The organism is Neptunomonas antarctica, from assembly GCF_001305295.1.
GTDB classification, from domain to species: Bacteria; Pseudomonadota; Gammaproteobacteria; order Pseudomonadales; family Balneatricaceae; genus Neptunomonas; species Neptunomonas antarctica.
On record NZ_LJSI01000027.1, the window covers coordinates 115,343 to 173,013 of the forward strand.

Below are 57,671 nucleotides of genomic sequence, written 5' to 3' on the forward strand. Positions count from 1 at the left end.
GGATAATAACGCCGTACAGTCCGTTGGTGTTTTCATTTAAACCTCGCTGCCATGATTGATAAGGTTTGGCAAAGTAGATTTTACATTTTAAGGCGTTAGCTACCACCCTATGATCCGCAAATTCACCGCCGTTATCGAAGGTGATCGTTTTGCAAATATGCTGATAGGGTTTTAGTAATTTTCGTATCGCCAGACTGACTATTTTTTTGGTCTTGTTCTTAACTTTCATCGTCAGAAACACCTTGGAAACACGTTCTACTAACGTGACAAAGTAGCCATCCTGGCCGTAAACCGTGTCACCCTACCAGTGCCATATTTCACTATTGTCATCAACAATAGCGGGGCGCTTATCAATATCAACACGATCTGGGATTAAGTGAACACCGGCTTCAGCGCCTTTACGTTGACGATAGCGCTTACCTTTACGCGGCAGCCGGTGACGCCGCTGTTGGTAGGCAATATACCGGTATATACTTTGCCGACTAATGGGTTGCGCACACCCCTCCAATGCCATTCGACCGGCGATCTGCTCGGGAGTCAGGTCAAGGCCCAGTAGCCAATCAATCTGTCGAATAACGTCCTCCGTGCGTCTGTGATTTTTAGAGGCGGTTCGTTTGTTTATATCGGCGTTCTGATGGGCAGTTTTTGCACAGTAAACGCCTGAAGGACAACGACGTAGCTCTGTGGATACTGTTTTATTAGACCGATCGAGTCTGCGTCCCACTTCTCGTGCGGAAAAATCTAGTTTGCTAAGCGCTTGAATCTGGTATCGTTCATCCAGAGTCAGCTGGTTATAAAAGGTACCCATGTGGTCACCTGGTTAATTGTGTGAGAGCTTTAAGCCTACGGCCAGCTGGCTCTCCGGTCTATTACCAAGTGTGTCGGTTATGGTGGGCATCTAAGTATGATATACAATTCACCTAACTAATGTTTTTAGGTGTAACACCCCGTCCTGGCTAACTCGCATAAAACGCACCCTTGTGCCTTCTTTTCGGGTTTGGAATAAATACTTTTTAATCTCAAGTTTCTTTAAAAACTGCGAAGGATTTGATAATTTTATTCCATGATCTCTCAGAGATTTATTAACCTCCAATGTCTTGAAATCATTTTTATCAGACTGGTTTTGCACAAAGTAGGCTGTGACCAATGCCTTCTCATGATCACTAATATTCTCTGGGAATCTGTGCATCCATTCACCAAAGGAAGATGGTACTGAAAAATTATTTTCCTCACTAGAGGCGTCTTTATTTTCAATAGATTCGCCATCCTCTTCAGTAATTAAACTCGTGCTTTCTGAGGAGAGTTCAGGTTTCACGACAGGCGAATGGATGTTACTGCATACTAAATCTATAATAGTGTCGATGTTATCCATTTGATTTTGAACAAATTGTTCGCTACCCTCGAACTCGATTTCACCAGTTTTTATATTAATTTTTACTCTAGTACTTTCCATTTCTTGTCCCTATATTTTAATTCCAGATTTGTATAACAATTCCTCTACGGATGCTCTAAATTCTTTTTGCGCTGCATTTATATCTTTTCTTTTTGCGTTATAAAATATCTTGTGTGCCGAAAAGTTTCCTAGCGTCCTATAATCTTCAATCGCTTCTTTAGTATTCCTAGATAACGCCAGAATACTATTGGTTTTGGCATTAGATACGATGTGATTTAGCATTTTGAAATTACCACTATTATCTTTAATCTCTGAATCAATTCCGTGATTTTCATATGAATGAATGAGCAATATTTCTATCAAGCGGCGCATAAGCACTGCGCATCCATCAAAAATATTTTGCTCATAAGAGGCGTTTATTTGTCTAGACAAAGACTCCAAATACCCTCTTGTATCGAGAAATAGTGCTTCCGGGATTATTTTATCATCTGACAGAATCTCTTCAGACTTGCTCTTTAAATTGGGTAATTCATCGTCAAGCCTTGTTATTGTTTTTGATTGAAGCTTATAAGTTAGAGGCTTACTGCCATTAATCAAAGAACTGGAAGACTTCAAAGCTCCTTTCAATCTGGAGATATTTGGCCTAGAAAAATGCAAATTATAGAAACAGAGAAGAAAGTCATCAATAGAAAACTCTGCCTTATCTTCTTTGACCATGAGGAAATAACTTAAATATACGCACTTATCGATCTCCTTCTTACTTTCAAGCGACACATGCTTTGAATATTTATCTAAATTCATTCAATCCTCAGATACTTTACTTTCGTATAACAGCTAATTATAAAGCTCACAGCTTCTTAACTCTTTGCCCCCCTTAACAAGGAGACCAACATTAAGGCTAGCAATAAATAATTTTATAAATCAATAACTTGAAGGATACACAGGAGTGTTGTCGTCTGACAAAAGAAGCTTCCATGCGCTTGCTGTTATTCATTCCGTTGCGCTGATCATAAACCTCTTACATTAAAGATCAATGCGTTATCACTATTCCCCTGAACTCTGCACACAACTTAGCAGCCATCGCGGCACCCATCATCGGGTGCGGTATTGGCGCTACGGCCAACACGATATCGACAGCGGGCAGTTCTGGTAGCTTGGCGGTTTGATCAACCACCACCAGCCCCGGTGACACGCTGGAACGCGCCATGGCGCTAATGCCTACACCACGTTTGATCAGGCTTTTGATAGCGGTGGCGCTGGAGGTGGTACAAACCAGATGGTAGTTTTTGGCCTGTTTTTCTAACCCATCAATCGCGCTGCTGTGGAATTTGCAGTCGGCTTCGTACATGACGAGTGGCAATATTTGTTTTTCGAGTAACTCCGGATAGCCGCCATGTACCCATACGCCGCTATCGTGTTTGAGTAGATAGCCTTCCTCTTTTTCGGGTGCACGGGTGAGGATGGCAATGTCGATCTCGCCGTTATCCAGCATTAACCTTAACTGGGTGCTGCAGTCGCAGTGGATGCGCAGGCTTTGCTTGGGGAGGTGTTGTATTAATAGCTCTGTGAGTTGTGGCAATACGGATTCGGCATAATCGTCCGGGCAACCGATACGTAAGGGTGGATGCACTGCATGGCTGGCGAGCGAACCGAGCACTTCGTCATGCATGCCGACGATGCGCCGTGCATAGCTGACGAGCGACTGCCCCTGTTCTGTCAATGTGAGGTAACGGCCATTTTTTCTGAACAATACCTGCCCTGTTTCCTCTTCCAGCTTTTTCATCTGCATGCTCACAGCACCTTGAGTACGGCATACCTGTTTTGCGGCGCGCGTAAAGCTGCCCGTATCAACAAAAGCGATAAAGCTGCGTAATGCTTCTATATCCATGCGGTTTGCTCCTGCGCTATCTATTAGCTATTCGAATAGGTGCTATAAAAACTATTCGATAGTCAGTAACAAAGCAAGATTGCAGAATGAACTCAACTTAAAAAATCGCATACAAAATTACATACAACACCCTATGGAGAATCACATGGAACTGATCATTGGTAATAAAAACTATTCGTCCTGGTCGCTGCGTGGCTGGTTAATGCTCAAGGCATTTGATCTGCCTTTTACCGAAACGCGTTTGGCATTATTTGAAGAGGGATTTTATTCAACACTCGCTACTTACTCGCCTGCGGGGAAAGTGCCGGTATTGATCGATGCGGATGTAACGGTGTGGGATTCGCTGGCGATTTGTGAATATATCAGTGAAGTTCATCTTGCGAATAAAGGCTGGCCTGCCGATGCTGCTGACCGGGCAGTAGCCAGAGCCGTTAGCTGTGAAATGCATTCCGGCTTCTTTGGTTTGCGCCATGAGTTACCGATGAACTGCCGTGCCACACGTGCTGTTACGCTCACCGAGGCAGCGCTTAAAGATGTACAAAGAATTGACGCTATCTGGACGGAGCTTTTAAAGAAAAATAGCGCACAAGGGCCGTGGCTATTTGGTGAGTTCAGTATTGCCGACGTGATGTATGCACCGGTTGCTCTTAGGTTTAACACCTATTTTTCAGAGACTAAGAACTCAGAAATTTCGGCGCAGAGCCGTGCTTATGTGGAGACTGTGCTGGCGCATCCTGCTATTCAGGCATGGGTTGCTGCGGCCCACCTTGAGTCCGAAACCATTGAAGCAGAGGAAGTGGGCGAGCCGCTTTAGCGATTCACCCGCGCTGCTTATAAATGGCAGCGCACTTCTACGTTTTTACTCTGTTTGCTATTGCCGCTCACGCGGCAATACACCAACTGTCCACTGCTTGTCATGGCGTAAGCTGAAGCAACAGCGGGATCACTACTGATAACAGCTTCGACACTGGAAAAGCGCTGTCCTTCCAGCTGTGATTGCGGGTAACACGCAATCACATTCTCTTCATCGTCACGCTGCTCGCTGCGGCAGTATTCAATAGTGCTATCGGTACGCACCACCCATACATCGGCGGACGATCCCACAGAAAAAGATTGTATCGGGAAGACCCTGGCTGATTCAGCCGCTGCTGTCAGGGAGATAAAGATAACGCCCATACTGACAGCTATACCGCTTACCCTAATTATCCAAGATTTCAGACCTGTGAGCATCTCTCATCCTCCTTATTGATATTTGAAAGCCGCTACAACACTACTACAAACACTGCTCTGCCAGAGCTGGCTTTTACTCAGAGTAAATCTAGATTAGATTTGATAACATTAGGGCATTCACCTAGGAGTCTGTTGGACTCCGGGCAGCAACCAAATTTTATGATGGGATTTTACTATGGTTTTTAACGGCACCGAACGCTATGTAGCGACTGATGAATTGCAGATGGCGGTAAAAGCCTCAATCACATTACAGCGTCCGCTGTTGATCAAAGGCGAACCCGGTACCGGCAAAACCATGCTGGCCGAGGAAGTTGCGCTGTCATTAGGTAAGAAGCTGTTCCGCTGGCACATTAAATCGACCACTAAAGCGCAACAGGGCTTGTATGAATACGATGCGGTATCGCGGCTGCGTGATTCCCAGTTAGGCGATGAAAAAGTTTACGACATCGGCAATTACATCAAGAAAGGCATTATGTGGCAGGCATTTGATGCGGATGAACAGGTGGTGCTGTTAATTGATGAGATTGATAAAGCCGATATCGAGTTCCCCAATGATCTGTTGGTCGAACTCGATAAGATGGAATTTTTTGTTTACGAAACCGGTGAGCGGGTCGTAGCGAAGCACCGCCCTATCATTATTATCACCTCTAATAATGAAAAAGAGTTACCCGATGCTTTCTTGCGCCGCTGCTTTTTCCATTACATCACGTTCCCTGATCGGGCGACAATGCAGCAGATTATTGATGTGCATTATCCTGGTATTCAGCAGGCGTTGGTTAATGATGCGCTTGAGGTGTTTTTCAAAATCCGCGAGATGAATAACCTGAAGAAAAAGCCTTCGACTTCTGAACTGATCGACTGGCTAAAACTGTTAATTGCTGATGATATTCCCGCCGATCTACTGCAAAACAAAGATATAGCACAGGCCATGCCGCCTCTTTATGGTGCCTTGCTGAAAAACGAGCAAGATGTACATATGCTGCAACGTTTGGCATTTATGGCAAAACGAGATGGCCGCTAATGCTGATCGACTTTTTTAACACGCTGAAACGGGCTGAGATTCCCGTTTCACTCAACGAATTACTGGTGTTAATTGAGGCGCTGAAACAAGGTGTCGCGTTCGCCAGTGTTGATGATTTTTATCTGCTCAGCCGTATCTGCCTGATTAAAGATGAAAAGCATTATGATCGTTTTGATCGTGCTTTCGGGCATTACTTTGAGGGCCTTGAAGCGCTTAATCTGTTTCCCGACAATAACATCCCCGAAGAGTGGCTGCGTTCCGAGTTTCTGAAAAATCTTTCGGATGAAGAGAAAGCCAAGATTGAAGCCATGGGCGGGCTGGATAAACTGCTCGAAACTCTGAATGAGCGCTTAGGCGACCAGCACGAACGCCATGCCGGCGGCAATAAGTGGATTGGCACCGGTGGCACATCCCCTTTCGGCCATAGTGGCTATAATCCTGAAGGCGTTCGTATTGGCGGCAAGAGCACGCATAAGCGTGCCGTTAAGGTGTGGGAAAAGCGCGAGTTTAAGAACCTCGACGATCAGGTAGAACTCGGCACGCGCAATATGAAAGTGGCGTTGCGCAAGCTGCGAAAATTTGCCCGTACTGGCTCTGCCGAAGAACTGGATCTCAACGATACGATCCGTTCGACAGCCGCCAACGCAGGCATGCTGGATATCAAAATGGTGCCGGAACGCCACAACGCCGCCAAGGTGCTGATCTTTCTTGATATCGGTGGTTCGATGGACCCGTATATCCATCTGTGCGAACAGCTGTTTTCTGCTGCGCGTACCGAGTTTAAGCATCTGGAATATTTTTACTTTCATAACTGCGTGTATGAAAAAGTCTGGAAAAATAACCATCGTCGCTTCCACGACACGCTCTCCACGCTGGATGTTATCCACACCTACGGCAAAGACTATCGGGTGATTTTTATCGGCGATGCAGCGATGTCACCTTATGAGTTGATACAACGCTACGGCAGTGTTGAGCACATGAACGAAGAAGCCGGGCAAGTGTGGCTACAACGGATTCTGGGTACCTGGGAAAAAGCTATCTGGCTTAATCCGACACAAGAACGATTTTGGGATTACACCCACACCACCGCTGCTATCCAACAACTCTTTGATGGCCACATGTATCCGCTCACCCTTGCGGGCCTTGAGTCGGGTATCAAATACTTATCTAAATAGCCTCGAACACAGCTAATCAGACTCTCTGATTAGCTGCTCTCCCTCTGCATATTTTGACGCTACAGCTTCATCCGCTCGTCCTCTACTGTCCTGAGTGCAATCAGGTCACTGTCTTTGGTAATGACCAGCGTAGGATCAACCCGCAAACAGCTCCCTGCAAAATGCCCTGCCACTGAGAATGTACACATCTGCGCGTTATAGCCTGCGATTTCTGGCAGCTTCCACAATTCCTGATAAATCTGATCCTGTGCAGCAAAGCGCCCCTGCGTTTCTTCCACTAAACCCGCATCGCCATCGTAAAGGCTGATATTGAATCCACAGCGTCCCGCGATGGGTTTGGTGACGTAACCGCTGGCCTGGAGTTCATCGGTTAAATCAAAACTGGAATTCAGTAAATAAGGATGATTAGGGAAAAGCGACCAGAGCACCGGCAGAATGGCCTTATTACTCGGTATTAAGGTCCATAGAGGCTCATACACCATCACCTCTTTACGCAATAACACATCCACCAGCCGCGGTGCTGCACTGCGTATCTGATCTGTTTGGTAGGTGCGCAAGCGTTCTGTATCATCCTCACATTCGGCACGAATCTGATCCAATGCGGTTTCCCACGCCCAGGTTTTCCACACCCAGCGGATCTGATCACCGTCAGCATCAACCACATCGCCATTATCATCCCACGCCAGCCCACTGACGCCATGAATCACTTTGCAGGTAATGCCCGCACGCTCAATCGCTTTTTGCATATAGAGCGCATGATAGGTTTCTTCCAGATCGCCATCTTGCATGATGTGCAACACGCTTTTAGTATCGGCGCTGCTTTGTCCACCAGAGCCCACCTCGCTGGCTTTCCAGGCTTCAATCAGATGATCGAGTAACTCCGCACCTGAGCTCTCCCCTTCATTACAGCCAAAATGCTCTGCCCACTTCTCTTGCACCAGCCCGGCCTCCATATAGCAGGAAGCCGAATCACAGTTATATTCGTAGACTTTGATGCCGCGCGCCGACATGCTGAAATCGAAACGTCCGGTAATCATCTGGTTGCGGCGGTTGTCCCATGACTGATGAATTTTCGGCCACAGGGCTGGCGGTATATTAAATTTTTCCAGCAGCGTCTCATCTTGCAATACATAATCGGTCGCATGCATAAACAAGGCGTGCAGCTCATTAGTGGCACGTTTCAGCTCGCGTTCCGCCGTTTCTGAATGTACAAAATAACGATGCTGATCTTCTGCGCGGCTGCCCAATTTATGCGCACCCATCATCTCTACATAGGCGTCTTCATCTGGATTCGCGATATTCAACCAGGCGCGTGTGGTTTGTCCTTTATCCGGGACCTGGCGTAACTGCAGATCAAACAGCTCTGGCGCTGGCGGCTCAATCAGTTCTGCGTATGTGTCATCATCGGTTTGTATGACCCAGCCCAAAATAGTGGCATCGCCATAAGAGCAACGTAGCCAATAGCTACCATCGGCTGTAACTCTGGCGGGTATTTCGCGGGAAAACTGCTGACCTTCCGGCCAGACAGAATGCGTTACATTCTGCTCGATCAGACGTAACCGGTCAGGGTACACTTCGGTTATTACCGCCACGTGTCCGGTCACTTCAAACTCGCCGCCTTCGCTCCAGATCAGCAATGCACCGGGTTCGGGATGGCGCAATGAGCCATTGCGAAACGATTTCAACGGCAAACGGCTGTTGTCTTCGATTACCCTTACTGAGGTTAGCCCGAAGATATCGTAGGCCATCGCCACATCATCAAATATGTAGCCTTTATTCAGATATAACCAGCGCCGTGCTAATTCTACACACTGCCACTTATACCCCATAAAAATATCATCCACATAACTACGGTAAGCATGCCGATTAGGCAATTCGTTATCATCTGCGGACGGATAATCTGACGAGTAAACAGGCACATCGCCAGAAGCCAGACCCAGAAAAGTCCCGAACTTAGCGGTAATATGTTTAGATTTAGGGTTAGGTTCCGATTTCATTACTGTGATGCCCTACTTAATGTGGCGCCCGAATTAATATGATGTTCAGTTAACAGAGCATTGCTCATTTCATGGACTGAAACAGATACTTTTCAGCGCATAAAAAGAACGCTGTATCCTTCGGCAGCATAGGCTTAGCGTGGGTTCTCTGCAATGCTTTTAAGCTCAACATTAATCAATATTTTTACGGGCTAAAACCTCAATAAATGAGTGCTTCTGTAAACGAAAAAACCCTGCCGAAGCAGGGTTTTTTATAAGTACTAATAATGCTTAACGAGCATGGTCAATTAAGTCATCAACAACCGCTTGCTCTTCGTGCAGATCATCGCTTTCTGGCTGTTCTTTTGGCAAGATCAGGTTCAGTACGATAGCCACTACACCCGCTAAACTTATGCCCTGCAGGCTGAAAGCATCACCACCAATCGCCATACCGCCAATACCAAATACCAGTACCGTCGCCACAATCACCAAATTACGCTGCTGCGCCAGATCTACACGCGCTTTGATCAGCGTATTCAAACCTACGGCGGCAATCGAGCCGAACAGCAGAATCAAAATACCTCCCATCACCGGTGCAGGTATGGTTTGCAAGACAGCACCAAATTTTGCGACCAGTGCCATTAGGATGGCGATCACAGCCGCCCAGGTCATCACCACAGGGTTAAATGTTTTAGTCAGCATGACCGCGCCGGTCACTTCTGAGTACGTTGTATTAGGTGGCCCGCCAAGCAGTGCAGCGGCCGATGTTGCCAGACCATCACCAAACAAGGTGCGATGCAAACCAGGATTTTTAACGTAATTCTTGCCTGTTACATTACCTATCGCTAACACATCACCTACATGCTCAATCGCCGGAGCAATCGACACCGGAATCATAAACAGGATAGCGGCCCAGTTTAAGGTAGGGAGCACGAAGTCAGGCACGGCCAGCAAGGGTGCAGCCGTCACGGCTTCAAGATTAACCATGCCCATAAATGCAGCGATGCCGTAACCTACCAACACGCCAAACAAAATAGGAATCAAACGGAAAATCCCTTTTGCTAAAGAGGCAACCAGTAAGGTAGTTAATAAAGCACTCATGGAGACAATCATGGCATCCTGATAAGGAAACAGCACAATAGAACCATCGCCGGTTTTACCCATCGCCATATTCACCGCGACCGGCGCCAACCCCAAACCAATCACCATAATAACCGGGCCAGTCACCACCGGAGGCATGAGCCGATGCAGAAAGCCCACGCCTTTCAATTTGACCAGCACACCGAGAAGCATATAAACCACACCCGCGGCAAGCAAGCCACCCAACGTGTCGGACATGCCCCAAGTTTGCACGCTATAGAGAATAGGCGCGATAAAAGCGAAAGACGACGCTAGAAAAATCGGAATACTGCGCTTCGTAACAAACTGAAATAATAAGGTACCCAAACCGGCTGTGAACAGCGCAACGCTTGGGTTCATTCCAGTTAACAGCGGCATCAATACCAATGCACCGAAGGCAACAAACAACATTTGTGAGCCGGCTAAAGCACTCTTCCACATAGGTTCTTTTGAATACATTATGTTCTCAATTCTTTCCTGGATGCTTAAAATATAGCGTTATTTGGTGCCGAAAATTTTATCCCCGGCATCACCCAATCCCGGAATAATGTAACCTTTTTCATTCAAGTGGCTGTCAATCGAGGCGGTATAGATATCGACATCCGGATGCGCCGCCTGCACCTTTGCAATACCCTCGGGCGCGGCCACCAAAACCAAAGCACGAATACTGCTACAACCGGCTTTTTTAAGCATATCTATTGTAGCGTTCATTGAACCGCCCGTAGCCAACATAGGATCTACGATTAAGGCCATACGCTCTTCAATATCATGAGCCAGCTTTTCAAAATAAGGGACTGGCTCCAGCGTCTCTTCGTCACGATACAAACCAACAACACTTATTTTAGCGCTCGGCACCAGATCCAGTACGCCATCTAACATGCCAATACCCGCACGCAGAATCGGTACGACGGTGAATTTCTTTCCTTTTATACGCTCGGCCTGAATCGGACCACACCAGCCTTCAATTTCATAATCTTCCAGCTCGAGGTCTTTAGTTGCCTCGTATGTCAGGAGAGCGCCCACTTCTGCCGCTAATTGTCGAAAGCTTCGGGTACTGACCGACGCTGCACGCATTAAACCTAATTTATGACGCACTAACGGGTGTTTGATCTCTTGAACGCTCATATTTAATTCTCACTATGCGGCGCATTTCTCGGCACCTTAATATATTCATTATCCTTAGGTCGAAAGAGTAACGAAACCTGACGCCAATGTCATGAATTGATGCGTCCACTTGCCCTTTTCTGCTTTGATCAGTATGGTTTGCGGTTATACATGGCGTTTTTTATTCTACATTACTTATTTCTGAGCAGTCGATAGTGATCAATAGCATGCCTAAAACCGATATCGAGCATATTAAGAAAATTTATAGTGAAGCGGATACTCTGTTCAACGAAGCAGAGGTTGAGGCCGCTATCAAGAACATGGCCGTTGCAATCACAGCCACGTTGGCAGAACTCAATCCGGTAGTTTTCACCGTAATGAATGGTGGTATCGTCATTGGCGGTAAGCTATTAACCCAATTAAACTTCCCGCTAGAAGCCAGTTATATGCATGCAACCCGATACCGTAACGGTACATCCGGGCATGATCTGGAATGGAAAGTGGCGCCTATGATTGATTTTGACGGCCGCCCGGTTCTGGTGGTTGATGATATTCTGGACGAAGGCCACACGCTGGCGGAAATTATCGATTATTGTCACAAAAATGGTGCCACACAGGTTTATTCTGCAGTATTAGTCAATAAACTGCATGAACGTAAAGCGCGCGAAGATTTGAAAGCAGATTTTGTGGGTTTGGAAGTAGAAGATCGCTATATCTTTGGTTACGGTATGGATTACCACGGTTACTGGCGTAATGCCCCCGGAATTTTTGCTGTTAAGGGTATGTAAGGCACAAATAATAAAAACAAAAAAACGGAGCTTCGGCTCCGTTTTTTTGTTGGCATAGAATGCGGATATCTAATCCCTGAACTCAAAGCCGAAGCTAAGGATTCAACTCATTAAACAGAGCAACAAACTCCTGAGTTAACTTGTGCTTGGGCGCATAATGAATCAATGGTTTAGATTCATTATGCGATTCACGCATTTTCACGGAGGACGAAATTTTAGCATTCAGTACAGGCAAATTCTCGGCTTGCAGTGCTTCCACCATTTTCTTCGGCAGTGACGCTCTTGGCTGATATTGATTCACAACAATCCCTTCTACCTGAAGTGATTCGTTGTGATCCATACGCGTTTCATTAACATTATCCAACAATGAATATAACGCGTGGCGAGCAAACTCATCACAGTCAAACGGGATCAGGCATCGCTCTGCGGCCACTAATGCCGACAGTGTGAAAAAGTTAAAGGCAGGCGGTGTATCGATGTAAATAGCATCGAAATCAACCAACTTCTCCACAGCTTCTTTAAGCTTATAAATCTTGTGCTTAGTTTCTAGTTTAGTCTGCAAATCGGTAACATCGGGATTGGCGGGAAGCAGAAATAAATTTTCATAAGGCGTGGCATGAATAAACGCGTCGGCACCCTGAGGCTTCATTTGAAACGTTAATGTTTGCTCAAAAAACGCTTTTATATCCTGCTTAATATTCTCGCTTCCCGGACCATAAATGTACTGCGTAGAATTACACTGAGGATCCAGATCAATCACCAGTGTTTTCAACCCTTTCGCCGCACTAATAGCCGCCAGATTGGAGGTAATACTGGATTTACCAACACCACCTTTCTGATTAAATACCACACGAATCATCAATTTTTCCTTATTATTATCCTTGGGACAACAGGTCACGCAAATCTATAATGGCAGCATTCGCTCGTGATATGTAGGACGCCATCACCAATGAATGATTAGCCAGTAAACCGAACTCGTTACCATTCAGAATCATAGGACTCCATATAGCCCCTTGAGTTGATTCTAGTTCACGAATGATTTGTAATAAGCTAACTCGTGCATTTTTCTTATCTAAGGTAGGGCCAAAATCTTGCTCTACGCCTTTCAATAATTGAATAAGCGCCCAAGCAGTACCACGTGCTTCATAAAAGACATTATCCAGTTCAAACCAAGAGGTTTTTACTTCCATATCCTGCTGGCTTGTTGTGGATTGCTCAGCCGAAATTTCGCCCGCCAAGTCAGTATTCAAACGTTTTTGACCCACACTGGCACTTAATCGTTGAGAAAGACTACCCAATCGCGTACTAACATTCCCTAGCCAATTATTCAGATTATCGGCACGGGCAAAAAACTGCGCATCAGGCCGCTGCGTATCCTGCAACCTTACATAATAGCTTTTCAAACCTTTAAGGGCTTTTTTATACTCACCTTCGGTCGATGGAAATAACCAACTATTATTATTGAAATTAAGCATCGGCTCAGCCTTCGCCAAATCAGGATCTTCGGTCGATTGAGACTGAGAACGGCTAAAGTCTTTACGCATGGCTCTGGCCATATCACGGGTCTGCACCAATACACCAAACTCCCAGCTCGGCATATTATCCAGCCATACCCCAGGAGGAGTAAGATCATTTGTCAAATACCCACCCGGTTTTTCCAGCAACATCTCAGTAATACCAATCAATGCTGAAGTAGTGCCCACACCAACCACCTGATCCGCAGGGTTTTGTTGATTAGCAGCCTGAAGATCCAAAGGGGCAGGCTCCCAGCTCCAGTAGATACCCAACACACCGGTAATTAACAAGTAGACGAGCCCTAAAGACAAGACACCTTTCATAATACGTCCACCGCCAAGTTTTGCTGTCAATGTATCCCAGAAGGATAACCAGATTTGCTGTAACTTTTCCAAAACAACCTCTCATATAATCAGAAATCATGAAGTTTCTGTGCTGCACCGCACTATCACTCATTTAAGCACTATTATGAACAAAACACACAGGCTAAGCCAGCACCCGGCAGCCTGTCGGGCTTAACGCTGATCTACGACCGGTCTCTAGCCCAACAGACGGCTAGCGGATCAGGCTAATCCCGCCTTAACAGATACCTTTTACAAGGCGCATACAAATAAAATAGCAACGAACGTCGCCTAACAGCGGCAATACTGCAAATAAATCACCATTTTCTGGACAGCCCAACACCTTTCATGCAATATATTCTGCATGTTGACTATCATCGCGCAATCCATTGTATTATCCATTGCACAAGAGGCATTTAAGAATGTCTAGATTTCTACTCCTGAACGGTCCCAACCTTAATCTGCTGGGTACCCGCGAACCTGAAGTCTATGGTTCAACAACGCTACAGGAGATTGAGCTGAATTTACGACAAACAGCTTTACTGGCAGGCCATGATCTTGACTATTTTCAAAGCAATGCCGAGTCAGGGCTCATTGATCGAATACATCAGGCACGTGAAGATAACGTGGATTTCATTATTATTAATCCGGCCGCCTACACGCATACTAGTGTAGCGATCAGAGATGCTTTATCGGGAGTTAATATTCCTTTTATTGAAGTCCATCTGTCTAATGTACATGCCAGAGAACCTTTTAGGCATCATTCCTATCTTTCAGATATCGCTAAAGGCGTCATTTGTGGATTAGGCGTTGATGGCTATACTTATGCACTGAGTTCTGCAATAAAACTGACAGACAACACCTAACCCGAACATATTAAGCGTGTTTTTCATCCCGCTTTTACATAAATTGAGAGAAAGAGATAAGAATGGACATCCGCAAAGTAAAAAAGCTGATTGAACTTCTGGAAGAATCCGATATTAACGAAATCGAAATCAAAGAAGGTGAAGAGTCAGTACGCATCAGCCGTTCATCCAGCTCCAGCGTGCAACCACAATACGCCATGCCTTACCCACCACAAGGCTATCCGTACCCTCCTCAAGCCCAACCAGCACCAGCAGCAGCCACTGCCGCCGTGCCTGTTGTAGAAGCAGCGACACATAGCGGCCATATTGTCTGCTCACCGATGGTAGGTACTTTTTATCGTTCAGCTTCACCAAGCACGCCATCGTTTATTGAAATTGGCCAACATGTTAAAGCTGGCGAAGTAATCTGCATCATTGAAGCAATGAAAATGATGAACCAGATCGAAGCAGACAAATCCGGCGTGATCGAAGCTATTTTGATCGAAGACGGCCAACCTGTTGAGTATGACCAGCCATTGGTTACTATTGTTTAATTGCCCGCACACCGCTAAAGGAACTTAACCAGATGCTGGAAAAAGTTGTTATTGCCAACCGTGGCGAAATCGCTCTGCGCATTCTGAGAGCCTGTAAAGAACTAGGCATAAAAACCGTCGCTATTCACTCTCAAGCTGATCGCGACCTGATGCATGTACGTCTGGCTGACCAGGCTGTCTGCATAGGCCCGGCCTCTTCAGCTCTGAGCTATCTGAATATTCCTGCCATTATTAGTGCAGCAGAAGTCACCGACGCCACCGCGATTCATCCGGGCTATGGATTCTTAGCAGAGAATGCCGCGTTTGCTGATCAGGTTGAGCAATCTGGCTTCGTGTTTATCGGCCCTACTGGCGATGTAATCCGCTTGATGGGTGATAAGGTTTCCGCCATTGCTGCCATGAAAAAAGCAGGCGTACCCACCGTACCCGGCTCAGATGGTGAACTACCGACAGACCCTGATAAGATTCATGCTATCGCTCAACGTATTGGCTACCCTGTTATTATAAAAGCAGCTTCCGGTGGCGGTGGTCGTGGTATGCGAGTGGTACATTCTGAAGCATCATTGCTTAGCTCAATTCACGTTACGCAATCAGAAGCGGCTGCCGCCTTTGGTGATGCGACTGTGTACATGGAAAAGTATCTGGAAAACCCACGCCATGTTGAGATCCAGATTCTGGCTGATGGTCAGGGCAATGCAATTCACCTTTATGACCGCGATTGCTCGATGCAACGCCGTCACCAGAAGGTTGTAGAAGAAGCGCCTGCACCACAGATTGACCCGGAAGCTCGCCGTCGCGTATTACAATCTTGTGTTGATGCCTGCATTAAAATCGGCTATCGCGGCGCAGGCACTTTCGAGTTTCTCTATGAAAATGGCGGTTTTTACTTTATCGAAATGAACACCCGTGTACAGGTAGAACACCCTGTCACAGAAATGATTACCGGTGTAGATATTGTAAAAGAACAGCTACGCATTGCAGCAGGCTTGCCTCTATCTTACAAACAGGAAGATATTGTCGCTCGCGGTCATGCGTTTGAGTGCCGCATTAACGCAGAAGACGCAAAAACATTCTTGCCAAGCCCAGGCAAGGTGATTCATTTTCACGCACCTGGCGGGAATGGCGTTCGTGTCGATTCACACCTTTATGACGGTTACACTGTGCCACCACATTACGATTCTTTGATTGCTAAACTGATCACTTACGGTGAAGACAGAGAAACGGCACTGATTCGTATGAAAAATGCGTTAGATGAGCTGCTGGTTGAAGGTATTCGTACCAATATTGCGCTGCATCAAGAGATTGTACGTGACGCTCATTTCATGGAAGGTGGCGTTAACATTCATTATCTTGAAAAGAAACTAGGCCTGTAATTGTCTATTTTTGCTAAAAAGCCCGCAATGCGGGCTTTTTTGTTTTCAGAAAGACCTCTTTGCGCAATACTGACACCAAATGATCGATTAGGATAAAAAAGACTATGCCCTGGTTACAACTCAAAATGGAAATCAAACCCGAATTATCTGATCAATTCGAAGATATTCTTCTGGCTGCAGGATGCGCCGCTGTCACCTATGAAGACACTGCGGACCAACCTATTTTTGAGCCGGACTTGGGCACCACGCCGCTATGGCAACATACTACTATCACCGGACTATTTGCTGCCGAGCATGACTTACAGCAAACAGAACAGTTTATCCGCCAAGCGCACCAACAAATTTTTGACAATACGCCTTTCCCACCTTACAAAGCAGAAATTCTGGAAGACAAAGACTGGGAGCGCGAATGGATGAAAAATTACCATCCTATGCAGTTTGGTAATCGTCTGTGGATCTGCCCAAGCTGGAGAGACGTGCCCGATCCTGATGCTGTCAATCTAATGCTTGACCCTGGTTTGGCATTCGGCACTGGCACACACCCTACTACCGCGCTTTGTTTAGAATGGCTGGATGGTCAGGATCTTAATAACAAAACCGTAACCGACTACGGCTGTGGTTCTGGAATTTTAGGCATTGCAGCACTATTACTGGGTGCGAGCCACGTCACTTCGGTAGATATTGATCCACAAGCACTGCAGGCAACACGCGACAATCTTCAACGTAACCAACTGGCTAACAGCCTGATGGATGTCTACTTCCCAGAAAAAGCTCCTGAAGCGGAAGTTGATGTATTAGTCGCCAATATTTTAGCAGGCCCTCTTATTGCGCTAGCCCCCACGCTCGCTAAACGTGTACGTTCAGGAGGCTTATTGGCTCTTTCGGGCTTATTACGCCAACAAGCTGAAGAGATACGAGCAACTTACAGCGAATGGTTTGATCTTGATCCGGTAACCGAACGGGAAGAATGGATAAGGGTTACTGGCAAGAAGCGGTGAATGAAAAACCAATAAACACCCGCTGCCCGGAATGCCATACATTATTTAATGTCACCACCGGGCAGCTTAAAGTAGCCGCCGGATTAGTCCGGTGTGGCACTTGTCTGCATGTTTTTAATGCGGCGGAATCCGTGACATCTTCCATCAAAAAAACAGACGAACAAAAAAGCACATTCGAAGAGTCTCCGCCACCCCCCGCCCGCATAGCTACGATGCCGCTTACACGCGAATCCGACAAGCCTCAGAAGCAGCTCCAAAAGAAGCCTCAGAAACAACAACCCACACTGGCCGATAAAACTCCATGGACAGTACCTGAAGAGCGTATCGCAAGGCGAAAACCGGCAAATACATCGGGTTCATCAGTCGCTCGCTATGCTAGCTATACAAGTACGATCCTACTTCTGGCATTACTCGCAGCGCAAACACTTTGGTTTCAGAGAACTCAATGGCTGCAAATAGATTTTTTCCGGCCTGTTTATCAAGTTCTGTATGCGCTCAATCATAAAGTTCTGCCTAGCAAAATAGCACCCGATTTGATTCACACTAAAAAGTTTTTCATTCAACCGCACGACGAACTTGCAGACGCTATCAGAATTTCAATTCTACTGGAAAACGAAGCAGACTTTGCCCAGCCATTTCCCGCATTACAACTAATTTTCAGTGATTTAAAAGGACGCATAACAGCACAACGTACATTACGTGCCGATGACTACATTAACAAAAGCCTATTTCACCAACAGCTTATGCCCAGCAAACAATCCATCCAGATACAATTGGATATGATGAACCCCGGTAACAGAGCCGTTAGCTACCAACTAAATCTACTACCTCGCTAAGACTATCCCCCAAAAAATCCAAAATGATCAAAAAATCATCAAAACGTCTTGGAGCCACAAGCGCTAAGGAGTATTATAACGTCCTTCCCTTGAATACCATTTCACTGTCCTTTTTGGAGAGTGGCTAACTATTTTTCTGACGATTAAGGACTATCATGTTCCAAATTGGTCCTTACATAATCGACAGCAAAGTAATACTTGCACCTATGGCGGGAGTAACCGATCAGCCCTTCAGGCAGTTATGTCGGCGTTTGGGCGCAGGCCTGGTAGTATCAGAAATGGTGACGTCGGACACTCGCTTATGGAACAGCCGGAAATCGTCTTTTCGCCTAAATCATAAGGGAGAGGAGGAACCTCGTTCTGTTCAGATTGCCGGCGGAGATCCACAAATGATGGCTGAAGCGGCCCGTATGAACGTCGTTAACGGCGCTCAGATCATCGATATCAATATGGGATGTCCGGCAAAAAAAGTCTGCAATAAAGCAGCAGGTTCTGCTTTATTAAAAGACGAGCCACTGGTACTGAGTATTCTGCAATCCGTGGTTGCTGCTGTAGACGTTCCGGTGACGCTGAAAATTCGTACCGGCTGGTCGATTGATCAGAAAAATGCCGAGACTATTGCTCGAATGGCCGAAGACTCGGGCATAAAGGCGTTGGCGATACATGGCAGAACCCGAACATGCGGATATAAAGGTGAAGCAGAATACGACACGATCGCCAAAGTAAGGAAACTTATTGAAATCCCTCTGTTTGCTAATGGAGATATTTCAACCCCGGAAAAAGCTAAAGAGGTCCTCGATTATACCGGCGCAGATGCCGTGATGATTGGTCGCACTGCTCAAGGCAACCCGTGGATTTTCAAGGAGATCGATCATTATCTACGCTATAACGAGCGATTAGAGAAGCCTGCAGAGAAAGAAGTACAACTAACACTTCTCTCGCATGTGGCCGCTTTACATCAATTTTATGGTGAATATCTGGGTGTCAGGATTGCGCGTAAACATGTTGGCTGGTACTTGCATCATCAGTCAAAAAGCGTATCTTTTCGCGCTCACTTCAATCAACTGGAATCAGCTGTCGAACAGGTAGCCGCTATCGAGCAGTATTTTCAACGATCTCGATTATCATTTGCTGCTGCCTGATTCAGGTCAATGGGTATATAAGTACTGTGGATATTAAAGAAAACGCAACAACAGCTTTTACCAGAACGCATACCACTCATGATGATATTAAACATCAGACATTGAGAGACAGCGTACAAACATCACTGGGTCATTATTTCAAACAGTTGGATGGACAACCCGTCACCGATGTTTATGAAATGGTATTGGCTGAAATCGAAGCTCCATTATTCGAAACAGTTATGGCATATACCAAAGACAATCAGACCAAAGCGTCAGAGTTATTGGGTCTTAACCGCGGCACACTACGCAAGAAGCTGAAACAATACGGCTTACTGTAATTATTTTCATTTCCAACGATAGTGACAAAAAACCATGGCTGAGCAAACCTACACCCCTATTCGTCGAGCACTGATTAGTGTTTCGGATAAAACAGGCATCGTTGAGTTCGCTCGCGCGCTACAAGCGCAGGGTACAGAAATCCTTTCAACGGGCGGCACGTACAAGCTACTTCGCGACAATCAGATTCCAGCGGTTGAAGTATCCGATTACACCGGTTTTCCGGAAATGATGGACGGACGTGTAAAAACGCTGCATCCAAAAGTTCACGGGGGTATTTTAGGCCGTCGTGGCAAAGATGATGCCATCATGAGCGAGCACGGTATCAACCCGATAGATATGGTTGTGGTGAATCTTTATCCATTCCAGCAGACTATCGCACGCCCAGATTGTGACTTATCGTTAGCTATCGAAAATATCGATATCGGTGGACCCACCATGGTTCGCTCCGCTGCAAAAAACCATAATGATGTTGCTATCGTTGTTAATGCCGCCAGCTATGACATCGTATTGAAAGAGCTGATTGAAAATCAGGGTCTATCTCAGCCAACACGGTTTGATCTGGCCGTTCAGGCATTTGAGCATACTGCCGCGTATGATGGCATGATCGCCAACTACCTGGGTGCCATTGTTGAAAGCAATGACATTGATGATGCTGCCGATTTCCCACGTACTTTTAACACGCAGTTTATTAAAGCTCAGGACATGCGCTATGGAGAAAATCCTCATCAGCGTGCTGCTTTTTATGTTGAAAGCAATGCCGTTGAAGCGTCTGTATCGACTGCACGTCAGCTACAAGGCAAGTCACTCTCTTTCAACAATGTGGCCGATACGGACGCCGCATTGGAATGTGTAAAACCTTTTCGCGAACCTGCCTGCGTCATCGTTAAACATGCGAACCCATGCGGTGTAGCGATTGGTAACGATCTGCTGTCTGCCTATAACCTGGCTTTTCAGACGGACCCGACATCATCCTTCGGCGGGATTATCGCTTTCAACCGTGAACTGGATGCTAAAACGGCTCAGGCTATCGTTGATCGTCAGTTTGTTGAAGTCATCATCGCACCTAAAGTTACGCAAGCAGCCTCGGATATCATTGCCAGCAAGCCTAATGTGCGTTTGCTTGAATGTGGCGAATGGAGCACGGAACGCGCTAAAGCTTTCGACTTCAAACGCGTCAATGGTGGATTGTTGGTACAGGATCGCGACCGCGGTATGGTTAACGCCTCCGAATTGAAAATCGTGACCAAGGTTACTCCTTCTGAACAAGAGATCCGTGATCTGCTTTTCTGCTGGGAAGTAGCAAAATTCGTTAAATCTAATGCGATTGTCTATGCGAAAAACGGACAGACTATCGGTATTGGCGCCGGCCAGATGAGCCGTGTTTACAGTGCAAAAATTGCCAGTATTAAAGCAGCTGACGAAGGCCTTGAAGTGAAAGGATCAGTGATGGCTTCTGACGCCTTTTTCCCATTCAGAGATGGCATCGACGCTGCTGCTGCTGCCGGGATTAAAGCGGTTATCCAGCCTGGCGGTTCAATGCGTGATCAGGAAGTCATTGATGCTGCGAATGAACACGGCATGGCCATGGTCTTCACCGGCATGCGTCATTTCCGTCATTAATCATTAAGTGCGGTGCAGCCTTAGGGCTGCACATGTAAAGAAGAGTAGATTCAAGATGAAAGTGTTGATTATTGGTTCTGGTGGTCGTGAGCATGCATTAGCCTGGTCTGCCGCCAAAGATAGCCGTATTACTGAAATTTTTATTGCACCCGGTAATGCCGCCACCGCGCTGGAAGATAAAATGAGCAATGTGGCGATCGATGTTATGGATATCGACGGCCTGATTGATTTTGCTAAAAACAACGCGATTGATCTAACTATTGTCGGTCCTGAAGCGCCACTGGTTGCCGGCGTTGTTGATCGCTTCCGCGATGCAGGGCTGCCAATTTTCGGCCCTACTGCGGGTGCCGCTCAACTCGAAGGTTCCAAAGCCTTTACTAAAGACTTTCTGGCCCGACATCAAATACCGACTGGCTGGTATCAGAATTTCACTGAAATTGAAGCTGCTCTCGCTTACGTTCGCGAAAAAGGTGCGCCTATTGTTATCAAAGCTGACGGACTAGCCGCCGGCAAAGGCGTCATTGTCGCGATGACACTTGAAGAAGCAGAAACTGCGATCAAAGATATGTTAGCTGATAACGTCTTTGGTGATGCGGGCAGCCGGGTTGTCATTGAAGAGTTTCTGGATGGTGAAGAAGCCTCTTTCATTGTGATGGTCGATGGCGACAATGTGCTTAGCATGGCCACCAGCCAGGACCATAAACGTGTCGGCAACGGCGATACCGGACCTAACACGGGTGGCATGGGCGCATACTCGCCAGCCCCCGTTGTTACACCTGCGATTCATCAGCGTATTATGGACGAAGTTATCATGCCGACAGTCAACGGTATGAAAGCGGAAGGCAATGAATACACCGGTTTTCTTTATGCGGGCCTGATGATCATGGCCGATAGCACACCTAAAGTAATCGAATACAATTGCCGTTTCGGAGACCCTGAAACTCAACCGATTTTGCTGCGTCTGAAAACCAGTATTGTTGAACTATGCCAGGCGGCTCTTGCTAAGAAACTCGACTCTACCACGGCTGAATGGGATTCTCGCTCTGCTGTTGGTGTTGTTATGGCGGCAGGCGGTTACCCTGGCGACTACAACAAAGGTGATGTGATTACCCTTCCGGAATCTACTCCAGAAGGCACTAAAATCTTTCATGCAGGCACACAAGAGGATAATGGCAAAGTAGTGACGGCTGGCGGACGTGTTTTGTGCATCACTGCACTAGGCAATACCGTTACCGAAGCTCAGCAACGCGCGTATCAACTTCTTGAAACCGTCAGCTGGAAAGACGCCTATTTCAGAACAGATATTGCTTATCGGGCTATTGCCAGAGAGCAAACCTGATTCGCATGCTATTAAGCCACCTTCGGGTGGCTTTTTTATGCGTTACCTGAGCCTATTGACAACAATTTACAGTACAACGCTCTAACCTTTTGACGCTACACATTGCCGTAATAATCAGACTATAATTATTTTAAGAATAAGATTTAAAGAGATAATTCAATTCTAACGCTATGGTAAGTAAGGTTAGCGATCACCTCAGCGGAATATGATAGTAATTTATGGATTTAAAACGCACTTTTATTGCCCTTTTTTTTGCTGCAACTATCACCACCGGTTGTAGTATAAACAGTCCTGAATCAAGTAATGCTGAGTTCTGCAGCAATGGTGGACTCTCGACTGAATACACCTGTGTTCAGGAGAAGCAGTCCCCTGATCGTAAAATAATTGATGCTAAGGCATTATCGTCCACTGATGAAGTATGGATGCAGGGTAAGCTAGCAGAAATAAAAACCTGGCTTCAACAAGAACAGATGGCGCCTGATGAACGTACCAGCATACCCGCTCGCCCCTCTGTCGCAGCATCACAGGGCATTGCGGTAAGAAACCCTTCTTCCACAGACCCCGAACTGATGCGTATCGAAGCGATGTCCGAACAGGGTAAGCATCGCGCGGCCATGTCTGCGGTTAATAGCTTTCAATCTACTCATCCGGACAGCCTTGAAGGCATACTTACAAAAAGCTTAGTTCTGAATACCATGGGGCAATTTGATGAAGCTGAAGCGCTACTCAAAAATGCGATTGTCCGCCACCCATCATCGCCTGAAGTGTATAACAACCTTGCCGTTCTTTATGCTGAACAGGGTAATTATGGTCTTGCAATTGAAACACTATTAAAAGCCTTTAGTACCCATCCGACTTATGCGCAGGTCCATCAGAATTTACGTGAGTTATATGCAACCGTAGCAGCTCAAGCTTATAGCCGCACACTCAATTTGAACGAAAAGAAAAGCGATAATCAGCTAGTAATGCTTCGTCGCACAGCAAATAATAACGCTCCGCAATTGAATTATCAGGCAGCATCACTGGCCACAACAGAGGCCAGCCAACTGATCAATGAAGCCGTTAACCACGTTAATAACTGGGCCTCAAATTGGTCTGCACAAAATGTGGAAGGCTATCTGAATGCTTACATTTCCGGATACCAGCCTTTGAATAGCCAGTCAAACAAAGCGTGGCAAGCACAACGTCACCAAGATTTAACTAAACCGTCGTTTATCAAAGTAAAACTGACGAACATCAAAACCAGTAATATCAATACCGAAACAGCGCAAGTGAGATTTGATCAGGCACTTCAATCAAACATCCTTAACAGTGTTTCAAAAAAGCAGCTGATTTTACAGCGTGTTAATAATGAATGGCGTATTAAAGAAGAGCACTCTCTTTGATAACGGGTCATTATCGATTGAGTCACTGAACGGATAATGGACGAACGGTCTCATTGATCTCGTCCATTATCTTCCACACACCACCCACATTACTAAGTATTAATTCTTTCAGCGTATCATCCTGATAACCAGGTGAACGATACAACTGCCAGAACTTAGCATGCCAGTAACCGTTCTTGTCACTTTGTACTGATACAGGTCCGATTTCAATACGAATCCATTCGGGTACAGGTAAACGTGCCCTCCGCCATAAACGCCACTCATCTGGCGACATATGTTTGTAAGCAGAGTAATTACGATCATAAAAACTCAGATAGACATCAACGTCCTGTGCTTGCCTGGCCTCTGACCATTGTTTGATCAACGCCATTATTAACGTTTTTTCACTGATATCTGAACCAACTTTTACGCCATCCTGTAAGCCAGTCGATTTTTGTTGAAGCCCACTTTGGATATCAGCCAGGTCACTTTGCGGCCATACTTCATTCTGAGACACCATCGCACTGCCATTCTCTTTTGATGTTAAGTCTACAGTGGGCGTGAATATGGGTTCTGAGGTTGCTGACATATAACCAGCAGTACCTGCAAATACAGTCGGCAATATTAATACAGAGTAAAAACAAAATCGGCGTAAGTCGAACGGCTTAGTAACTTGGTCAGCTCCCCCAACACGTTCATGAATGGCATCAGAAAGAGGTTTTAGTGATTTGTCTTTTAGTTTATTGTCTGAAATCTTCAGTAAAATCCGAATCGCATACTGCCCGTCTTTAGATACAGGGCGGTAACGTACTAAATCCACCAGCAATTCATTTGAGAGTGAATTGCCATCAACTACAATCCACAACACACCATCAGATTCAGCCCATCGCCGTAGTCTGTGCTGCAGAAAAGCCTGCTCAGTGGCTGGTAATAAGAGAGCATCGGCAAGCAGTTCGGCATAAGAGCTGAATGTTTCGGCTGAACCCCAGTACACCAGACATCCATTGACCTCTGTTTCAAACTGCTTTTGAATAGCAGCCGTTCTATTACCCTCCAGCTGAGCAATACCGAAACAGGGCAACGCCTGTATTAGCCAGCGGGCAGCAATTTCTTCACGCGTTGCGGCAGCGGCGAGAAGACGGGAACGCTGTTTAAAAACTAATCCGGAAGTCATTCATATTTCTTATATTGGAACTCATTTTCAAAGTTCATTTTTAAAACTTATATTTTAAATAGACCAAGCATTGAAAGTAAGGCGCTTATTTAAAATAATTCCATATGCTTCAATGCACAATAAAACGATAACAATGATCTGATTATAGCCGAGTGATGACACATGAGCGTTCATCTTATGGTCTTTTTTGCAGTGCAAAAGAAAAATGAGGTGCAGCACTTAAATTTAAAAAACTGGCGGAATGTTTGAGTGATGTGTGCTATCCAGAATATAACGATTGTTAAAAGTAAGCCTGTTACACATTCTGATTTGTACAGTTAGCAGGAACGGAGGATCCGTTATGTTTACCCAGATGGAATACAACGGCGTTTCAGATCTATCTCTTCACCAGGACCCCATCACTGGCCTGCACGCCATTATCGCCATTCACTCAACAGCACTTGGCCCTGCTATTGGTGGTTGCCGTTTTATTGAGTATCCAACCACTAATGATGCTATTCAGGACGCTCTCAGACTGGCAAAAGGGATGAGCTACAAAGCAGCACTCGCCGGCCTGCCTCATGGTGGTGGAAAGTCCGTTATTATAAAACCGAATAAACCTTTTGACCGAACAGCACTCATGCGCTCATTCGGCTGCTTTGTTGAGCAGTTAAATGGTCGTTATATTACCGCCATGGATAGCGGTACTCTGACAACAGATATGGATGTTATTGCAGAGTCATCCCGCTGGGTATCATGCACATCGGCCGATGGTGATCCCTCAGCTTTCACCTCACTGGGTGTAATTGAAGGCATAAAAGCAGCCGTCAGGCATCTGTTTGGCAAAGATAATCTTGAAGGAATTCGCGTTTCCATTCAGGGGTTAGGCCATGTGGGCATGGCTGTCGCGTCACACCTTTCAATGGAAGGAGCACATCTTACCGTTACAGACATTAACACCCAACGAATGAGAATAGCTATTGAGGAGTTCAATGCCAAAGCAGTCTCCACAGAGGATATTTACGCGGCTGATGTCGATATTTTTTGCCCCTGCGGCTTGGGTGCTATTCTTAACCACAAAACTATTCCACTGATCAAAGCACAGATTATTGCGGGTTCAGCAAACAACCAACTGCTTGAGCCACAAGATGGTTATGCGCTGGCCCAAAAAGGCATTCTCTATCTGCCTGATTACGTCATCAATAGCGGTGGGCTGATTTTTGTCGCATTAGCGCACGCCAACGAAGATCAGCAGACTATTTATCATCAGGTTTTAAACATTGGCCATACTCTCACTAGACTTTTCACTGAATCACAGGCGAGCGGTATTCCTCCTTTTATATTAGCCAATCAACAAGCTGAAGCCATTCTTGCCAATGCTGCATCACTATCAAAAACGCATCAGAGGTCCATCGTATGAATATTATCTATGAAGGCCAGATACCCTTTTATCAGTTTCTTAATGAACACAGTCAGGTAATACAGCCACTACCTGAATGGGCTCTGACGAAGGAGACTCTGATCAACTACTATCAGCAAATGGTTATAGCCCGTCAGTTCGACACTAAAGCCATCGCTTTACAGCGTACCGGTCAATTAGGGACCTATGCATCTTCTGCCGGGTGCGAGGCGATTGATGTCGTCACCGCATCGCTTATGTCGGAAGCCGATGTATTGGTTCCCTATTACCGCAATCATGCGATGCAGATGATCAGAGGAATGGAGTTATCTGATATTTTACTTTACTGGGGCGGTGATGAAAGAGGTAACAGTTCTCCTGCACAGAGAGAGGATTTCCCTAACTGCGTACCCATCGCTACTCAATGCCTACACGCGTGTGGTGTCGCTTCCGCAATAAAAATCCGCGCCCAGCAGCGTGCAACGGTTTGTATGCTGGGCGACGGCGCCACCTCAAAAGGAGATTTTCTTGAAGCGCTCAATGTTGCCGGAGTCTGGCAATTGCCCGTTGTCTTTATCATCAATAATAATCAATGGGCTATCTCCGTCCCACGATCATTACAAAGCATTGCCCTGACACTGGCTCAGAAAGCACTGGGGGCCGGCATTCGTGGCGAACAGGTTGATGGGAATGATGTTATTGCCTTGCATCAGAGCGTTGCGTCAGCGCTGCAACGCGCCCGCGAAGGCAAGGGTCCGACACTGATTGAAGCTGTGAGTTATCGCCTGTCTGATCACACAACGGCCGATGATGCGACGCGTTATCGCCATCCGGATGCATTAAAAACGGCATGGGAAAAAGAACCGATTAAACGTCTGCGTAATTATCTGCATGCTCAGGGATGGTGGCAGGAGCACAATGAAACTGAGTGGCAACATCAAACCGCAACACTTATACAAGCGTCAGTTGAACAGTACCTCGACACACCGCCTCAACCCGTCAGCGCCATGTTTGACTACCTATTTGCGGATCTTCCTGAGCATCTTGTTAAGCAACGTGATATAGCCGTCTCACGCGACTCAGGTGAAAGCTCATGTAACAGTAACAGCTCAGGTAACGACAGGGAGGCCGCATCATGAGTAATCAAGCCACTATTAACTCAGGGATCAGCTCCGGCGATAACTCAGGAGACAGCCCCGCTATCAGCATGGTAGAAGCGATCAATCTGGCGCTTCACCGAGCGATGCTAGACGATGATGACGTGATCTTGCTCGGTGAAGATGTCGCGACCAACGGGGGTGTTTTTCGTGCAACTGTGGGCCTCAAAGAAAAATTTGGTGTGAAGCGCGTTATCGATACACCCTTGGCTGAAAATATGATCGCCGGCTTAGCCGTCGGCATGGCCGCACAGGGGTTAAAACCTATCGCTGAAATCCAGTTTATGGGATTTATCTTTCCGTCCATGGAGCACATTGTTTGTCATGCGGCACGCTTGCGTAACCGAACCCGTGGGCGCTTAAGCTGCCCGTTAGTTATTCGTGCGCCATACGGCGGTGGTATCCATGCGCCAGAGCATCACTCAGAAAGTACGGAGGCACTGTTCGCCCACATACCCGGACTTCGTGTCGTTATCCCCTCATCTCCACAACGTGCTTATGGCTTGCTGCTTGCTGCTATCCGGAACCCTGATCCTGTGATATTTCTGGAACCGAAACGAATCTATCGTAGTCAAAATCAACGGGTTGAAGACAATGCTCAGGCTTTGCCGCTGGACACTTGCTTCACTCTGCGCGAGGGCAACGACATTAGCCTGATCAGCTGGGGTGCAATGATAAAAGAAACACTCGAGGCCGCCGATCAACTCGCAGAAGAAGGCATCCATTGTGAAGTCATTGATGTAGCCACGATCAGCCCACTGGACCGGGAAACGATTCTGGCGTCTGTCGGCAAAACGGGACACTGCGTCATTATTCATGAGGCACCCTTGAACGGATCTGTGGGATCAGAAATTGCCAGTTTACTGGCAAGCGAAGCTCTACTCGATTTACGCGCACCGGTGGCACGTGTGGGGGGTTACGATACTGTCATGCCCTATTTTCGCTTAGAAGATCAATACATGCCTCAAACGGATCATATTATCGACGCGGTTAAACGTACTCTGGAGTTCGAATGATATGAAATATTTCAAATTACCCGACCTCGGCGAAGGCCTTCCTGAAGCGGATATTCTGGAGTGGCATATAAAAGAAGGCGACCTTGTTAAAGAGGATCAATTACTGGTTTCAGTTGAAACAGCAAAAGCAGTCATTGAGGTACCCTCCCCCCAAACAGGTGTGATTGCACATCTGTTTGGAGCAGAAGGCGACACGGTACATACCGGCGAGCCACTGGTCGAATTTATAACAGATGATGAGGACGATAGCGGAACAGTTGTCGGAACGCTGGCACGAGCCGATAACACCAGCCAGGAAGACAACTTTATTATTGGCGCATCACCCAGTTCCCTCGCCCATAGACAACAACGCGCCACGCCCGCGGTAAGAGCACTGGCAAAGCGTCTTGATATCGATATTGATACCATCAAAGCAACAGGACATCAGGGAGGCGTTAGCGTCAGCGATATCGAACAAGCGGCCCGGCTCAATCAACAATTTGGTGCACCAGAGCGGCTCAAAGGCGTGCGTAAACATATGGCAAAGAATATGAGCCAGGCACATGCCGACGTCGCTGCCGTGTCAATATTTGACGACGCTAATATCAGCCACTGGGTCGCAAAAACCGATATCACGATGCAACTGATTCTTGCCATTGCCGCCGCGTGTAAGCAAGAACCCATTATGAATAGCTGGTTCGATGGCCAACAACTGACAATCCGCCAACACCAACATATTGATCTGGGAGTCGCGGTCGATACCGATAAAGGCTTGTTTGTTCCTGTCTTAAGAGATATTGCCGGGCGTTCTGAATCGGCGCTGCGCGAAGGGCTCAATAAACTACGCACCGATGTGGCCGCCCGGACTATTCCGGCAAAAGAACTGCAAGGTGCCACCATCACACTAACTAACTTCGGAACCATGGCAGGGCGATATGCAACTCCGATTGTCGTACCACCACAGATTGGCATCATTGGTGCTGGCGTTATACGTGATGAAGCAGTGGTGCAAACAGGAACGATCGTTATAGGAAGAATACTTCCCATTTCTCTGACCTTTGATCACAGAGTGGCTACCGGAGGTGAAGCGGCGCGCTTTCTTAAAGTTGTTATCGCCACACTGGAAGATAACTAACATTAAATGAAACCAAGCACTGACGAAAAAGGTCTAAAAATTAGCAAATACAAATGTAAAGATTAGGCTACACTGAATTTATAGGCACTGAACTTCATTGACAGCGTCATTGAACATCACAGTCCCGATATAGTGCCTTAATCAGCTCGCCAGCACACAAAGGGGTGAATGCGATGGGTATCTTTGAAAAATACAAAACGCGTTATACATCAACAATGCAGGAAGAGATGACTCTGAACGAGTATCTTGAACTCTGCAAAACGGATTCGATGGCTTATGCTAGCGCAGCAGAACGCATGCTGAAAGCCGTAGGTGAACCCGAACTCATTGATACATCTAGAGATCCTTCTCTGAGCCGTATCTTCTCTAATAAAGTCATCAAACGCTATCCGGCGTTCCACGAGTTTTATGGGACTGAAGATGCGATAGAAAATGTGGTGTCTTATTTCCGCCATGCCGCTCAGGGGCTGGAGGAACGCAAACAGATCCTGTATTTGCTAGGCCCGGTAGGTGGTGGTAAATCATCGTTAGCCGAACGACTGAAACATTTAATGGAAAAAATCCCCTTCTATGCCATTAAAGGTTCGCCCGTATATGAGTCACCTTTAGGCTTATTCAATCCTGCAGAAGACGCCGAGATCCTTGAGCAAGAATACAATATTCCGCGACGCTACGTAAAAGGCATTATGTCTCCCTGGGCCGTTAAACGCTTACATGAGTTTGGTGGCGATATATCCCAATTTAAAGTAGTGAAGCTTTACCCTTCAATCTTGAATCAGATTGCTATTGCTAAAACTGAACCCGGCGATGAAAACAATCAGGACATCTCCTGTCTTGTCGGTAAGGTGGATATCCGAAAACTCGAAGAGTTCCCGCAACATGACCCCGATGCCTACAGCTTCTCAGGTGCTTTATGTCATGCGAACCAGGGAGTTATGGAGTTTGTTGAGATGTTTAAAGCGCCGATTAAGGTACTCCATCCACTCTTAACCGCGACCCAGGAAGGTAACTACAACAGTACCGAAGGTATGGGAGCGATCCCTTATGACGGTATTATACTGGCCCACTCTAACGAGTCTGAGTGGCAGACATTCAAGAATAACAAAACCAACGAAGCCTTCATTGACCGTGTCTATATTGTAAAAGTGCCTTATTGCACACGTATCTCTGAAGAGATAAAAATTTACGAAAAGCTTCTGGAAAACAGTTCGTTAAACAAAGCTCCCTGTGCACCCGACACCTTAAACATGCTGGCCCAATTTTCGATTCTTTCAAGATTGAAAGATCCGGAAAACTCAAACCTCTATTCAAAAATGCGCGTCTATAACGGTGAAAACCTGAAAGACACCGACCCTAAAGCAAAATCGATGCAGGAGTATAAAGATCAGGCGGGTGTGGACGAAGGCATGAAAGGGCTTTCTACCCGTTTTGCATTCAAAATTCTTTCCAAAGTATTCAATTTTGACTCTTCCGAAATTGCGGCCAACCCTGTGCATCTGATGTATGTATTGGAACGAGAAATTGAGCAGCAACAATTCGCTCCCGAGGTGCAGGATAAATATATCGGCTTTATCAAAGAATATATTGCGCCTAAATATATAGAATTACTCGGCAAAGAAATTCAGACCGCCTATCTGGAATCTTACTCAGAGTATGGTCAGAATATCTTTGACCGTTATGTTACCTACGCCGATTTCTGGATTCAGGATCAGGAATACCGGGATCCTGAAACAGGTGATGTTCTGAATCGTCAGGCTATTAGTGAGGAGCTGGAAAAAATTGAAAAACCAGCGGGCATCAGTAATCCGAAAGATTTCCGTCATGAGATTGTCAATTTTGTATTACGCGCCCGTGCGAGTAACGATGGCAACAATCCATCCTGGGGGAGTTACGAGAAGATGCGATCTGTTATAGAGAAAAAAATGTTCTCGAACACAGAAGACCTTCTACCCGTCATTTCTTTCAATGCTAAAGCCTCATCTGATGATCAGAACAAACATGGTGAGTTCGTCAAACGAATGACCGAACGTGGCTATACAGAAAAACAGGTTCGCCTGTTATCTGAGTGGTATATACGTGTTAGAAAATCTCAGTAAGCAGATTCGGTTTCTCGCCTATCTTAAGGAGTGCGGAGCATGAGTTACATCATTGATCGCCGTCTCAATAGCAAGAAAAAAAGTGCTGTCAATCGACAGCGCTTCTTGCGCCGCTATAAAAAACAGATAAAGCAGGCCGTTGAGGAATCGATCAAAAAGCGCTCTATTCAGGATATGAATCGTGGCGGTCAGATAACTATAGCCAGACAAGGTACGTCTGAACCGGTATTTCATCACGGCAAAGGCGGTCAACAAACCCCGGTATATCCAGGTAATAAAGAATTTGATACCGGCGATGAATTCCAGCGCCCACAAGGAGGCGGTGGTGGCGGTGGTGGCGGTGCAGGACAAGGCCAGGCCAGTAACCAGGGTGAAGGTGAGGATGATTTTTCCTTCTCCATTAATCAGGAAGAGTTTCTTGATTTCATGTTTGACGGTTTGGAACTCCCTTATCTGGTAAAAAAACAGCTCATGGATGCCACCCTGTTTGAAACACATCGTGCCGGTTTTACGCAGGCGGGATCACCGGACAAACTCAATATTGTCCGCTCACTGCGCGCCGCTCATGCAAGACGCATTGCTCTCTCAGGCAGCCATCGGAATGAAATCAGAGAACTCAAAAAGCAACTGTGGAGCCTGGAAAATGAGCCGGTAACGCTTGAACGGAATCAGCAAATGCATACGCTGCGTGAACAAATAGGTGTTTTAGAAAAGAACAAAAAAAAGCTGCCTTTTATCGACGATTTTGACCTGAGATATAACAATATTGTTAAAACACCTATGCCATCAAGTAAAGCTGTGATGTTTTGCATCATGGATGTTTCTGGCTCTATGACTCAGTCAATAAAAGAGATTGCGAAACGTTTCTTTATCCTTTTATATCTGTTTTTAAATCGCAACTACAAGCAAATTGAAGTCGTCTTTGTGCGTCACCATACGCATGCCAAAGAAGTCGATGAAGAAGAGTTTTTCTACTCACGTGAAACCGGGGGGACGATTGTCTCCAGTGCTTTGGAACTGACGGCTGAAATTTTACAGGAGCGCTATCCTCGTCATGAATGGAATATCTACATTGCACAAGCATCGGATGGTGATAACTGGGAAGGCGACTCGCACAGGTGCTCTGAACTGCTGAACGAGAAAATTCTGCCACTGGTACAGTATTTCGCCTACGTTGAAATTACCAATGGCCCCCATCAAAATTTATGGCACGAGTACCAGCAGATACACGATAACCACCCTGAACAATTTGCGATGCAGCCTATAGAAGATATGGCCGATATCTTTCCCGTGTTCCGTCGCCTGTTTGAACGAAAAACGAAGGGGGAAGCATGAAAAAAAAACAGCCTATCTCAACCGGTGCCGAATGGACCTTCGAACTCATTGAAAAATATGATCATGAGATTGGCCGTATCGCCGCAGATTTTGGACTGGACACCTATCCCAATCAGATTGAGGTAATCACCTCTGAGCAGATGATGGATGCCTATGCATCGGTGGGAATGCCCCTGAACTACCATCACTGGTCTTACGGAAAACAGTTTGTTGAAACTGAAAACCGTTATAAACGAGGCCAGATGGGATTGGCCTACGAAATTGTTATCAACTCCAATCCTTGTATCGCCTACCTGATGGAAGAAAATACAATGACAACGCAGGCGCTGGTGATTGCACATGCTTGCTACGGCCATAATTCCTTTTTTAAAGGAAATTATCTATTCCAAACCTGGACCGATGCCTCTGCTATTGTAGATTATCTCGTTTTTGCTAAACGCTACATCGCACAATGTGAAGAACGTCACGGTATTGATGAAGTAGAAAGCATACTGGATGCTTGCCATGCCCTTATGAATTATGGTGTGAATAGATATTTACGCCCAAAACCACTGACAGCCGATGAGGAAAAGGAAAGGCTCGACGCCAGGGAAGAATACAACCAACGTCATATCAACCGATTATGGAATACTATTCCCAAAAAAGAAGATGAAGACGACACCCATAAGCTCCCCAGCTACCCTTTGGAGCCAGAAGAAAATATTCTCTATTTTATTGAAAAAAACGCACCGCTACTCGAACCATGGCAGCGTGAAATTGTGCGGATCGTCCGAAAAATCGCTCAATATTTTTACCCACAACGCCAGACTCAGGTAATGAACGAGGGCTGGGCTTGTTTTTGGCACTACACATTACTGCATCAGCTTTATGATGAAGGCTTAGTCAATGATGGTTTTATGATGGAGTTTTTACACTCACATACCAGCGTGGTCTATCAACCGCCGTTTGACAGTGACCATTTTTCGGGGATCAATCCTTACACGCTCGGGTACAATATGATGCAGGATATCCGGCGTATCTGTGAAAACCCTACACCCGAAGATCGTGAATGGTTTCCAGACATCGCAGGTAGTGACTGGCAAACAACATTAGATCACGCTATGCGTAACTATAAAGATGAAAGCTTTATACTGCAGTTCCTTTCGCCGCATCTGATCAGAGAGCTTAAATTATTCTCGATTATAGATGACTCGGAAAAAACAACTCTTCGAGTCTCTGCCATTCATAATGAGCCGGGATACCGCAAGATTCGTGAAGATTTATCCGCACAATATAATTTGGGTAACCGGGAACCTAATATTCAGGTTTATAATGTTGATGTGCGTGGCAACCGCTCATTAACACTAAGACATTTCATGCATAATAACCAACCACTCGCCGCAGACACGGACGAAGTACTAAAACATATCCACCATCTCTGGGGATTTGACGTTCACCTGGAATCAGTCACACCAAAAAATATCGTCATGGCCGGCTATCACTATCCACCTAAAGAGAAACTTGAGCTCTACTGAACGACCTCGTTATACTTCAACCCAACTTATACAAAACAGAGAATAAAAATGGACTGCCTTTTTTGCAAAATAATTGCTAAAGATATACCCGCTCAGGTTATTTATGAAGATGAACATGTCATTGCATTTAATGATATTAATCCACAAGCTCCACTACACTTTCTGGTTATCCCTAAAAAACATATCAGCACACTCAATGACATCACAGAAGAAGATCGGGAACTGCTCGGCCATATGATAATGACAGCAGGTAAAATTGCTTTAAATCAGGGTGTTGCAGAAGATGGTTACCGGACGGTGTTTAACTGCAATAGCCACGGAGGACAAACGGTTTATCATATTCACCTTCATGTTTTAGCGGGAAAAGCGATGGGCTGGCCTCCTTATCAAGCCACATTAAAGCAACCTCTGTAAGTCTGGTTCATATAAATATATGAACAAAAAATCCATGGCGATTGAAAACCCGCTTCGGCGGGTTTTTTCATGTTACGCCTTTAATTAATCAATGCCATAAACAACCAGGCAGCAATAGTCCACATCATTAACGCGACCAGCGCTTCTACCCACCGCCACACATGCGGTTTTCCCAGCCAAGGCGACAGCCATTTTGCTAAGAGCGTTAATACAACAAACCAGCTCAGTGAAGCCAAAATAGCCCCTATCCAGAAGCTATTCTTTTCGTTTCCCGTAAATTGATTACCAATACTGCCCAATAAAACCACCGTGTCCAGATACACATGCGGATTCAAGCAACTCACCACCAGCGCCGTTATTAGCGCTGATTTCAAATCCCCTTTTGCCTGACTGGTTGACAGACCGGGCGTACATAAAAATGCCCTGAATGCCTTATACCCATAAGCACATAAGAAAATAAAACCGCCTAACTGAAACAAATCAAGCGCCACTGGCCATTGCTGAATAACAACGCCTGCGCCTAACATGCCCAAACTAATAAAAAGCATATCACTCAGAATACAGATGATGGCGACAGGCCAATGATGCTGGCGCCTAACTCCCTGAGCCAGTACGAAAGCATTTTGTGCACCGATAGCCATAATCAACGCAGCGGCAGCCAAAAACCCTTTAGCCATATAAATTAACATCTTATTTTCCCGAAAAATCGCTGGTTGATATGATGAGTCAGGAATATAATTAAGTATAACTAATGATTTTAATATTTGATTAGAATTTCTTATGATTGATTATAAACAACTCAAAGCCCTATCTACTGTTCTTGACGAACAGAACTTCGAACGCGCGGCTCAACGACTGCATGTGACTCAATCCGCCGTTTCTCAACGCATTAAACAACTTGAAGAGATGGTCGGGCAAACATTACTCATTCGCTCCAATCCAATAAGCCCAACGCCTGCTGGCCAAACATTACTTAAGCATTTTCGACAGATTGAGATGCTACAAAATGAAGTCATATCAGAACTTAATCCTGTATTGAAATCGGGGCATATCAGACTGTCCATTGGCATCAACGCAGACAGTCTGGCAACCTGGTTTTTACCGGCCATTGATCCGATCTTAAAGCAACATGACGTACTATTGGATCTTAAAGTTGATGATCAGGATCAGACACAGCATCTGCTGCGTAGTGGGGAAGTTATGGGCTGCATCAGCTCAAGCGCTACTCCGCTGCAAGGTTGCCACTGTATTCCCTTAGGTGTATCTATTTACCGTTGCCTGGCATCACCGGGCTACGTAGAACAATATCTACCGCCAGGGTTTGATAAACATAATCTGATGCGGGCACCTATTGTTGAATACAACCATAAAGACGCACTGCAGCATCGGTATTTACAACAATTCTTTGACATTTCACCCGGTGATTACCCTTCACATCGCGTCCCCTCCTCTGAAGCGTTTGTCGACTTTATCATCAAAGGGTTTGCTGCCGGAATGGTTCCTGACCAGCAAGGTTCCAGTCTCATTAAATCAGGTCAAGTTATTGATATAAAACCAGGTTATTATTTATCGGTGCCTCTTTACTGGCATGTATGGAATCTAAAAACGCCGTTAGCTAATGACTTAACCCACGCACTTATTAAACAAAGTAAAATTGACCTGGCGCCTTTTTCAAAACACTCAGAACTAACCACGCCATAATAATTATGAGACTTAATGATATAGGTCACCAAAACGCATTGTTGCACTGCGTCATAATCATGACATTGTATTAAACTATGTTGTATTAGACTACATTCAGATTATTTACGAATACCCAGATATGCGGGTAATACTCACGTTAAGGTATATTGATTATGATTCTTAAAGAGACGCCTCCTATACACAACCAGCTTGAGTTCTTTATTGAACAAGCCGTTAAAGCACGTCCTATTATTACGGCTGTTGTGCACCCGGTAGATCACAATGGTTTGATGGGAGCGATTGAAGCTGCGCAACATAACCTCATTGTGCCCATTCTAATTGGCCCTAAAGCCAAAATTTTGGCGGCGGCAGAAAAAGATAATCTGGATGTATCAGGTTATGAAATTATCGATGTTGAACATAGTCATGCCGCCGCGGAGAAAGCCTGTGAGCTGGTTAAACAAGGTAAAGTGGAAGCCATCATGAAGGGCGACTTAGGCAGTTCAGAACTTATCAGTGCTGTTCTCCATAAAACAGCCGGGATTCGAACCGAACGTCGTCTCAGTCATGTATTCGTCTTTGATATACCTAATTACCACAAGCCATTAGTCATTACAGATGCCGCCATTAATGTCGTGCCGGATTTGATGACTAAGCGTGATATCGTCCAAAACGCCATTGATTTTTGTCGTGCTCTCGGTGTCGAACAACCTAAAGTGGCTATTCTGGCGGCCGTAGAAAAAGTAAAAGCGTCTATGCCAAGCACCATCGATGCAGCATGCCTATGCAAAATGGCGGATCGTGGACAAATTACTCACGGTTTGCTGGATGGCCCCTTAGCTTTCGATAACGCTATCTCCCTGCAAGCAGCTATCGATAAACATATTAATTCTCCCGTCTCTGGCGACGCGGATATTCTACTGGCTCCTGATCTGGAAGCCGCCAATATGATTGCCAAACAGTTGATCTACCTGGCCGATGCCAAATCTGCAGGTATCGCTATGGGCGCTAAAGTACCTATTATCCTGACCAGCCGTGCAGAAACACCGCTCGGTCGTCTTGCCTCCTGTGCGCTGGCATCGCACATAGTCCATCATCCGGTATCGTAGAGAACAGTATGCAAACAATTCTGACGATTAATGGTGGATCATCGAGCCTTAAATGTACTCTTTTTAAAACGGCCAGCCATGAAGAAACACCTATTTACCAATTCAAATTGGGAAATATTCTGGGAGAGCCCCGCATCACGCTATCGGACAGTAGTGGTAATAAAATAACACCACCGACGATAGACATCTCGCATGTTCCAAAAAATGAACGCCATAAGGCAGCGCTGAGGACTGTCTTAAATTGGTTAGAAGAACATGCGCCCCATCTAAGGTTAACCGCTTTTGGCCATCGTGTTGTCCATGGGGGTGAGCTTTTTACGGCACCCGTACTGATTGATAGTCCGACGATGACAGCACTAGAGGCGTTCATTCCCTTAGCGCCGTTGCACCAACCTTATAATTTGCTGTTGATTGAAGCCTGTCAGGCACTCAAGCCTGATCTTCCTCAAGTAGCCTGCTTCGATACTACATTTCATGTAGGCCAGCCCGCCGTTGAGCGTCATTACGCCATCCCCCGAAAATACACGAAGGAAGGTATTCATCGCTACGGTTTTCATGGGCTCTCTTATGAATATATTCAGAAAACACTGAAACGACTCTCTACCGAAGCGAGTCTGGCAAAAACGATTGTCTGCCACCTGGGTGCCGGAGCCAGCATGTGCGCGATACATCAAGGTAAGAGCATTGCGTCAACAATGGGCTTTACCGCCGTTGACGGGCTACCCATGGGTACCCGATGTGGCAATATTGACCCCGGTGTTCTGCTTTACCTGCAACGCCATCATCATATGGACACAGACGCACTGGAAAAACTGATTTATCAGGAAAGCGGCTGGTTAGGTGTTTCGGGGCTATCGTCAGATATGTTGACGCTGCATCAGGCGCATACGCCTGAAGCTGAAGAAGCGATCGATATGCTGGCCTACAGAATAGCGTTAGAACTCGGACGGCTTTCTGCAGCAATGGAAGGCTTGGAACAGATAGTTTTTACCGGTGGGGTAGGTGAAAATGATGCGAACTTGCGACAACGTGTTCTGAAACGCAGTCAGTGGTTGGGAGCTATTATTGATGATGCTGCTAACGAAGCAAGCCTCTCCGTTATTAATGCTGCCGCTAGTAAAGTGGTCATCCGGGTAATACCGACCAATGAAGAAGCCATGATTGCACACCATGTCACCGAGGTAATTGGAGCCTAATTTACAAGGGCTCCAATATCAAAAACCTAAGACAAGTGCGCTCTCGTTATAAAGCGCCCTGATTTAGCAGTCAGGGCGTTTTTCAATGATCACTTCCCGCATAAACCCACATGGGCTCTGTGGCTCCTGCCCGCTCAAATCCCAGATGCTTATAGAATTCAACGGCATCACCATCGGCCGTCAGCATCTGTTGATGAAAACCTCTGTACTTTTGCTGCATGGCTTCCATGAGCTGACGTCCAACCCCCTGTCCCTGAAAGGCAGGGTGCACTAACAGATGAGGATAATAAACCACGAGGTAACCATCGGAGATAGCATTCCCCAAGCCAACCAACTTGCCGGCAATACGCGCGGTCACAACGCTATCAGAGTTACTCAGCGCTGCCATTAATAAGTCAGGTTTTGCTGCAGCCGACCACTCATTAGCACGGTATAACGTGACAACTTCATCCAACCCAAGTGTATCTTGAAGATTAATAATCACCGTCACTGCTCCCTACTCCCTATTCCTGAATTTTAACAATGCATTTGATCACGTCTGCCAGCGCCTGCCCCAACAGCTGATGCTGATTTTCATCCAGATGGATTCCATCAACTCTACTCGCTGTTGTTATATCTGCTGAGTCAAAAAAATAAACCTGTTGCTCTGCGGCTACTTTTTTGTAGGCTTCAGCCAGCCCTATACATTTATGCTCGGCCCCTTCAAATTTGTCGGCAACCGGACCTGTTGGAGATAGCATTTTTGGTGGCACGACCATTAATATGTCAGGAACAGGCATTCCCGGTTCTATCGGGGCCTGACGAATAATGGTAATCAATTTTTCCATCCCCTGCCCCGACATCCAGGCATTGTGAGGATGCATCACCTGAAAATCGTTTGTGCCGAGTATCAACACTACAAGCGCTAACGGTGAACAAATTTCAATGGCCTGAGCAAGGCCTTCGGAGCCGTCACGACCTGCTTTAAATGGGTCATCCCATACGGTGCGTCTTCCATTCAGGCAATTCTCAATAACACGAACGGCCTGTCCCTGTGCTAACAGCTGGCTTTCAACCACACCCGATAAACGTTTATTAAACGACAAACGTTTTCGGGTTCCCGGAATAATACCCCAGGCTAAAGAATCACCGTAAACCAGTATATGCTTCATCATGTCATCCTTAACAAAATACATAAGTATAAAATTTACTATAACTTACGTTGACGTACCGCTTCAAACAAACACACCCCAGTAGCCACAGAAACATTCAAACTACTAACTTCACCGGCCATTGGGATTTTCACCAAAAAATCACAACCTTCACGGGTTAAACGCCGCATACCCTTACCTTCAGCCCCCATCACCAGCGCCATAGGTCCGGTTAAACTGGCTTGAGAAACCAGCTGATCAGCTTCGCCTGCGGTCCCCGTAATCCAGATACCTCTTTGCTGAAGTTCTTGCAACGTACGGGCAAGATTGGTGACTTGCACATAAGGCATCACTTCTGCTGCACCACAGGCTACTTTAGACACAGTTGAGTTAAGCGGAGCCGATTTATCTTTGGGCGCGATCACGGCATGAACACCCGCCGCATCAGCAGTACGCAAACAGGCACCAAGATTATGCGGATCAGTAACGCCATCTAATACTAATAAGAAAGGGGCTTCATCCAACCGATCCAACAACTGATAGAGAAAGCGTTCATCTTTAGATTCCATAGGCGTACAGACGGCGATGACTCCCTGATGGACGCCTCCCTGTGCCATTTCATCCATTTTTTGTCTGGGGATCCGCTCAACGCGAACATCGCCAAGCGCTTCCAGTAATTCGTTCAACCTATCATCTTCACGCCCTTTAAGCAGAATCACCCGCTGTACACGCTCGGCATCATATTTCAGGGTGGTCTTAACGGCATGGAAGCCAAATACTAATTCAGACTGCATTACTTTCCTCATCTGTTCGATTATCTAACATCAGCCAATCAGCGGCCTGTTCCTGTACTAACACTGCCAACGCTTCAATAAACGCGGGTGTACTATTCACTGCCGGGATATATCGATAGGCCTCTCCACCGGCTTGATGAAAGACTTCTTTGTTGTCTTCTGCGATCTCTTCCAGCGTTTCCAGACAATCTACCGTAAAAGCATGGCAGACAAGGTCAATGACTTTAATCTGTTGCTGTGCAAGGTGACAGAAACTCTCTCAGATAACGCTTTTCTGCTTTTGGTTCTGACTTATCAGGGGAACCTAAATTGATAGGTATAATTGCAGTTTTAATAGAGTCAGGCCCATGCGTGTATCGATTAGCAAGAAAACGCCTATTATCCCGAAGAAGTATTCAAAAACCCAGTATTGCTTTGGATGATCGGCTTCTGATGATCTCTACAAAGCAAAAAAGCCGCTTAAGGCGGCTTTTTTTCGTTTGAACGAGTGTTTGAATGCTGTTTGACTACTACCTGATCTTGTTGAGCCTTTTTATGAAACGCTTCAGATCATGCTAAACCAGAAAAAACAGCATCGCGGATGTCATCAACCGTACCTACTCCCGGTACATAAACGTACTTAGGTGCAGTCACTACATCATCTTCAAAATTCTTATAATAACTGATCAACGGAGCAGTCTGGTCGTGATAAACGTTGAGACGGTCACGAACGATTTCTTCTACATCATCAGCACGCTGCACCAGATCTTCACCTGTAGCATCATCCTTACCTTCGACTTTAGGTGCGTTAAAAATCAGATGGTAAGTGCGGCCTGAACCCGGATGCACACGACGCCCGCTCATGCGTTTGATGATTTCTTCATCTGCAACATCAATTTCAACAACGGCATCAATAACCACGCCCGCTTCTTTCAGAGCATCTGCCTGAGGAATAGTGCGCGGGAAACCATCGAATAGAAAGCCGTTTTCACAATCAGCTTGTGCAATACGCTCTTTCACCAGACCGATAATAATATCGTCAGAGATCAATTCACCTGCATCCATCACCGCTTTAGCTTTTACGCCAATCGGAGTACCCGCTTTTACCGCCGCCCGTAGCATATCGCCCGTTGAGATCTGAGGAATGCTGTACTTCTCGGTGATATATTGCGCTTGTGTGCCTTTACCAGCGCCTGGTGCGCCAAGAAGAATAATACGCATTAAGGATTTCCTTTACTCTAACTTTAATAAATTGAATTCGTTTGCTGTGCCCGGTGCACTATCATAAACAGCTAACTACCATAAACGACTAACACTCATTATATGGCTAGTGGTCTGTCGGACTTAACGCTGATCTTTACGTTAAAAATTCATTTCAACGCAGATATGCACGATGATGGATAAGAACCATACTGGCGCACGCTAATGCCGACAATTCGACATTAGCACTAGCTTTTTGCTGAAAACACCCCAAAAAGGCTCATTTGCCTGGATTTTTCGGCAAAAAACTACGTTTTTTATTAACCGAATCAGCGAGATTAAGCCAAAGCGGCCTCTGGCTCAACCCCGACATAAGATTTAACCCGTATTTCGCATACCGGCAGAAATGCCCGCCATCGTCACCATCAATGCCTGTTCCAGACGCTGGTCAGGATGATTACGATCACGATACAGCAGCTCGGCCTGTAAAAAATGGAGTGGATCAATGTATGGATTACGCACATCGATAGATTGCTGAATCACTGGATTACCCACCAGCAATTGCTCGCACTGTTTAATTTCCAATACTTTTTCTACCGCAATCGTTAGACGATGCCTCAAACTGGAACCTAATACTTTTAACTCTTCGGATACCAGGCGGGATTCATAATACTCCGTCAGGCGTGTATCACTTTTCGCCAACACCATCTCCAGCATATCGACGTATGAGCGAAAGAATGGCCATTGTGCATACATCTCATGCAGTACCGGCAATTCGTTATCGCGCACAGCCGTTTCCAATGCCGTATCTGAACCTAACCAGGCAGGCAACATCAGACGAATCTGCGTCCAGGCAAAAATCCACGGAATAGCACGCAAACTTTCCACACCGCCATCGGCCTTGCGTTTAGCCGGACGAGAACCCAGAGGCAATTTACTGAGTTCCTGTTCTGGTGTGACAGCCCGAAAATAAGCAACGAACTGTGGGTCATGCCGCACGACCGAGCGATACGCATTAAAGCCTGTCTGTGCCATTTTCTCCATCTGATCACGCCAGACGTGTTGCGGTGAAGGTTCAGGGGAAAGTGTAGCAGCCAATACAGCGCCGGTATAAAGTTCCAGATTGCGTATGGCCAGTTCCGGTATGCCGAATTTAAAACGGATCATCTCACCCTGCTCGGTCACACGTAAACTACGATCAACCGACCCGGGAGGCTGCGCGAGTATCGCTGTGTGGCTTGGGCCTCCCCCCCGTCCGACGGTGCCGCCACGTCCATGAAACAGTGTCAGATGCACGTTATATGCCTGGCATACCTCGGTTAACGCTTCCTGAGCTTTAAACTGCCCCCAGGCCGCCGCTAACTGGCCGGCGTCTTTGGAGGAATCAGAGTAACCGATCATCACTTCCTGATGACCATGGGTATATTGTTTGTACCAGGATACGGAGAGCAGAGCGTCAATACAGTTGCGCGCATTATCCAGATCGTCCAGCGTTTCAAACAACGGAACGACACGAATATCATGCTTGATGCCCATCTCACGCAACAACAAAATAACGGACAACACATCGGAAGGATGGCTGGCCATGGATATAACATAAGAACCCAGTGCAGCAGGGTCTGCTGTGGCTACGACTTTGCAGGTATCCAGTACTTCTTGTACCTCAGCAGACGGATTCCAGTCACGAGGGATCAATGGACGCTTGCTTTGTAATTCTTTCAGGAGGAAGGCTTGTTTACCTTCTTCTGTCCATTGCGTATATGAGCCTAAGCCATAAAACTGCGATATCTCTTCAAAAACCTGTGCGTGACGGTCTGAACTCTGTCGGATATCCAGTCTGACAAGTGTTGTACCAAAACAACCGATACGCCGGATAATATCTTCCAGCGGTCCCTCTGCAATAATATCCATACCGCACTCGAGCAAAGATCGGTGGCACAGCAGCAACGGTTCAAGTAACTCTTCGGAGGTTAGCATCGGACAATGGCTATCAAGCCCCTGCTGGCTTAAATGCTGTTTTATCCAACTTTGGGTACACATCAGTGCATCGCGTACTTCACCTAACAGGTGGCGATAAGGCTCTGCCGCATCACCCACCCGCGCGCGTAACTCATGGTTGCATGCATGCATCGATAATTCGGCACGTAACGCATCAATATCACGTATATAGAGATCAGCAGCCATCCAACGAGACAGCATCAGCACCTCCTCGGTAACGGTCGCGGTGACGTTAGGATTTCCATCACGGTCACCACCCATCCAGGAAGCAAATCGTATAGGTGAACATTCCAGTGGTAAACCCTGACCAAGAATGGCACGCGTTTGTTCGTCAAGGCGCTTTAGAAACGCAGGAACCGCTTCCCAGAGCGAATTCTCAATAACAGCAAAGCCCCACTTTGCTTCATCAATTGGCGTGGGACGAACATGGCGGATCTCATTGGTATGCCAGATCTGACTAATCAGTTCATTTAAACGATGCTGCGAAGACTCACCGCGATCTAAACCCCGCAAGCAATCAGTAATAGAATCATATTTCTGAATCAGTGTTCGGCGGTTAACTTCAGTAGGGTGAGCCGTTAGTACCAAATCAACTTGCATCTCTACCAGAGTCTGCACTATTTTCTCTGCTGCAAGACCATCACCTTTCAGTTTTTTTAATAGCTGAACATAGGAATCGGCTGCTTCCAGGTCACAAATTTCCTGATGTCTACGTACCCGATGGTGCTCTTCAGCAATGTTAGCAAGATTAAGAAATTGAGTGAACGCGCGAGCGACAGGAAGCATTTCATCCTCACTGAGCCCCTTAAGCTCAGTCAGTAAACTTGCTCTATCACTTTCCGTACCATGGCGACCCGCTTTAGCCAACTTTCGAACCCGTTCTACTTTGTCCAGAAAATCTTTGCCCAGATGTTTTTCTATTGTCTGCCCAAGACTACCACCCAACATCCTGACATCATCGCGTAAGGCTTCATGCAGATCATTCATACCCAACTCCTTCGTGTATACCCAATAACAGAGCATAGGTATTATTTATGATTAGCACAAATCAGGCTTTAGTAGACAGTGCTTAATAAAACAGCTTTAGTAAATAAGGTAATATGAGACTGGCGACGGAGCTCTTAATAGGTGTTTCCGCAATTTAACGAAGTGCAGCGTGCAACTTATCTAACGCCATTCGGGCCAGCGTTTCATTTTCATAATAAACAGGACCTGCTGGTTGCACAGAGGCTATCAGTTGCAACTCAATACGGAAGTCTTGCTCCATTTGTACACCACGATCAAATAACATGTCGCTGGCAATCAGAGAAACCATCGGAATAATCCGATAACCCGATGCCGTTACCAATGCAATCTGCTTGTTTTTGCGATCAACGACTAAGCGAGGCTGACCTTTTAGGTCGTCGGATACATCAAACCCGCTGCTTTTGAGCGCATTCAGTTGCACTTGCCCTTTCTGCCAGTTCCAGTAGCCTAGCCCTGCCATTATCATGACCGCCAATACGAACCATGCCATTTTCATAATCCTTGCTGCTTTGCCTCGCTCCAGAACTGATCAAGTTCGTCCAGAGAATAGGTATCCCAAGTTTGGCCAGAGCTTTCTACGCAGGCTTCAACATAGTTAAAACGCCGCTCAAATTTCTGATTAGTCGATCGTAAAGCAATTTCGGCTTTAACCCCTAAGTGGCGTGCAAGATTGACCTGAGTAAAGATCACATCGCCCATTTCATCCAGAATGGCTGCCTGATTACCCTGCTCAATGGCTTCACGAAGCTCAGCAATTTCTTCTTCCATTTTATCTAACACAAGTAACGGATCATTCCAGTCGAAGCCGACCTGCGATGCTCGCTTTTGCAATTTATCGGCGCGGCTCAGTGCAGGCAGGCCTCGCGGAACATCGTCCAGAATCCCGGTTTTTTTCTTGCCGGCCCGCTCCTGCTGTTTGATTATCTCCCAGTTCGCGCTGACCTCTGCTTCAGAAAGCACGGCCTCTCCCGGAGGTGTGCTGAGCTTCCCATCCGGAAAAACATGAGGGTGACGGCGAATCAGCTTTGTCACCAGTTGATTAACAATGGAGTTAAATTCAAATAAAGATTGCTCTTTTCCCAGCTGACTATAGAAGATCACCTGAAACAACAGGTCGCCCAGCTCGTCTTCCAGATGCGCCCAATCCTTACGCTCAATGGTGTCGGCTACCTCGTAGGCCTCTTCCAGTGTATGCGGCACAATCGTACTGAAATCCTGCTGTAAATCCCACGGGCAGCCATACTCAGGATCCCTCAGACGCCCCATCAGATAAATAAGGTCCGATAATACATAGGGGATACTCACTGCTGAAAGCCGCTACGTTGACGATGAACATCCACCACATTAGGTACCTGACTAATTTTATCCATAATACGACCCAAGAGTTCCAAACGTGAAATTTCAACCGTCATGGTTAAATGCGCGAGGTTACTATGCTTATTCGTTACTGTATTGGCCGTCAGAATATTCATTTTTTCATTTGCCAGCACCATCATCACATCCCGAAGTAGCCCGGAACGGTCATAGGCTTCAATACTGAGATCAACAGGATAAGTGGTTTCACCCTCTTCATCCCAATCAACAGCTACAACCCGTTCTGCTTCATTTTCACGCAGATTCAATAAATTATTACAATCTTCTCTATGAATGGAAACACCACGCCCATGCGTGATAAATCCTACAATAGGATCACCCGGTACGGGTTTGCAACAAGTAGCCATCGTTGTCAATAAATTACCCACACCCAAAATACGAATATCAGAGCTACTCTGTTTCTTTTTCTTATCCCGCGAAATCACAGGCAGAACCAGATCCAGCTGTTCATTATCCGCCGGTGTTTCGACTTGTCGCTGTGCCGCATTTAATATCTGCGACAAACGAAGATCGCCGCCCCCTAAGGCTGCAAACACATCTTCCGCTGTTTTATGATTTACTTCTTGCGCCAGATGCAGCATATCGACTTCACGCATCGCAATCGCTAAACGTTTGAACTCACGTTCAACCATCTGGCGGCCCGCTTCTTCATTTTTATCTCGATCCTGCATTTTGAACCAGTGCGCTACTTTTGCACGGGCACGCGATGTCGTCAGATAACCAATATTCGTATTCAGCCAATCGCGGCGGGGCTGCTCATCTTTTGCCGTTAATATCTCTACCTGGTCACCCGTTTTCAACGGTTTATTCAATGAAATAATTCGGCCATTAACCTTGGCACCCCGGCAGCGGTGACCAATGGAAGTATGGACACGATACGCAAAATCCAGAGCAGTCGCCCCCAAAGGCATGTCAATAACATGTCCATCCGGGGTAAATACATAGAGCCGGTCCTGCACCACATCGCCACGCAAGATATCACCGAAAGCTTCCGTATCTCCCAGGTCATCATGCCATTCCAGCACCTGTCGTAACCAGGCGATCTTATCTTCATAAGCATCACTTTTAGAATTAAGATCCGTACCTTTATATAAATGATGCGCACACACACCTAACTCAGCTTCTTCGTGCATTTCGGAGGTGCGAATCTGGACTTCCAGTACCTTTCCTTCCGGACCGAATACAGCCGTATGTAATGACCGGTAACCATTGGGTTTGGGTGATGCTATGTAGTCATCAAATTCATGGGGAATATTGCGCCACAAACCGTGGATGATACCTAATGCGGTGTAGCAATCTCTTATTTCTGGCACCAGAATACGTAGTGCCCGTACATCATATACCTGGCTAAACTCGATATTTTTACGCTGCATTTTTCGCCAGATGCTATAGATGTGTTTCGCCCGACCATCGACATTAGCATCAATATTTTGTGCTTTTAACTCACGCTTCAGGGTACCTACGACATTATTGATGAACTGCTGACGATCCAGCCGCTTTTCATCCAGCAACTGGGCTACATGCTTATAATCATTGGGTTTCAAATAGCGAAACGAGAGATCTTCCAACTCCCATTTGATATGACCAATACCTAAGCGATGAGCTAATGGAGCATAAATATCAAAGACTTCACGGGCGACCAGGTAACGTTTGCGGCGGGACGCTTCTTTTACACCACGTATTGCACAGGTACGTTCGGCGATTTTGATCAGCGCTACACGCACGTCATCAATCATGGCCACCAGCATCTTACGGAAGGTATCAATCTGACGTGCGTTAGCACCTAAGACGGAGTGTTCAACACGTGGATTAGTGAGACTACCAATCGCAGCCATCTGTAAGACACCTTCAATTAGCCTGCCAATAACGGGGCCAAATTGGTTTTTAACGGTATCTAATTTAAGTTTATCTTCTCTCACACTGCGGTACAGAATCGCAGCAATAATTGACTCTTGATCCTGTTGTAGCTCAGCCAGAATCTGGGCCATTTCCAAGCCTGTCAGGTAGCTATTATTTGACAGGACATCCGTCTGTTCACAAACCTGCTTTGCTATTTCACAGGCGTGACGCACCTGCTCCACATCGTTAATTTCTATCTGTTGCTGTAAACGCCACAACCACAAATCCAAATCGACTGTTCCGTCATCACGAACGGGATGATCTTCACGAACCTTCACCATGGCTAATTGCCACTCCTTTACTCTCGACTCTGTCGTTTTTATAACGATTCTTTTTTATTATGGCAAAGAACAAATAACCCAAAGCAATACACAGGGTTATTCACTTCATACATAGAGTCGAACGTTCAATTTTGTATGACCTCTAATTACAAGCAAGTTCCATGCTCAAATAAAATCATCCTATACTCATTATAAAAAAAGCCGCTTAGCGGCTTTTTCAGTATAGGTTATATGGGGTCAAATACCCCGGTTGACAAGTACCGGTCACCCCGATCGCAGATAATGCAGACAATCACTGCGTTTTCTACCTGCTCACTTAGCAGCAAAGCACCTGCAACAGCCCCTCCGGAAGAGACTCCGCAGAAAATCCCTTCTTTCGTCGCCAGGTCGCGCATTGTATTTTCTGCATCCTGCTGGGTAATATCTATTACTTTATCGACTCTGGTTGCATCAAAAATGGTGGGCAGATAGGCCTCAGGCCAACGCCGGATACCGGGAATCTGAGACCCTTCTTGTGGCTGAAGCCCAACAATGCTCACCTCAGGATTTTGCTCCTTAAGAAAGCGCGAAGTGCCCATAATCGTGCCAGTAGTCCCCATGGAGCTGACAAAATGCGTAATCCGTCCTTGAGTCTGGGCCCATATTTCTGGTCCTGTCCCTCTATAATGCGCCTCAGGATTGTCACTATTTGAAAACTGATCTAAGACCGTACCGTGACCTTTTTCTTGCATTGACAGTGCCAGATCACGCGCATGTTCCATACCCTGTGCTTTGGTAACAGAAATTAATTCCGCACCATAGGCCGTCATCGCCGTTTTACGTTCCATACTCATGTTATCCGGCATAATCAGTACCATACGGTAACCTTTAATAGCCGCCGCCATGGCCAGAGCAATACCCGTATTACCAGACGTCGCTTCAATCAGCGTATCACCAGGTGATATATCACCCCGCTGTTCCGCTCGCTCAATCATACTTAATGCCGGCCTATCTTTTACTGAACCAGCAGGATTATTGCCCTCAAGCTTACACAGAATCACATTACCACGTTGATTTTCACCAATACGCTGCAAACGTACCAACGGGGTTTTTCCAACATAATCAGCAATCGTAGGAAACTCTGTACTCATTTGATTTACCTGCTAGCGTCTTAAAACAAAATGGACTAAGAATATTGGATATTATACCTTAGTGTTCTAGCAGAGAATAATAAAGACCCTAAAATCAGGAGTCAAATTAACTAACAGTGTCTCTGCATCTGAGATATATCTTAATTTTATGAAAACACATACCCCACGTTATAATGCGCGTTCTTGGTGTTCTTTCAATTTACTTAGCGGTGTACCCAACGAAAAGCCTAAACGCTGAGTTAATTCACGTGCGTTATTTTTAAGCTGCTTGCCGGATTGTATGTCGATACTTTTTCCGGCGAAAATTAACCAGTTACCACTTTGTGTCGCACAACTACGAATATCCGGAAATAACTCACGCAAGAGACTCAAGGTTGCTTCACTCTGATGATCGCGCCAGCAGTTCAGTACCAGCCAACCATCAGGCTTTAGACGGTGATAACATTCATGTATAAAATCTGGTTGAAGCTGTTGCTCATCTAATCCATCCGGCCCGTATATGTCACTAAAAATAATATCGGCTAGTTTACTCTCCACACTCTGTAAAAAATCTTGTGCATCCATGTTATGCAATTGCAGCCGCTTACTACGCGGCAACTGAAAATATTTATAAGCCGCATCAATGACACCCGAGCGAAGTTCCACAACTTCCTGCTTGAGTGAAGGAAAATTAAAATGTAAACACGTGTTAAGACTCCCTGCACCCAGACCCAGGCTAATACAGCGCTTGGGCTCACAAAATAGCAGCACTAACAACATCGCACGCACGTACTCATGCTGCGGTATAGCGGGCTCACTTTTCAACCAACAACTTTGTTCATCAACATCGCCAAAGGACAGATAGCGCTTATAACCATCATCCAATACCCGTATGACACCAAACTCATCGTAACCACGATAAATCTCTTTTCCGGGAATCGACATTAAATCTCCTTAATTTTCCAGACAGCCCTCTAAGTAGCTCTCTAGATTAGCTTTGTAATTTAGCTTTGTTATTTATTAGCGATTCAAGCCGTCTGTTTTAGCGGCACAAATCAGATCGTTACGATGCAACCCCTGAATTTTATGAGTCCACCAGGTTACCGTCACTTTACCCCATTCTGTCAGAATAGCGGGATGGTGTGCTTCCGCTTCCGCCAGATCGGCCACTTTTTGCGTAAACTTCATGGCTTCAATAAAGTTTTTGAACGAATACGTCCGTTCCAGTTGCGTAATACCATGGCGGGTTTCAATATGCCATTCAGGGATCTGAGGCATTGACGCCTGCAGTTCGTCCGCTGTAATCTGCGGCACACCCACCCGGCAAGCTTCGCAGTGCAAATCATCTAACTTATCCATCACTTTTCTCCTATCTGAGCCTTGTATGAAAACGAGAAGATAACTACTGTTCCCCCACACTTACCCAGTACTAATACTCTCAATGCCAATCAACACCAAGGTCACGCTTAGTTTCTGAATTTTACCCTCTGTATTCATAATATAGTAAATTAAAGCATCGTGATTTTTATAAACTATTTCGGGAAATGGTCAGGAGAAGCGGTAGATAGAATTCGATAGGGGGGGGGGGTGTGAAGTGCGGAACTGTAAGCTGAATTGCTTGTGAATACTTTTAAGGAGCACTTATAACGAGAACTGATAAAGGACGCGGCTGCATTGTGAAAATATCACTGCTACCATTTAGTGAATTGTGCAAAAAATGGCAACAGCGATAGTCGATATTATATTTTTTCTTCTACGTGCTTTTCCGCCCCGCCCAGTATTTCAGCAATATTATGACGCGAGAGTTCACCTTTTAAGTTACCCTCTTCATCCACAACAGGCAGTGGGTAGTCAGCTTCCAGCGTTTCTGGAATAACACTTTCTAACATCGCATCCGGTGAAATAGCCGGTAACTCTTGCCAAATATCGGCGCTCATCTGCTGCGATCCATCATCGCTACATGCTTCCAAAGCATCCAGAGTGACTATGCCCTGATAACCATCATCGTTAACATAATAACCATGGTTACCTTTAAGCGCTTTCATCTGCACCAGCGCTTCGGCAATGGTATCAGCAGTAATCCTTCCAGAAGGTGGTTTCATCACCGTTTCAACGGTGAGCGCTCTGGCGCGATTAACATCCTTAACGAACGCTTCTACATAATCATCCGCAGGATTAAGAAGAATATCTTCTGGTGTCCCCTGTTGAACCATTTCACCATCTTTCAAAATGGCGATACGGTCACCTAATCTGAGTGCTTCATCCAGATCATGCGTAATAAAGATAATCGTTTTATGCAACTTGCCTTGTAGCTCAATCAACTGATCTTGCATTTCGCTACGGATCAACGGATCCAGTGCTGAAAAGGCTTCGTCCATCAAGAGAATTTCGGCATCGGTGCACAAAGCACGTGCCAAGCCAACACGCTGTTGCTGCCCGCCCGATAGTTGCGATGGATATTGCGCCTCATACCCAGCCAGACCAACTGTTTCAAGCCATTCAGTCGCCTTAGCCGTCCATGCCGCTTTACTCTGTCCTTGTACTGCCAGGCCATAGCCCACATTTTCAAGCACGGTTCGGTGCGGCATCAAGCCAAAGCGCTGAAATACCATCGACATTTTATATCGTCTGAATTCCTCCAACTCTTTAGGCGAGAGTTTCATCACGTCAATATTATCGACTCTGATGACGCCTTCGGTCGGGTCAATCAAACGGTTAAAGTGGCGGATCAATGTCGATTTACCAGACCCGGATAGGCCCATAATGACAAAAATCTCCCCTTTATTGATGGTTAAATTAATATCCTTCAAGCCCAAGGTATGGCCCGTTTCGGCAAGGATATCATCTTTCGATCGCCCCTCATGTACCATAGACATGACGGATTTAGGGTTCTTACCGAAGAGTTTGTAAAGACCTTCTATTTGGATCAGTGGTTCAGGCATTATCTATACCTTACATATGTCGTTGAGTTCGTTTTGCATAAGCTTGCGAAACACGATCAAAAATAATGGCGAGTGCAACAATGGCCAGGCCATTAAACAAACCTAATGTGAAGTATTGATTAGTAATCGATTTCAATACCGGCTGTCCTAGCCCTTTCACCCCTATCATAGAAGCAATAACTACCATGGATAACGCCATCATAATCGTCTGGTTGATACCCGCCATAATAGTGGGCATTGCCAGGGGTATTTGAACGCCAAATAATCGCTGAGTAGAACTAGCACCATAAGCCGTAGCTGCTTCCATCACTTCAGAATCAACAAGCCGTATTCCTAAGTTAGTCAAACGAATAACCGGAGGAATGGCATAAATAATAACGGCTATGACGCCCGGAATCTTACCTATACCCAGCAGCATCACGACCGGTATCAGATACACGAATGCTGGCATCGTCTGCATAATATCCAACAACGGCGTAATGACGCTGCGTGCTCTGTCTGAGCGTGCCATGACAATACCGATAGGAATACCTAAGGCTATGGCTAATAAGGTACAGACAGTGATGATACTCAGGGTCTCCATGGTGTGTTCCCACATACCAAAATAACCGATAGCAAGGAACGATAGGACGACACTCAATGATAGCTTCCAGGAGCGGCTCGCCAGATAAACCAAGGCTGTCAACGTGATGATAACTATCCACCACGGCGTTGTGAGTAATAGTTTTTCGAACCACACCAAAAAAGTAAGCAAGGGGTCAAAAAAAGATTCAATGACTTCCCCGTATTCTCTGGAAAATTCGCGATAGGCACTATCCAGACCCTTACGAATCGCAAGTAGGTCTACACGATCCATCTCGGGGAACTCTTTTAACCATGACGATTCAGCCATGCGGGTACCTCTAAAGATCAAACAAGACAAAAAAAGAAACGGTCAGCAAAGGCTGACCGAATCATCAAAACTACAGGTTATCCAATGCTGCTTCCACTTTTGCAGCAACCTCTGCAGGAACCCACTGCATCCAGTCATCTTTGTTATTAACCAGGTAATATTCCATCGCTATATCACCCGTCGCCTGATTGTCTTCCATCCAGGCAAGTAGTTCGTTCATCTGGCTATTTTTAAATGAACGTTTAGACAAATAGTCAAAAACAGCTGGTGATGCAGCAGCAAATTTTTCTGTTGTCAGGGTTTGTACTAAAGATGGCGGATACATAGTCACTTTAGGTTCAAGACAGTTTTCAGCTGACGTGCAGCTCGTAAACTCATCCTTATCTATGCCTGAACCAAAATCGACTTTGACCATTTTATATTTACCCAACACCGCCGTAGGTGCCCAGTAATAGCCAAACCACGCTTCCTTACGCTCATAAGCTTTAGCAATGGAACCGGATAAACCAGCACCCGAACCCGGGTCAATCAAATCAAATCCTGCTTCTTCAAGATTCAGGGCTTTATATAAGTTTCCTGATGAAATCTGACAGTTCCAACCAGCCGGACAGCCATAGAAGCCTGACCGTTCAGGATCTTCAGGATGCGTAAACAGAGCAGCGTTCTTGATAATGCCTTCAATCGTTGCCAGGCTCGGGTCTTTATCAACCATGTACTGTGGAACCCAGAAACCTTCTTCTCCACCATCAGACAGGGATTTCCCAGCAAAACGTAAGCGTTTTTCAGCAACCCCTTTATCCAACGCATCCTTCATTGCATTGCTCCACATCTCCGGAGCAATGTCAGGTTCACCCTTTTCAATCATGGCGGTACCTGTTGGCATCGTATCACCTGGTACGAGTTCAGCATCACAGCCATAACCATGTTCAAGAATGAAACGGTCAACATTGGCGATCAAACTAGCTGAACTCCAGTTCATATCTGCAATGGTGACTTTTCCACAGGTGTTATCAGCCTGCACAAAAGTACTCGCAATCAACAACGGTACGGCTATCAAAAATGACTTCATATAATTTCCCACTTCCTAGATTTGTCTCTATAAGGTAACATAACTTACACGTCTAATCATTAGAGTTCAAATTAATTAAGCTCTTGTGAAACATTATCGCACCTTGTGAAACAAGATTATTTTTATATAATGTTATACTTTGATTTCTTGGAATCGACAATGAATAACACTCCGTATTGGCAAGAAGTCTTAATTTCGCTTCGTCGCATTATTCGCTGCACAGATATGCAATCTAAACGAATCATGAAAAGTTCGGGGCTTACCATCCCTCAAGTCATGGTGCTACGCGCTATCAATCTTTTGGGTGATGTTACTGTAAAAAAAATCTCAGATGATGTATCTCTCAGCCAGGCAACGGTGACGATTATTCTTAATCGTCTGGAAGACCGTCTACTGATAGAGCGTGTAAGAAGTAAGAAAGATCGACGTATTGTCAATGCTCGTCTGACGGACATAGGCAAGACAACATTAACAACAGCGCCGCCTTTGCTTCATGAAGAGTTTATTAAACAATTTGAAAACCTGGATGATGAGAAACAGGTGACACTTGTAGCATCGCTGCAACAAGTGGCAACCATGATGAGTGCAGAGTCGTTAGATGCCGCCCCTCTACTTGATATAGCAGCGCTCACCAAAGACAGACTTGAGTAAAAAAACAGCGCTGCAGTTTAGCTCAGACGGATTCTGCGATGGCAAAAGCAACCACGTAATCTTGTTCATCACTATATGAAATATGTATTTTTATAATGCCCTGCCGCTGCGCATGTTCTTCAGCACCCGCAGACAGCCTTACTTCAGGTTTGCCCATTGAGTTATTAACAACTTCTATATGCTGCCAGCTCACTCCGCGCCCTATTCCTGTACCCAGCGCTTTAACAACGGCTTCTTTAGCAGCAAAACGCTTGGCAAAAAAACGTTCAGGGATAGTTGACTGTTCGAAAGAATCTAACTCGCTGGGCGTTAGCACACGCTTTGCTATACCCGGGGTGCGCTGAAGTGCAGCACGGGCACGCTCCATCTGAAGAATGTCCGTACCAATACCCTGGATCATCTTGTTAAAGCATCTCGCTGTAACTGCACCCGTGCTTGCGCTGCTGACATCAATTGCCGCATCTCAACAACAGCTTCTTTCAAACCGACAAACACGGCTCTGGCAATAATTCCGTGACCTATATTGAGTTCATTCAGCTGTGGGATTTCAGCGATCTGTTCAACATTATGATAATGCAAACCATGACCCGCATTAACAATTAAGCCTCGTTCATACGCATAAGCTGCCGCTTGTTTAATACGTGCCAGCTCATACTTTTGCTGGACTGCTGTTTCTGCATCAGCATAAGCACCAGTATGCAGTTCAATGACAGGCGCACCGCACGCGATGGTAGCATCTATCTGAGCATTGTCCGGATCAATGAAAAGCGAAACTTCAATACCATTAGCAGCCAGGCGTTGTGTAGCCGACCTTATTTTTTCTAACTGACCGACAACATCTAGACCACCTTCGGTAGTGAGCTCTTCGCGTTTTTCAGGCACTAAACAACAATGCTTTGGCTTGATTTCTGAGGCAATCACAATCATCTCTTCCGTCACTGCCATTTCAAAATTCATGCGGGTTTGCAATGTCTCTTTCAACAAGTAGATATCACGATCCTGAATATGCCGACGATCTTCCCTCAGATGTACCGTAATACCGTCGGCACCGGCTTCCTCAGCCAAAGCAGCGGCCAATACAGTATCAGGGTAACGCGTACCGCGTGCCTGACGAAGTGTTGCCACATGATCAATATTGATACCTAATAATAGACGGCTTGGCTCAATCACGGTTTTTCCTCATTTTTTCTGAAATAGTGCCCGGCTATGGAGTGGCCGGCCAGCAAGTAGATGGTCAATAGCAAGTCGCATCAATCTCTTAGCCGACTGTCGCAGCTGGGGCGTATCATAGCAATCCTGGTCGATGGCAAGAAGATCCTTACCATGAAAACAGCGATTACGATTTGTCTCCGTAATATTAACCACCGCCTTGAAGCGCCAGTTTTCTGTATCAAAATAATAAACTGTCTGGTCTGAAACCAAATCCAATGCTAACCCATAGCCGGTTTCGGCCAGTAAATGGTGCTCAAAGGTACGCAAAGCACCTTCAATATCATGACCCGCAATCAATTCATTTAATACATATTGATAATAAACATAAAGATGAGGATGCGCATCATAGGGTGAAAGTAAACGCTGCATCATTTCATTGACATACAGACCGCATATCAATGCTCTACCGTTCAGTATGCCATTCATTCCAACTGATTCAGCCTGTATCAGCGTTTTCAGCTCTTGCCGGCCACGTAAAGAAACCTGTAATGGAATGAAAGGCTGGAGTACACCACGCAGTTTTGAACCCGGGCGGCGCATCCCTTTAACAACAGCAGTGATTCTTCCCTGCTCCAGTGTAAAGAAATCAACCAGAGCGCTGGTTTCTAAATAAGGACGTGAATGAAGAACGTAGGCTGCTTGTTCATCAACCTTGTAATTCATTATTCGCCAAGATTATAACCCAAGCTACGTAATGCACGTTCATCATCAGCCCAACCACGGCGCACTTTGACCCAAAGCTTCAACATCACTTTGCAATCAAACAGGTGCTCTATATCGAGACGCGCATCCCGACCAATGGTTTTCATTCGATCGCCCTTGTCACCGATGATGATTTTCTTCTGCCCATCCCTTTCTACCAGAACCAATGCGCTGATCGTCAAAAGAGATCCGTCATGCACGAACTCTTCAATCTCAACAGTGGCGCCGTAAGGTACCTCGTCGCCCACATTACGCATTAGCTTTTCACGGACGATTTCAGCCACC

Annotated in this window: 56 protein-coding genes and 2 pseudogenes (2 of these 58 running past the window's edge); 26 read left to right on the forward strand and 32 right to left on the reverse strand. The window is 45.9% G+C overall.

Annotated features, from left to right (window positions below):
- From Nant_RS06285 to Nant_RS06305, 5 genes and pseudogenes are all read right to left on the reverse strand, one after another.
- Nucleotides 1-241 (reverse strand): annotated as a pseudogene (locus Nant_RS06285) (IS30 family transposase) (its annotated part extends 37 nt beyond the left edge of the window); the annotation flags it as partial.
- Between the two features lie 60 nt (nt 242-301).
- A complete protein-coding gene (locus tag Nant_RS21975) occupies nt 302-808 on the reverse strand; it encodes an IS30 family transposase (protein ID WP_054340786.1) in 507 nt (168 codons plus the stop codon).
- Between the two features lie 108 nt (nt 809-916).
- Nucleotides 917-1,453 (reverse strand): hypothetical protein, encoded by a 537-nt coding sequence (locus Nant_RS06295; RefSeq protein ID WP_054340787.1) that lies wholly within the window; start codon nt 1,451-1,453, stop codon nt 917-919.
- A 9-nt stretch (nt 1,454-1,462) separates the two neighbouring features.
- Complete coding sequence (locus tag Nant_RS06300) at nt 1,463-2,194, reverse strand: DUF4145 domain-containing protein (protein ID WP_054340788.1); 732 nt, start codon at nt 2,192-2,194, stop codon at nt 1,463-1,465.
- 229 nt (nt 2,195-2,423) lie between these two features.
- Nucleotides 2,424-3,281: a LysR substrate-binding domain-containing protein gene (locus Nant_RS06305; RefSeq protein WP_054340789.1), complete on the reverse strand. Its 858-nt coding sequence runs from the start codon at nt 3,279-3,281 to the stop codon at nt 2,424-2,426.
- A gap of 145 nt (nt 3,282-3,426) precedes the next feature.
- Here Nant_RS06305 and Nant_RS06310 point away from each other — a divergent pair, with 145 nt between their 5' ends.
- Nucleotides 3,427-4,095: a glutathione S-transferase family protein gene (locus Nant_RS06310; protein ID WP_054340790.1), complete on the forward strand. Its 669-nt coding sequence runs from the start codon at nt 3,427-3,429 to the stop codon at nt 4,093-4,095.
- Nucleotides 4,096-4,112: 17 nt separating this feature from the next.
- Here Nant_RS06310 and Nant_RS06315 read toward each other — a convergent pair whose 3' ends face one another.
- Entirely contained in the window at nt 4,113-4,511 is a 399-nt protein-coding gene (locus Nant_RS06315; protein ID WP_054340791.1) for a hypothetical protein, read from the reverse strand.
- Between the two features lie 175 nt (nt 4,512-4,686).
- Here Nant_RS06315 and Nant_RS06320 point away from each other — a divergent pair, with 175 nt between their 5' ends.
- Together Nant_RS06320 and Nant_RS06325 are read left to right on the forward strand one after the other, a co-directional pair.
- Complete coding sequence (locus Nant_RS06320; protein WP_054340792.1) at nt 4,687-5,532, forward strand: AAA family ATPase; 846 nt, start codon at nt 4,687-4,689, stop codon at nt 5,530-5,532.
- Nucleotides 5,532-6,707, forward strand: a complete 1,176-nt coding sequence (locus tag Nant_RS06325) for a vWA domain-containing protein (RefSeq protein ID WP_054340793.1) — start codon at nt 5,532-5,534, stop codon at nt 6,705-6,707. The genes Nant_RS06320 and Nant_RS06325 overlap by 1 nt, the downstream gene beginning before the upstream one ends.
- A 59-nt stretch (nt 6,708-6,766) precedes the next feature.
- Here the strand turns inward: Nant_RS06325 and gss are convergent, their stop codons facing one another.
- From gss to upp, 3 genes are all read right to left on the reverse strand, one after another.
- Entirely contained in the window at nt 6,767-8,704 is a 1,938-nt protein-coding gene (gene gss, locus Nant_RS06330; protein ID WP_054340794.1) for a bifunctional glutathionylspermidine amidase/synthase, read from the reverse strand.
- A gap of 270 nt (nt 8,705-8,974) precedes the next feature.
- On the reverse strand, nt 8,975-10,261 hold the full coding sequence (locus tag Nant_RS06335) for a uracil-xanthine permease family protein (RefSeq protein ID WP_054340795.1): 1,287 nt from the start codon (nt 10,259-10,261) through the stop codon (nt 8,975-8,977).
- A gap of 39 nt (nt 10,262-10,300) precedes the next feature.
- Nucleotides 10,301-10,927 carry a uracil phosphoribosyltransferase gene (upp, locus tag Nant_RS06340; RefSeq protein WP_054340796.1) on the reverse strand — a complete coding sequence of 209 codons (627 nt, stop codon included), beginning with the start codon at nt 10,925-10,927 and terminating at the stop codon, nt 10,301-10,303.
- Between the two features lie 206 nt (nt 10,928-11,133).
- Between upp and Nant_RS06345 the strand changes: the two genes are divergently transcribed.
- The gene (locus Nant_RS06345; RefSeq protein WP_054340797.1) at nt 11,134-11,694 is read left to right on the forward strand and encodes a hypoxanthine-guanine phosphoribosyltransferase; all 561 of its coding nucleotides are present in this window, start codon (nt 11,134-11,136) and stop codon (nt 11,692-11,694) included.
- A gap of 94 nt (nt 11,695-11,788) precedes the next feature.
- Here the strand turns inward: Nant_RS06345 and Nant_RS06350 are convergent, their stop codons facing one another.
- Nucleotides 11,789-12,553 (reverse strand): ParA family protein, encoded by a 765-nt coding sequence (locus tag Nant_RS06350; RefSeq protein WP_054340798.1) that lies wholly within the window; start codon nt 12,551-12,553, stop codon nt 11,789-11,791.
- A 16-nt stretch (nt 12,554-12,569) separates the two neighbouring features.
- On the reverse strand, nt 12,570-13,604 hold the full coding sequence (locus Nant_RS06355) for a DUF2333 family protein (protein WP_054340799.1): 1,035 nt from the start codon (nt 13,602-13,604) through the stop codon (nt 12,570-12,572).
- Between the two features lie 368 nt (nt 13,605-13,972).
- Here Nant_RS06355 and aroQ point away from each other — a divergent pair, with 368 nt between their 5' ends.
- The 10 genes from aroQ (at nt 13,973) to Nant_RS06405 (ending at nt 23,963) form a co-directional block, all read left to right on the forward strand.
- A complete protein-coding gene (gene aroQ / locus Nant_RS06360) occupies nt 13,973-14,416 on the forward strand; it encodes a type II 3-dehydroquinate dehydratase (RefSeq protein WP_054340800.1) in 444 nt (147 codons plus the stop codon).
- A gap of 62 nt (nt 14,417-14,478) precedes the next feature.
- The gene (gene accB, locus Nant_RS06365; protein WP_054340801.1) at nt 14,479-14,949 is read left to right on the forward strand and encodes an acetyl-CoA carboxylase biotin carboxyl carrier protein; all 471 of its coding nucleotides are present in this window, start codon (nt 14,479-14,481) and stop codon (nt 14,947-14,949) included.
- Between the two features lie 32 nt (nt 14,950-14,981).
- Nucleotides 14,982-16,322 (forward strand): acetyl-CoA carboxylase biotin carboxylase subunit, encoded by a 1,341-nt coding sequence (gene accC / locus Nant_RS06370; protein ID WP_054340802.1) that lies wholly within the window; start codon nt 14,982-14,984, stop codon nt 16,320-16,322.
- Between the two features lie 104 nt (nt 16,323-16,426).
- Nucleotides 16,427-17,320, forward strand: a complete 894-nt coding sequence (gene prmA, locus Nant_RS06375) for a 50S ribosomal protein L11 methyltransferase (protein WP_054340803.1) — start codon at nt 16,427-16,429, stop codon at nt 17,318-17,320.
- A complete protein-coding gene (locus tag Nant_RS06380) occupies nt 17,290-18,156 on the forward strand; it encodes a DUF3426 domain-containing protein (protein WP_054340804.1) in 867 nt (288 codons plus the stop codon). The genes prmA and Nant_RS06380 overlap by 31 nt, the downstream gene beginning before the upstream one ends.
- A gap of 155 nt (nt 18,157-18,311) precedes the next feature.
- On the forward strand, nt 18,312-19,298 hold the full coding sequence (gene dusB / locus Nant_RS06385; protein ID WP_054340805.1) for a tRNA dihydrouridine synthase DusB: 987 nt from the start codon (nt 18,312-18,314) through the stop codon (nt 19,296-19,298).
- A gap of 32 nt (nt 19,299-19,330) precedes the next feature.
- Nucleotides 19,331-19,618 carry a DNA-binding transcriptional regulator Fis gene (fis, locus tag Nant_RS06390; RefSeq protein WP_054340856.1) on the forward strand — a complete coding sequence of 96 codons (288 nt, stop codon included), beginning with the start codon at nt 19,331-19,333 and terminating at the stop codon, nt 19,616-19,618.
- 34 nt (nt 19,619-19,652) lie between these two features.
- A complete protein-coding gene (gene purH, locus Nant_RS06395; RefSeq protein ID WP_054340806.1) occupies nt 19,653-21,239 on the forward strand; it encodes a bifunctional phosphoribosylaminoimidazolecarboxamide formyltransferase/IMP cyclohydrolase in 1,587 nt (528 codons plus the stop codon).
- Between the two features lie 55 nt (nt 21,240-21,294).
- Nucleotides 21,295-22,578 (forward strand): phosphoribosylamine--glycine ligase, encoded by a 1,284-nt coding sequence (gene purD / locus Nant_RS06400; protein ID WP_054340807.1) that lies wholly within the window; start codon nt 21,295-21,297, stop codon nt 22,576-22,578.
- 218 nt (nt 22,579-22,796) lie between these two features.
- Nucleotides 22,797-23,963: a L,D-transpeptidase Cds6 family protein gene (locus Nant_RS06405; RefSeq protein ID WP_054340808.1), complete on the forward strand. Its 1,167-nt coding sequence runs from the start codon at nt 22,797-22,799 to the stop codon at nt 23,961-23,963.
- A 22-nt stretch (nt 23,964-23,985) separates the two neighbouring features.
- Here Nant_RS06405 and Nant_RS06410 read toward each other — a convergent pair whose 3' ends face one another.
- A complete protein-coding gene (locus Nant_RS06410) occupies nt 23,986-25,116 on the reverse strand; it encodes a L,D-transpeptidase Cds6 family protein (RefSeq protein ID WP_054340809.1) in 1,131 nt (376 codons plus the stop codon).
- A gap of 340 nt (nt 25,117-25,456) precedes the next feature.
- On the opposite strand from Nant_RS06410, the gene Nant_RS06415 reads away from it, so the two are divergent.
- From Nant_RS06415 to Nant_RS06450, 8 genes are all read left to right on the forward strand, one after another.
- Nucleotides 25,457-26,515, forward strand: a complete 1,059-nt coding sequence (locus Nant_RS06415; protein ID WP_054340810.1) for a Leu/Phe/Val dehydrogenase — start codon at nt 25,457-25,459, stop codon at nt 26,513-26,515.
- A complete protein-coding gene (gene pdhA, locus Nant_RS06420) occupies nt 26,512-27,633 on the forward strand; it encodes a pyruvate dehydrogenase (acetyl-transferring) E1 component subunit alpha (protein ID WP_054340811.1) in 1,122 nt (373 codons plus the stop codon). Before Nant_RS06415 ends, pdhA begins: the two co-directional genes overlap by 4 nt.
- 68 nt (nt 27,634-27,701) lie before the next feature.
- Nucleotides 27,702-28,667: an alpha-ketoacid dehydrogenase subunit beta gene (locus Nant_RS06425; protein ID WP_054340857.1), complete on the forward strand. Its 966-nt coding sequence runs from the start codon at nt 27,702-27,704 to the stop codon at nt 28,665-28,667.
- A gap of 1 nt (nt 28,668) precedes the next feature.
- Nucleotides 28,669-29,781 carry a dihydrolipoamide acetyltransferase family protein gene (locus Nant_RS06430; RefSeq protein ID WP_054340812.1) on the forward strand — a complete coding sequence of 371 codons (1,113 nt, stop codon included), beginning with the start codon at nt 28,669-28,671 and terminating at the stop codon, nt 29,779-29,781.
- A gap of 173 nt (nt 29,782-29,954) precedes the next feature.
- Nucleotides 29,955-31,877 (forward strand): PrkA family serine protein kinase, encoded by a 1,923-nt coding sequence (locus Nant_RS06435; protein ID WP_054340813.1) that lies wholly within the window; start codon nt 29,955-29,957, stop codon nt 31,875-31,877.
- A 39-nt stretch (nt 31,878-31,916) separates the two neighbouring features.
- Nucleotides 31,917-33,212: a YeaH/YhbH family protein gene (locus Nant_RS06440; protein WP_054340814.1), complete on the forward strand. Its 1,296-nt coding sequence runs from the start codon at nt 31,917-31,919 to the stop codon at nt 33,210-33,212.
- On the forward strand, nt 33,209-34,726 hold the full coding sequence (locus Nant_RS06445) for a SpoVR family protein (RefSeq protein WP_054340815.1): 1,518 nt from the start codon (nt 33,209-33,211) through the stop codon (nt 34,724-34,726). The genes Nant_RS06440 and Nant_RS06445 overlap by 4 nt, the downstream gene beginning before the upstream one ends.
- 48 nt (nt 34,727-34,774) lie before the next feature.
- Nucleotides 34,775-35,140 (forward strand): histidine triad nucleotide-binding protein, encoded by a 366-nt coding sequence (locus tag Nant_RS06450; RefSeq protein WP_054340816.1) that lies wholly within the window; start codon nt 34,775-34,777, stop codon nt 35,138-35,140.
- Between the two features lie 80 nt (nt 35,141-35,220).
- On the opposite strand, the gene Nant_RS06455 is transcribed toward Nant_RS06450, so the two are convergent.
- On the reverse strand, nt 35,221-35,829 hold the full coding sequence (locus Nant_RS06455) for a LysE/ArgO family amino acid transporter (protein WP_054340817.1): 609 nt from the start codon (nt 35,827-35,829) through the stop codon (nt 35,221-35,223).
- A 91-nt stretch (nt 35,830-35,920) separates the two neighbouring features.
- Between Nant_RS06455 and Nant_RS06460 the strand changes: the two genes are divergently transcribed.
- The 3 genes from Nant_RS06460 (at nt 35,921) to Nant_RS06470 (ending at nt 39,128) form a co-directional block, all read left to right on the forward strand.
- Nucleotides 35,921-36,841 (forward strand): LysR family transcriptional regulator ArgP, encoded by a 921-nt coding sequence (locus tag Nant_RS06460; RefSeq protein WP_054340818.1) that lies wholly within the window; start codon nt 35,921-35,923, stop codon nt 36,839-36,841.
- Between the two features lie 155 nt (nt 36,842-36,996).
- Nucleotides 36,997-37,932 (forward strand): bifunctional enoyl-CoA hydratase/phosphate acetyltransferase, encoded by a 936-nt coding sequence (locus Nant_RS06465; protein WP_054340819.1) that lies wholly within the window; start codon nt 36,997-36,999, stop codon nt 37,930-37,932.
- Between the two features lie 8 nt (nt 37,933-37,940).
- On the forward strand, nt 37,941-39,128 hold the full coding sequence (locus Nant_RS06470) for an acetate/propionate family kinase (RefSeq protein ID WP_054340820.1): 1,188 nt from the start codon (nt 37,941-37,943) through the stop codon (nt 39,126-39,128).
- An 82-nt stretch (nt 39,129-39,210) separates the two neighbouring features.
- Here Nant_RS06470 and Nant_RS06475 read toward each other — a convergent pair whose 3' ends face one another.
- From Nant_RS06475 to Nant_RS06540, 15 genes and pseudogenes are all read right to left on the reverse strand, one after another.
- Nucleotides 39,211-39,612: a GNAT family N-acetyltransferase gene (locus Nant_RS06475; protein ID WP_238377081.1), complete on the reverse strand. Its 402-nt coding sequence runs from the start codon at nt 39,610-39,612 to the stop codon at nt 39,211-39,213.
- A gap of 19 nt (nt 39,613-39,631) precedes the next feature.
- Nucleotides 39,632-40,282, reverse strand: coding sequence for an SGNH/GDSL hydrolase family protein (locus Nant_RS06480; RefSeq protein WP_238377082.1), 651 nt, complete (start codon nt 40,280-40,282; stop codon nt 39,632-39,634).
- A gap of 35 nt (nt 40,283-40,317) precedes the next feature.
- Nucleotides 40,318-41,052 (reverse strand): 23S rRNA (guanosine(2251)-2'-O)-methyltransferase RlmB, encoded by a 735-nt coding sequence (gene rlmB / locus Nant_RS06485; RefSeq protein WP_054340823.1) that lies wholly within the window; start codon nt 41,050-41,052, stop codon nt 40,318-40,320.
- A pseudogene (locus tag Nant_RS21005) lies at nt 41,042-41,287 on the reverse strand (ferrochelatase); the annotation flags it as partial. The gene rlmB and the pseudogene Nant_RS21005, both read right to left, overlap by 11 nt.
- A 314-nt stretch (nt 41,288-41,601) precedes the next feature.
- On the reverse strand, nt 41,602-42,252 hold the full coding sequence (adk, locus tag Nant_RS06490) for an adenylate kinase (RefSeq protein ID WP_054340824.1): 651 nt from the start codon (nt 42,250-42,252) through the stop codon (nt 41,602-41,604).
- Between the two features lie 357 nt (nt 42,253-42,609).
- A complete protein-coding gene (gene ppc / locus Nant_RS06495; protein ID WP_054340825.1) occupies nt 42,610-45,216 on the reverse strand; it encodes a phosphoenolpyruvate carboxylase in 2,607 nt (868 codons plus the stop codon).
- Between the two features lie 154 nt (nt 45,217-45,370).
- A complete protein-coding gene (locus tag Nant_RS06500) occupies nt 45,371-45,745 on the reverse strand; it encodes a hypothetical protein (RefSeq protein ID WP_054340826.1) in 375 nt (124 codons plus the stop codon).
- 2 nt (nt 45,746-45,747) lie between these two features.
- Nucleotides 45,748-46,560, reverse strand: coding sequence for a nucleoside triphosphate pyrophosphohydrolase (gene mazG, locus Nant_RS06505; protein WP_274378323.1), 813 nt, complete (start codon nt 46,558-46,560; stop codon nt 45,748-45,750).
- Nucleotides 46,557-48,809, reverse strand: coding sequence for a GTP diphosphokinase (gene relA / locus Nant_RS06510; RefSeq protein ID WP_054340827.1), 2,253 nt, complete (start codon nt 48,807-48,809; stop codon nt 46,557-46,559). The genes mazG and relA overlap by 4 nt, the downstream gene beginning before the upstream one ends.
- 227 nt (nt 48,810-49,036) lie before the next feature.
- Nucleotides 49,037-49,939: a cysteine synthase CysM gene (gene cysM / locus Nant_RS06515; RefSeq protein ID WP_054340828.1), complete on the reverse strand. Its 903-nt coding sequence runs from the start codon at nt 49,937-49,939 to the stop codon at nt 49,037-49,039.
- Nucleotides 49,940-50,107: 168 nt separating this feature from the next.
- Nucleotides 50,108-50,863 carry a spermidine synthase gene (locus Nant_RS06520; protein ID WP_054340829.1) on the reverse strand — a complete coding sequence of 252 codons (756 nt, stop codon included), beginning with the start codon at nt 50,861-50,863 and terminating at the stop codon, nt 50,108-50,110.
- 75 nt (nt 50,864-50,938) lie between these two features.
- On the reverse strand, nt 50,939-51,277 hold the full coding sequence (locus Nant_RS06525; protein ID WP_054340830.1) for a 4a-hydroxytetrahydrobiopterin dehydratase: 339 nt from the start codon (nt 51,275-51,277) through the stop codon (nt 50,939-50,941).
- Nucleotides 51,278-51,657: 380 nt separating this feature from the next.
- Nucleotides 51,658-52,860 (reverse strand): quaternary amine ABC transporter ATP-binding protein, encoded by a 1,203-nt coding sequence (locus tag Nant_RS06530; RefSeq protein WP_054340831.1) that lies wholly within the window; start codon nt 52,858-52,860, stop codon nt 51,658-51,660.
- A gap of 10 nt (nt 52,861-52,870) precedes the next feature.
- Nucleotides 52,871-53,752, reverse strand: a complete 882-nt coding sequence (locus Nant_RS06535) for an ABC transporter permease (protein WP_054340832.1) — start codon at nt 53,750-53,752, stop codon at nt 52,871-52,873.
- Nucleotides 53,753-53,822: 70 nt separating this feature from the next.
- A complete protein-coding gene (locus Nant_RS06540) occupies nt 53,823-54,821 on the reverse strand; it encodes an ABC transporter substrate-binding protein (RefSeq protein ID WP_054340833.1) in 999 nt (332 codons plus the stop codon).
- Nucleotides 54,822-54,980: 159 nt separating this feature from the next.
- Between Nant_RS06540 and Nant_RS06545 the strand changes: the two genes are divergently transcribed.
- Nucleotides 54,981-55,472 carry a MarR family winged helix-turn-helix transcriptional regulator gene (locus Nant_RS06545; protein WP_054340834.1) on the forward strand — a complete coding sequence of 164 codons (492 nt, stop codon included), beginning with the start codon at nt 54,981-54,983 and terminating at the stop codon, nt 55,470-55,472.
- 22 nt (nt 55,473-55,494) lie between these two features.
- On the opposite strand, the gene acpS is transcribed toward Nant_RS06545, so the two are convergent.
- The 4 genes in view from acpS to era are tightly spaced (at most 9 nt apart) and all read right to left on the reverse strand, a layout consistent with a single transcriptional unit that may run on beyond the window.
- Entirely contained in the window at nt 55,495-55,872 is a 378-nt protein-coding gene (gene acpS / locus Nant_RS06550) for a holo-ACP synthase (protein ID WP_054340835.1), read from the reverse strand.
- Nucleotides 55,869-56,642, reverse strand: a complete 774-nt coding sequence (pdxJ, locus tag Nant_RS06555; protein WP_054340836.1) for a pyridoxine 5'-phosphate synthase — start codon at nt 56,640-56,642, stop codon at nt 55,869-55,871. The genes acpS and pdxJ overlap by 4 nt, the downstream gene beginning before the upstream one ends.
- A gap of 9 nt (nt 56,643-56,651) precedes the next feature.
- Nucleotides 56,652-57,347, reverse strand: a complete 696-nt coding sequence (gene recO, locus Nant_RS06560; protein WP_054340837.1) for a DNA repair protein RecO — start codon at nt 57,345-57,347, stop codon at nt 56,652-56,654.
- Nucleotides 57,347-57,671, reverse strand: partial view of a GTPase Era gene (era, locus tag Nant_RS06565; protein WP_143773565.1) — the final stretch only. The gene runs 617 nt beyond the window's last position; 325 of the gene's 942 nt are visible here — the last part of the coding sequence; its start codon lies beyond the right edge, outside the window; its stop codon occupies nt 57,347-57,349. The genes recO and era overlap by 1 nt, the downstream gene beginning before the upstream one ends.

Excerpts from the sequence above, each read along its gene's own strand:
- Nant_RS21975 (WP_054340786.1), bottom strand. The coding sequence starts at position 808 with ATGGGTACCTTTTATAACCAGCTGACTCTGGATGAACGATACCAGATT.
- Nant_RS06295 (WP_054340787.1), bottom strand. The coding sequence starts at position 1,453 with ATGGAAAGTACTAGAGTAAAAATTAATATAAAAACTGGTGAAATCGAG.
- Nant_RS06300 (WP_054340788.1), bottom strand. The coding sequence starts at position 2,194 with ATGAATTTAGATAAATATTCAAAGCATGTGTCGCTTGAAAGTAAGAAG.
- Nant_RS06305 (WP_054340789.1), bottom strand. The coding sequence starts at position 3,281 with ATGGATATAGAAGCATTACGCAGCTTTATCGCTTTTGTTGATACGGGC.
- Nant_RS06310 (WP_054340790.1), top strand. The coding sequence starts at position 3,427 with ATGGAACTGATCATTGGTAATAAAAACTATTCGTCCTGGTCGCTGCGT.
- Nant_RS06315 (WP_054340791.1), bottom strand. The coding sequence starts at position 4,511 with ATGCTCACAGGTCTGAAATCTTGGATAATTAGGGTAAGCGGTATAGCT.
- Nant_RS06320 (WP_054340792.1), top strand. The coding sequence starts at position 4,687 with ATGGTTTTTAACGGCACCGAACGCTATGTAGCGACTGATGAATTGCAG.
- Nant_RS06325 (WP_054340793.1), top strand. The coding sequence starts at position 5,532 with ATGCTGATCGACTTTTTTAACACGCTGAAACGGGCTGAGATTCCCGTT.
- gss (WP_054340794.1), bottom strand. The coding sequence starts at position 8,704 with ATGAAATCGGAACCTAACCCTAAATCTAAACATATTACCGCTAAGTTC.
- Nant_RS06335 (WP_054340795.1), bottom strand. The coding sequence starts at position 10,261 with ATGTATTCAAAAGAACCTATGTGGAAGAGTGCTTTAGCCGGCTCACAA.
- upp (WP_054340796.1), bottom strand. The coding sequence starts at position 10,927 with ATGAGCGTTCAAGAGATCAAACACCCGTTAGTGCGTCATAAATTAGGT.
- Nant_RS06345 (WP_054340797.1), top strand. The coding sequence starts at position 11,134 with ATGCCTAAAACCGATATCGAGCATATTAAGAAAATTTATAGTGAAGCG.
- Nant_RS06350 (WP_054340798.1), bottom strand. The coding sequence starts at position 12,553 with ATGATTCGTGTGGTATTTAATCAGAAAGGTGGTGTTGGTAAATCCAGT.
- aroQ (WP_054340800.1), top strand. The coding sequence starts at position 13,973 with ATGTCTAGATTTCTACTCCTGAACGGTCCCAACCTTAATCTGCTGGGT.
- accB (WP_054340801.1), top strand. The coding sequence starts at position 14,479 with ATGGACATCCGCAAAGTAAAAAAGCTGATTGAACTTCTGGAAGAATCC.
- accC (WP_054340802.1), top strand. The coding sequence starts at position 14,982 with ATGCTGGAAAAAGTTGTTATTGCCAACCGTGGCGAAATCGCTCTGCGC.
- prmA (WP_054340803.1), top strand. The coding sequence starts at position 16,427 with ATGCCCTGGTTACAACTCAAAATGGAAATCAAACCCGAATTATCTGAT.
- Nant_RS06380 (WP_054340804.1), top strand. The coding sequence starts at position 17,290 with ATGGATAAGGGTTACTGGCAAGAAGCGGTGAATGAAAAACCAATAAAC.
- dusB (WP_054340805.1), top strand. The coding sequence starts at position 18,312 with ATGTTCCAAATTGGTCCTTACATAATCGACAGCAAAGTAATACTTGCA.
- purH (WP_054340806.1), top strand. The coding sequence starts at position 19,653 with ATGGCTGAGCAAACCTACACCCCTATTCGTCGAGCACTGATTAGTGTT.
- purD (WP_054340807.1), top strand. The coding sequence starts at position 21,295 with ATGAAAGTGTTGATTATTGGTTCTGGTGGTCGTGAGCATGCATTAGCC.
- Nant_RS06405 (WP_054340808.1), top strand. The coding sequence starts at position 22,797 with ATGGATTTAAAACGCACTTTTATTGCCCTTTTTTTTGCTGCAACTATC.
- Nant_RS06410 (WP_054340809.1), bottom strand. The coding sequence starts at position 25,116 with ATGACTTCCGGATTAGTTTTTAAACAGCGTTCCCGTCTTCTCGCCGCT.
- Nant_RS06415 (WP_054340810.1), top strand. The coding sequence starts at position 25,457 with ATGTTTACCCAGATGGAATACAACGGCGTTTCAGATCTATCTCTTCAC.
- pdhA (WP_054340811.1), top strand. The coding sequence starts at position 26,512 with ATGAATATTATCTATGAAGGCCAGATACCCTTTTATCAGTTTCTTAAT.
- Nant_RS06425 (WP_054340857.1), top strand. The coding sequence starts at position 27,702 with ATGGTAGAAGCGATCAATCTGGCGCTTCACCGAGCGATGCTAGACGAT.
- Nant_RS06430 (WP_054340812.1), top strand. The coding sequence starts at position 28,669 with ATGAAATATTTCAAATTACCCGACCTCGGCGAAGGCCTTCCTGAAGCG.
- Nant_RS06435 (WP_054340813.1), top strand. The coding sequence starts at position 29,955 with ATGGGTATCTTTGAAAAATACAAAACGCGTTATACATCAACAATGCAG.
- Nant_RS06440 (WP_054340814.1), top strand. The coding sequence starts at position 31,917 with ATGAGTTACATCATTGATCGCCGTCTCAATAGCAAGAAAAAAAGTGCT.
- Nant_RS06445 (WP_054340815.1), top strand. The coding sequence starts at position 33,209 with ATGAAAAAAAAACAGCCTATCTCAACCGGTGCCGAATGGACCTTCGAA.
- Nant_RS06450 (WP_054340816.1), top strand. The coding sequence starts at position 34,775 with ATGGACTGCCTTTTTTGCAAAATAATTGCTAAAGATATACCCGCTCAG.
- Nant_RS06455 (WP_054340817.1), bottom strand. The coding sequence starts at position 35,829 with ATGTTAATTTATATGGCTAAAGGGTTTTTGGCTGCCGCTGCGTTGATT.
- Nant_RS06460 (WP_054340818.1), top strand. The coding sequence starts at position 35,921 with ATGATTGATTATAAACAACTCAAAGCCCTATCTACTGTTCTTGACGAA.
- Nant_RS06465 (WP_054340819.1), top strand. The coding sequence starts at position 36,997 with ATGATTCTTAAAGAGACGCCTCCTATACACAACCAGCTTGAGTTCTTT.
- Nant_RS06470 (WP_054340820.1), top strand. The coding sequence starts at position 37,941 with ATGCAAACAATTCTGACGATTAATGGTGGATCATCGAGCCTTAAATGT.
- Nant_RS06480 (WP_238377082.1), bottom strand. The coding sequence starts at position 40,282 with ATGATGAAGCATATACTGGTTTACGGTGATTCTTTAGCCTGGGGTATT.
- rlmB (WP_054340823.1), bottom strand. The coding sequence starts at position 41,052 with ATGCAGTCTGAATTAGTATTTGGCTTCCATGCCGTTAAGACCACCCTG.
- adk (WP_054340824.1), bottom strand. The coding sequence starts at position 42,252 with ATGCGTATTATTCTTCTTGGCGCACCAGGCGCTGGTAAAGGCACACAA.
- ppc (WP_054340825.1), bottom strand. The coding sequence starts at position 45,216 with ATGAATGATCTGCATGAAGCCTTACGCGATGATGTCAGGATGTTGGGT.
- Nant_RS06500 (WP_054340826.1), bottom strand. The coding sequence starts at position 45,745 with ATGGCATGGTTCGTATTGGCGGTCATGATAATGGCAGGGCTAGGCTAC.
- relA (WP_054340827.1), bottom strand. The coding sequence starts at position 48,809 with ATGGTGAAGGTTCGTGAAGATCATCCCGTTCGTGATGACGGAACAGTC.
- cysM (WP_054340828.1), bottom strand. The coding sequence starts at position 49,939 with ATGAGTACAGAGTTTCCTACGATTGCTGATTATGTTGGAAAAACCCCG.
- Nant_RS06520 (WP_054340829.1), bottom strand. The coding sequence starts at position 50,863 with ATGTCGATTCCCGGAAAAGAGATTTATCGTGGTTACGATGAGTTTGGT.
- Nant_RS06525 (WP_054340830.1), bottom strand. The coding sequence starts at position 51,277 with ATGGATAAGTTAGATGATTTGCACTGCGAAGCTTGCCGGGTGGGTGTG.
- Nant_RS06530 (WP_054340831.1), bottom strand. The coding sequence starts at position 52,860 with ATGCCTGAACCACTGATCCAAATAGAAGGTCTTTACAAACTCTTCGGT.
- Nant_RS06535 (WP_054340832.1), bottom strand. The coding sequence starts at position 53,752 with ATGGCTGAATCGTCATGGTTAAAAGAGTTCCCCGAGATGGATCGTGTA.
- Nant_RS06540 (WP_054340833.1), bottom strand. The coding sequence starts at position 54,821 with ATGAAGTCATTTTTGATAGCCGTACCGTTGTTGATTGCGAGTACTTTT.
- Nant_RS06545 (WP_054340834.1), top strand. The coding sequence starts at position 54,981 with ATGAATAACACTCCGTATTGGCAAGAAGTCTTAATTTCGCTTCGTCGC.
- acpS (WP_054340835.1), bottom strand. The coding sequence starts at position 55,872 with ATGATCCAGGGTATTGGTACGGACATTCTTCAGATGGAGCGTGCCCGT.
- recO (WP_054340837.1), bottom strand. The coding sequence starts at position 57,347 with ATGAATTACAAGGTTGATGAACAAGCAGCCTACGTTCTTCATTCACGT.